Source organism: Arthrobacter oryzae, assembly GCF_030718995.1.
In the GTDB taxonomy this organism is placed as follows: Bacteria; Actinomycetota; Actinomycetes; order Actinomycetales; family Micrococcaceae; genus Arthrobacter; species Arthrobacter oryzae_C.
On sequence record NZ_CP132204.1, the window covers coordinates 3407254 to 3464924 of the forward strand.

The window sequence follows — 57671 nt, forward strand, 5'->3', positions numbered from 1 at the left end:
ACGGGGTCGATCAGTGCCAGTGCGAGCCGGGGCGACAACGCCCCCTTCTCCTTGATGACGTCCCGGAGCGTGTGGCCCTTGATGTACTCCATCACCAGGTAGGCAGTGTGCCCGTCGCTGCCCTGGTCAAGGACGCCCACCACATGGGCATGGGACAGCTTGGCCGCCGCTTTTGCCTCCCGGCCCAGCCTGTCCAGGAAGTTGCCGTCATTGACGAGGTGCGGATGCAGGACCTTGAGTGCAACGTCGCGCTCCAGCCTCTGGTCCGTAGCAAGGTAAACGGTGGACATGCCGCCGCGCGCCAGCCTGGACTGAACCCGGTAGCGGTTGTCCACCAGCGTTCCAACGAGGGAGTCCGACACTTTTTCCTGCACCCTACGATCCTAAGTGCTACAAGGAAACGGGCCCGAATCGACATGCGATCCGGACCCGTATCGTTACCCTCCCGGCACTCGCTGCACGAGTACCGGAGACAAATCAGCTGAAGTTCTTTTTGTGCGCCTTGATCGCTGCAACGTACGCCTTGGTGTCGTCGTACATGCCGTATTTGCTGACGGAGTACTGGCCCTGGTAGTAGCCGGCAATGGCGTGGTCCATGTCCTTGCTGGTGCGGGTCAGCTGGCGGATGATGGCTACACCGGCGGTAGCGTTGTCATAGGGATCGAGCAGGTTCAGCGTGCGGCCCACGAGGTCTGAGGCCCATTCGCCCGACGTCGGGATGACCTGCATGGTGCCGATGGCGTTGGCCGGCGAGACAGCGCGCTGGTCGAAGCCGGACTCCTGGTAGGCGAAGGCCAGGGCCAGGGAAGGATCCACGCCCATGCGGCGTGCCGTGTCCGCGACGATCGACTTCATCTGTTCCCTGGAGGGTACTGGCGAAGCGTTGAGCAGTGCCTTGTTCTGGTTGGCGGAGGAGACCACGGCGGCCGGGTAGGTGAAGCCGAGGAATGAACTGGGTACCAGGGGAGTGACGCTCGCGGCCGGCTGGATCGAAGCGCCGGGGATGACCAGCTTGTTGCCGGGGTAGATCACGCTGCTCATGGTCAGCTTGTTCGCGGACAGGATCTCTGACAGCTTGACCCCGTGCTTGGCGGCGATGGCGGAGAGCGTATCTCCGGACTTCACCGTGTAAGAGCCCGAGCTGGCAGCAGGAGCCGCCGCAGGAGCGGGCTTGGCCGCGGGGGTCGAAGCAGCCGGCGCCGAGGCCTGGCCGCTGCCGATCTTGATTTTCTGACCCGGGTGGATGACCGAGTTCATGTTGAGGCCGTTCCAGCTCAACACCTCGGACAGCTTGACGCCGTGCCGTGCGGAGATGGCGCCAAGGGTGTCACCGGACTTAACGGTGTAAACGCTCCCCCCGGAACTGGCCAGGGCGGGGGCCGCCGGCTTGGCGGAGGGGGCCGGAGCGGAAGCCGAACCGGTCAGCTTGATCTTCTGCCCCGGGTAAATAACGGTGTTCGGCTGCAGGTTGTTCAGCTTCAGGATGGCGTAAGTGTCGAGGCCGTAGCGACCTGCAATGCTGCTGATGGTGTCACCGCGCGCAATAGTGTATTCCGCCGGCGCGGAGGGCTGGGCGGGCCGGAGCGAGGCGGGGAGGGAGGTGGACACTGATCCGGCCGGAATGACGCCGGACTTCAGTGCCGCTTCCTGGGCCTGCATGGCAGCCGCCAGGGTCGCGGGCACGGTGCGCGGGCGCGATTCCGCCGCTGCCGGCTGCGCGATGGCCAGCGAAGAGAGGACTACTGCGGGAAGGGCGGCCGTGGTCGCCGCAATCATAGGCAGGCTCGGCCTGGGGTGCTGCTTTGGCGATCGGGGCGTGGTCATGGGGATGATCCTCTTCTCAGCGGCGAATGCTGTCGGTCAGGCCGGTGTTACGAATGATACTAGTGTTACTAAAGTTAGTGTTGATGCAAATGTGATCTATGTGAATCTCTCACGAATTGTCGATTAGCACAAGAAATGTTTGGCACTGGATATATGCCTATGTTCGGAGTGTCGATTCACGGGCCACGCCCCCGGAATCGCGACGACTAGGCGCAATAGCGCCCTCCGTGGCAATCTTGATCCGTGAGTACTGTAGAAAGCCTTGTAGGCGACTGGCTGCCGCTGCCCGACGTTGCAGAAATGATGAACGTTTCCATCACGAAGGTCCACGGATTATTGGACGAAAAAGCGCTGGTGGCCCTCAGGGTCGGCGAACGTCGAATCAGGTCCGTACCCGCCGACTTTATGCAGGACGGCCATCCGGTCGAAAGCCTGAAAGGGACCATCGTGGTCCTGTCCGATGCCGGCTATTCCGACGAGGAACTCATTACCTGGCTCTTTACTCCGGACGAATCACTTCGGGGCCGCCCGATTGACGCACTGCGCGAAGGCCGTAAAACGGAGATCCGCCGCCGGGCACAGTCCCTCGCCTGGTAGTAGCCCGCAGTTAGCACCCGGAACGGCCCCTGTGCTTGGACCCGTCCAAACACAGGGGCCGTTCCGATGTCAGGCGGCGCGGCTGACCGTTGCCTCGGCCAGTTTCCGCAGGGCCGTCTTAGGCAGGTCTTCCAGCGGCAGCAGGTCCAGTTCCGTGAAGGCTGCTCGGCCGAATTCCTCAATCAGGACTTCAGTGGCCTGGAGCGCACCGCAGTCCACAATGATGCGCCGGATTTCCTCCACGTCGCCGTCGGACAGGTCCGGGCTTCCGAGTCGTGCATCGAGGAAGCTGGACTCCGCCGGAGACGCCTGGTCGAGGGCGAAGGCAACCAGGACCGTTCGTTTGCCTTCCCTCAGGTCATCGCCGGCCGGCTTCCCGGTGGTAACCGGATCACCGAAGACTCCGAGTACATCGTCACGGAGCTGGAAGGCTTCGCCGAGCGGCAAGGCGAATGCGGAATAGCCGCGGAGCAGTTCATCGGACGCGCCCGCCAGTGCTCCTCCGAGGGCCAGCGGGTGCTCAGTCGAATACTTCGCCGACTTGAACCGGATGATTGACTGGGCCCGGCTGACAGCTCCGGCGCGGTCGCGCATGGGGCCGGCCACTTCTTCCAGGATGTCAAGGTATTGCCCGGCCATCACTTCGGCCCGCATCAGGTTGAAGATCAGCCGTGCCCGGCTGCCCGATGCTGCCGCCTCGCCTATTTCGGTGAACGTCTCCTCGCTGAAGGAGAGGCAGAGGTCGCCGGTCAGGATGGCTGCGGCGTGGCCGAACCGTTCACTGTCCAGGGCCCAGCCCTGCGCTTCATGCAGTTGGCTGAAGCGGCGGTGAACACTGGGGCCTCCGCGCCGCGTATCCGAACGGTCGATGATGTCATCGTGGATCAGTGCCGCCGCCTGGAAAAGTTCCAGGGCGGATCCGGCAGTAACCACTTCCGTGGCAGCAGCCTCGCCACCGGCGCCGCGCCAGCCCCAGTAGCACATCAGGGCACGCAGCCGTTTGCCGCCGGTGACCAGGTTTGAGATAGAGCCCATCAGCGGATCGATGTCCTGGGAGATGGCGGACATCACCGACTGGCGGGTGGCAAGGAAATCAGTGAGCTTGCCGGCGACGGCGGCCACGAAGGCCGTCTGCTCCAGGCGCAGCTGCTCTGCGACCGTCACTTGGCGGACTCGGCTGCGACGTTGGCACCGATGGTGAACGTGGAGACCCCGCCGGTTTCCACCACGGCGATGTTCACCGTCTCGTTGTCACCGCGCAGGAAATCCTTTGACGCGACCGCGCCCACGTTCTCCCCGGGCACCGCTTTGAATCCCTGCGCCTCCAGCGCCTTGGTGTAAAAGGAAACGACGTCGGCGGCCGGCGAGCCGATATTGCCCACCAACGCTGCCGTGGCCGGAGTGGTCGTCTTGTCGAAGCTGCTCGAGACCACCCTGGCCCCAGGCATCACGGGAAGCAGCTTTTCCGGGAACCCGGTGACGAGGGCGCCGACGGCCGCGGTGGTCCCGGGCGACGCCGACGGGCTGGCCGGTGCCGTGGTGGTTACCTGCCCCGTGGCGGAAGCTGAAGCGCTGGCGGTCCCGGTGGCCGCGCCGGGACCGGCCGGGGTGCACGCCGCCAGGGCCAGCATTGCGCCAGCCACCATTACGGCGCAGCCCGCAGGCTTGAGCTTTCCAATTACCTTCACAGGGACAGTCCTCCTGGTGTTGACGCCGGATGCAGCCTCCAGTTTAGTCAGTACCACGGCATAGGATTGAAGGCGTGGGGTCGGAACAGGATAAACAGCAGCACGAAGCGACCCTCCGGGAGCTCCGTCGAAGCAGCATCATGCATGTGGACATGGACGCCTTCTTCGTCTCGGTGGAACTTCGGAGCCGTCCTGAGCTGCGCGGAAGACCGGTGATTGTTGGTTACCCGGCGGACCGTTCGGTCGTGCTTTCCGCTTCCTATGAGGCCCGGAAATTCGGTGTCAAATCCGCGATGCCCATGGCGGTGGCGGCGCGCATGTGCCCCTCGGCGGTCATTATCGAGCCACGGCACAAGCTCTACTACGAGGTTTCTGCCCAGCTGATGGCAATCTTCGGCTCGATTACGGACCTGGTGGAGCCGCTGAGCGTGGACGAAGCCTTCCTTGACGTCGGCGGGGCGATCCGGCGGCTCGGGAGCCCCCGGGAGATCGGCGGGATCATCCGGCGGCGCGTGCATGAAGAGCTCGGCATCACAGCCTCCGTGGGAATAGCGGCCAGCAAATTCGTGGCCAAGATCGCGTCCACCCGCTGCAAGCCGGACGGGCTCCTGCTGATCGGCCCGGATGAAACCGTTGCCTACTTGCACAGTCTTCCGGTTAACGCGCTGTGGGGTGTGGGAGCGAAGACGGGAGAGGTGCTGGCCCGCATGGGAATCCGCACCGTGGCTGATGTTGCCGCTACCCCGCCGTCCGCACTGAAAAAGCTGCTCGGCGCATCGGGGGAGCACGTGTACCGGCTCTCCTGGGGAATCGATCCCCGGCCTGTGACTCCGGTCCGCCTGGAGAAGAGCATCGGTGCCGAGGAAACGTTTGCCGTGGACACTTCCGACGACGTACTCCTGCACCGCGAGCTGCTGCGCCTGTCGCACCGCACCGCCGAGCGTCTCCGAAGCACAGGGATGGTGGCCAGGACCATCTCCCTTAAGCTCCGCTACACCGACTTTTCCACCATCACGCGCAGCAGGACGGTGCACGCCCCGGTGGACAGTGCGCAATTGATCTATGCCGTGGCCGTGCAGCTCCTCGAATCGCTCGGTCCACGGGCCATGACGGTCCGCTTGGTCGGTGTCAGGGCCGAGCAACTCGAGGACGCTGCCCAGACCTCGCTCCAGCTGAGCTTTGACCGCCGTGATGATAACTGGCGGGCGGCGGAACAAGCCCTGGACAGGGTGGCGGCGAAGTTCGGCTCGAAATCGGTGCTCCCTGCGCGGCTTCTGGACCCTCATAGCGCCGCTGACTAACTGAGCAGTGTCTTTCAGAACAGGGCGCAACAAACTATCCTTAGATATACATAGATTTCGAACGTCTGGACATGCCTAACGGTCTTCTGGATCAGCCCTTCGTCCGAATGCGTGGAGTCCGGTCGTCCGATATTCGGGTGCCGGGAACCTCCTGCGCATGCCGGTCGTTATCGGATTGACAGCACAGAGGCCACGGCACGTCCGGACGTTGGCCGACTTAAGGAGGTCGTGATGCCGCTCTCGGAGCACGAACAGAAGTTGCTCGAGCAGCTGGAGAAGCAGCTGCACGAGGACGACCCGAAGTTTGCCAACTCAATGGGATCGGATCCGGGCCGTAACTGGTCCACGCGCCATATCGTGATCGGCGTGCTGGCCACCTTGGCCGGTGTCCTCCTCCTGCTGGTGGGCGTATCACTTCAGAACATTTTTGTCGGTGTCCTCGGATTCATTGTGATGGGAGCCGGAGTCTATTTCGCAACGATGCGTAGCTCCGCCGCCGGCAAGGCAAAATCGACTGGCGGTAAGAAAAGCGGCAAGGGGCGGAGCTCCTTCATGAGCGGCCTCGAAGAACGCTGGGACGAACGCCGCCGCGGCGAACCGTAACAGCATCGGCGTGACGGCCGTGAGCTGACCTCCACTTCGCACCACCTGCCCCAGGGCAGGCTTGCAGGAAGACCCGCCCAGGCGGGTCTTTTGCATTTAAAGGCCCCCAATTGTCAGTGGTCGCGACAGGCGCAGGGGCAGTGAGGGTCGCCGTCGGACGGTCCCATGCACCGCGGCGCACCACACGGCGCCAGAATCCCTCCACTTTCCACCACCGGCCCAAAACCCAGGTATTGCGAGGCCGGGATTCCTCCAATCCCGGGATGAATCTTCCGTGTCGCGTTGACTGTGGAGCGATGTGGAGTAAAGTGGAGCAAGTAAGAGGGTAGTGGCAGCACAGGGGACGTGCTGCTCCTGACGACAGACAGGCGGGTGGCCATGTTTCTTGGCACTCACTCGCCGCGTCTGGACGAAAAGGGGCGAATCATCCTCCCAGCGAAGTTCCGAGAGGAACTTGCCAGCGGACTGGTACTGACAAGAGGCCAGGAACGCTGCATCTACGTCTTCAGTGAGCGGGAATTCGAACGGATTCACGAGCAAATGCGGGAGGCGCCCATCTCCTCCAAGCAGACTCGTGACTACATCCGGGTTTTTCTCTCTGGAGCCTCGGACGAGGTACCTGACAAGCAGGGGCGCGTGACTATTCCTCCCGCACTCCGGGCGTACGCAGGTCTTGGCAGGGAGCTCGCCGTAATCGGCGCCGGCTCCCGGGCAGAGATCTGGGACGCCCAGGCCTGGAACGAGTACCTGGCGGAAAAGGAAACCTCCTTCTCCGAAACCGACGACGCAATCCCGGGAATCTTTTGAGCCCCGGAGGCGACAAGGCAAGCGTTTCTTGAACGAGATCTCCAGCCGCCCATCCGATCGTTGTCCTGGCTCACTTCCCCGGAGCCAGGCGGACGTTGGGATAGGCGCGGATGGGGATCTGGCTCAAGAAGCGCACCGAGGCCCACCACGGCAGACAACCAGGCACGAAAGGACGAAGGTATGAGCGATCCCAACCAGCCAAAGCCCACGTCCGAACGCCATGTACCGGTCCTCAAGGACCGGTGCATCAATTTGTTGGCCCCTGGAATAGAAGCAGCCCTCCGCCGCGGCGAGACGCCAGTGGTCATCGACGCGACCCTGGGAATGGGCGGGCACTCGGAAGCCCTGCTCCAGCGGTTTCCGGACCTCCACCTGGTCGGGATCGACCGCGACGAAGAAGCGCTGGCGCTGGCCGGCGAGCGTCTGAAGCCTTTTGCCGGCCGCACGGACCTGGTTCACGCCGTTTACGACGAAATACCTGACGTTCTCCGGGACCTTGGCATCACGGAGGTTCACGGCGTCCTCATGGACCTGGGAGTTTCATCCCTGCAGCTGGACGAGCGCGAACGCGGTTTTGCCTATTCCTTTGATGCACCCTTGGACATGCGGATGGACACCAGCCGCGGGCAGACGGCCGCGGACGTCGTGAACAACTACAGCGAAGAGGACCTGGTCCGCATCATCCGCAAATGGGGTGAGGAGAAGTTCGCCGGCAGGATCGCCAACCGCATCGTGGCCGCGCGTGATGCAAAACCATTCACCACAACCGGCGAACTGGTTGACACCATCCGTGCCGTGGTTCCGGCCGGGGCGGCAAAGACCGGCGGACACCCGGCCAAGCGGACCTTCCAGGCCCTGCGGATCGAAGTCAACGAAGAACTCGATGTCCTGGAACGCGCCGTTCCCGCTGCCGTGGACGCGCTGGCGATGGGCGGCCGTGTTGTGGTCATGTCCTACCACTCGCTGGAGGACAAGATCGTCAAGAAGGTCTTCCAAGCCGGCTCCAAGTCGTCCGCGCCGCTGGGGTTCCCGGTGGAACTGGAAGAGCACAAGCCCGAACTCAAGACCCTGACTAAGGGCACCGAGGTGCCCACCGCCGATGAGATCGCCGAGAACCCACGCGCAGCGTCCGCCCGGTTGCGTGCAGTTGAACGAATCAGAGCCAGGAGGGCCGCATGAGCACCGCCGCTGCCAAGAACTTCCCAGTCGTGTCCGGCACGGCGGCCCGTGCCCTCACGGGGCTCAAGCCCGCGGGAGGGTCCGAACGGAAGCTGCGGACCCCCCTCTCCGTGGTCCGCTCGACGCCGCGCAAGCGCCGGGCCCCTTTCGTCGTACTTTGCTTTGCCCTGCTGGCCGTCGCGCTCATGGCGGTCCTTGTCCTGAACATTTCCGTCTCCACAGCCCAGTACCAGCTGGTGCAGCTCCGCAGTGAACAGTCCACCCTGACGAAGCAGAACCAGGACCTGACACAGCAGGTCCAGAACTTTGATGCTCCGCAGAACCTTGCGGCCAAGGCGACGGAGTTGGGCATGGTGGCTTCCACCGGCAAGGGCCAGATCGACCTGTCCACGCTGACCGTCAGCGGCACGCCCAAACCGGCCGTCAAGGGTGACAAGCCCGGAGCGATCATTGCTGCGCCGGCGGTCGCCGGGCAGTTGACCGTGGTTCCTCCCGCCACCACCAAGGAACCGTTGGCCGTCCGCAAGCCGGCGGAAGCGGCCGCCCCGGAAGCAGCCGCTCCACCGGCAGCACCGGCACCGGCCGCGGCTGCGGCCGCGGCCGCCCCGAAGCCTGCGGTTAATCTTCACGGCGGATCTGTTCCGGCGCCACAGCAGAAGACGCCGGGACAGTAACCGACGGGACTGACCACCAGCAAGCAAGCAGCAAGGACTCACCGTGGCACAGCGCACCGGCAAGAAGAAAACCGCAAAAGTGCCCAACGCCACCAGAAGGCTCCGCCTCGGCCTGGGCATGATGCTTGCGTTGCTGCTGGTGGTCGGCGGCAAGCTGTTCATGGTCCAGGGGCTGGACATCGGCGGGATGGCTGAGGCCGCGCTGAACAACCGGCTCACTCCCATCGAGCTTCCTGCCGAGCGCGGGAGCATCCTTGACGCGGACGGAACGGTCCTCGCCAACAGCGTGATCCGCTACAACGTCGTGGTGGACCAGCGCGTCAACACCAAGACGGAGTCCTTCAAGCGCCTGGACACAGTCGGCGACAAAGAGGAGCTCGTCACCGTGTCCAGGGACCAGGGCATCAAGGAACTGGCCTCCCTGCTGGGCCAGGAATCCGAGGACATCAAGGACGCCCTGACGGGGGAGAAGCCCTATTACATCGTGGCCAAGGACCTCAAGCCGGATATGGAGGACCGGATCTCCAAGCTCCAGATCCCGGGGATAGTTACCGTCGGCACCAGCAAGCGTGTCTACCCGAACGGCTCGGTGGCCGGGGGGATCGTCGGATTCCTGCAGGACGGAACCACCGGCCAGGCGGGACTGGAACAGACCCAGGACGAGGTCCTCAAGGGAACCCCCGGTAAGCGGCTCTTCGAAATCGGCGCCGACGGCCTGCGCATCCCGGTCGGCGTGGACGAACTGACTCCCGCCGTTGACGGCAAGGACATCCGGCTCACGCTCGATTCCGACCTCCAGTACTTTGCCCAGCAGGCCATCCAGAACCAGTCGGACAAGCTGGGCGCCGAATGGGGCGTCATCATTGTCCAGGACATCAAGACCGGCAACATCATCGCCATGGCAGACACCAACTCCCCGGATCCCAATGATCCCGGCAAAGTGGACGCCAAGGACCGTGGCGTACGCTCCGTGACGGCGGCGTACGAACCGGGGTCCGTGGAGAAGATGATCACTGCCGCCGCCGTCATCGAGGAAGGCAAGTCCAGCCCGCTGGACAAGTTCACCATCCCGTCGTCGTACGTGGTCGACGGCCAGGTGTTCACGGACTCCTTCGATCACGGGACCGAGGAACGGACGCTGGCCGGCATTCTGGGCTGGTCCATGAACACCGGCACCGTCATGGCCGGGCAGCGGCTCACCAAGGAACAGCGACACGACTGGTTGCAGAAGTTCGGCATCGGCGAAGCCCCCGAGATCGGGCTTCCCGCAGAAGCCCGCGGCATCCTCACCCCGGCCGACCAGTGGGACGGCCGGCAGGAATACACCGTCCTCTTCGGCCAGGGCGTGTCGCAATCCACGTTGCAGACCGTCCGCGCCTACCAGTCCATTGCCAACGACGGCGTCATGCTCCAGCCGCGCCTGATCGACAGCTACATCAGCCCCGACGGAACCGAAGAGAAAGTCCCGCCGAAGGAAAGTCGACAGATCGTGTCCAAGGAAACCGCGCAGCAGGTGCGGGACATCCTGGAGAGCGCAGTCACCGAGGGCCAGATCAAGGATGCGGCCATTGACGGCTACCGCGTCGGCGCTAAGACCGGAACCTCCGAATCGCCATGCGATGACGGCAAGTCCGGGTACTGCGGCTACACGGCCTCCATGGTGGGGATGGCGCCGATGGACGATCCGCGGTTTATTGTTGAAGTTGTCCTGCAGCGTCCCAAAGGCAGCATCTACGGAATAACCAATGGTCCGGTGTTCCGCTCCGTGATGAGCCAGGCCCTGCGGACGTACAACGTTCCGCCATCGACGGGCGAGCCGGTCAGGCTGCCCCAGTACGTCAAGTAGCACGTCCACAACATCGTACGTACCCGGGAACTTCCCCTACGCCCGGTGTGATCCACTAGCACCAACGGAGATCCACTTGTCAGAGCACCACGCCCCAGGCAGTACAGACGCAGCGAGCGGCACGGTTGCCGGTTCCGGGTTCCGTCCCACCGCCGTTGCGGCGGTGCCGCTCGGCACCATCGGCGAGTCGATCGGCGTCGTCGTTCCCGGGGCGTCAAGCTCCGTTCCCGTCACCGGGATTTCCCTCAACTCGCGTACCGTGGCGCCTGGCGACCTCTATGTCGCCCTTCCCGGGGCAACCCGGCACGGAGCGGACTTTGTGTCGCAGGCTGTCGACGCCGGGGCTGTGGCAGTGTTGACAGACGACGACGGCGCAAGGCTCCTGGCGTTGTCAGCAGACACTCCCGTGCCGGTCCTCGTGGTTGACACGCCCCGCGGCGCAGTGGGCGGCCTGGCCGCGCTGATCTACCAGAGCCGGCCGGAAGGCGGCGCTGCTCCCTCGCTGTTCGGCGTCACCGGCACCAACGGCAAGACCACCACCACCTACTTCATCAACGCGCTCCTGCAGGCGCTGGGCCGCAGGACCGGCCTGATCGGCACCATTGAGATCCTGGCCGGCGGTGAGCCGATTCCCAGCCAGCTGACCACGCCAGAGTCCACCGACGTCCACGCCCTGCTGGCCCTGATGCGCGAACGTGACCTCGACGCTGCCTCCATGGAGGTCTCTTCGCACGCCATCTCGTTCCACCGCGTGGACGGGGTTGAGTTCGACGTCGCAGGGTTCACCAACCTCACCCAGGACCACCTCGACCTGCACGGCACCATGGACGAGTATTTCCAGACCAAGGCGGAACTCTTCACGGCCGCGCACGCCAAGACAGCCGTGGTCACCGTGGACGACGAATGGGGCCGCCGGCTCGCTGCCGGTGCCGGCATTCCGGTCACCACCCTGGCGACCGCGCAAGGCAACGAGCCGGCGGAGTCCGCTGACTGGACCGTCACGGCCACCGCGCCCCGCGGACTCGGCACGGATTTCCTGTTGCGGCACCGCGATGGAACGGAACTCCGGGTCCATACGGGTCTCCCGGGAAGCTTCAACGTTTCCAACGCCGCCCTCGCAACCGTTATGGTCCTTGCCAGCGGAGTTGACGCAGCAACGCTGCAGTCAGCCCTCGACTCGGCCGATCCCTTCACCGTGGCCGTCCCGGGACGCATGCAGCTCGTCTCCACGGCGCCGGCCGCCGTCGTCGACTTCGCCCACAACCCGGATGCCCTGCAGCGGGCGCTGGAAGCGGTCCGCTCACCTGAGCCCGGCTCAAGGGTGATCGTGGTCTTTGGGGCCACCGGTCAGCGGGACCAGGGCAAACGGCCTGCCATGGGGGCCATCGCCGCGCGCCTGGCGGACGTGGTCATTGTCAGCGATGACGATCCCCACGATGAGGACGCCGCCGCCATCCGTGCAGACGTCCTGGCCGGCGCACGGGAAGCCAAGGAAACCGACGGCCTTGGCTGCACGATCCTGGAGTCCCACCCGCGCGACGCCGCGATCCGGCAGGCTGTGGACATGGCATTTCCGCACGACACCATCCTCGTGGCCGGGCGCGGACACGAGGTCTGGCAGGAAGTCAAAGGCGTCAACCTGGCGCTCGACGACAGGGTGGAGCTCCGCGAGGCCTTGACAGCCCGCGGATTCACCGTTCTGAACGACCAGCGGATAGAGTCCTAGACCGAGATGATTGCATTTACTGCGGCGGAAATTGCCGAAATTACTGACGGCCGCCTTGCCGCCGATCCGACCATTACGCCCTCGGCAGTGGTCACGGACTCCCGCGAGGCCATGGCCGGGTCCCTCTACGTAGCCAAGCCCGGCGAGGCCGCCGACGGCCACGACTTCACTGCTGCAGCCTTTGAGCGCGGCGCAGTCCTGGCGCTGGTGGAGCGGGACGTGGCGGATGACTCCGGCAAGCCGTATCCGTCCATCGTGGTGGAGGACGCGGTCCTCGCCATGGGCGCCCTGGCCGCCGAGTCCGTGCGCCGGATCCGTGCCCGCCGTGAGGCCGAGGGGTCGGATTTCACCGTTATCGGCATCACCGGCTCGGCCGGCAAAACCACCACGAAGGACCTCCTCGCCGGAATCCTTGCTGCCGAAGGCACCACGGTCTCGCCCCAGGGCTCATACAACGGCGAAGTGGGTGTTCCGCTGACCGTTTTCAAGGCAGGGTTCGATACCCGCTACCTTGTGATCGAAATGGGCGCCACCGGGGTGGGCCACATCCGCTACCTCGCAGACATGGTCCGGCCCACCATCGGGGTGGTCCTGGGCATCGGTACCGCCCATGCCGGGGAGTTCGGCGGCGTGGACAACATCGCCGTTGCCAAGGGCGAACTCGTAGAGGCCCTTCCGGACAGCGGTACGGCCGTGATCAACCTCGACGACGGCCGCGTTTCCGCCATGACGAGCAGGACAAACGCGAACGTCCTGGGATTCTCCGCGCAGTCCGCGGACGACGTCCCTGCCGCCGGACTGCGGGCCGTGCACGTGGAGACCAATGCAGCCGGTAATCCCGAGTTCGAACTTCGCTTCCCCGGCGAAACCGCCGGACACCAGGTCCGCAGCCGGCTGATTGGTGCGCACCATGTGACCAACCTCCTGGCAGCAGCCGGCGCGGCCTACGCCGCCGGCGTCCCGGCGGAACGGATCGCGGCGTCCCTCAGCTCACAGGCCGCCGCCAGCCGCTGGCGGATGGAACGCACCGAGCGCCCTGACGGCGTGACCATCATCAACGATGCCTACAACGCGAACCCCGAATCGATGCGTGCCGCCCTGCGGACATTGGCGGACCTCGGCCGAGGACGCCGCACCTGGGCCGTCCTCGGCGCCATGCTGGAACTCGGCGACGAGTCCATCCGGGAGCATATGGCAGTGGGCACCCAGGTGGTGCGGCTCAACATTGCCCGCCTCGTGGTGGTTGGCCGGGAGGCCCGGTCGCTCTACGTCTCCGCCGTCAACGAGGGCTCCTGGGGCGACGAATGCGTCTTCACGGAGTCAGTGGACGAAGCCTACGATCTGCTCCAGCGGGAACTGGAACCCGGCGACCTGGTCCTCTTCAAGTCCTCCAACAGTGTGGGACTAAGGCATCTGGGTGATCGGATAGCATTACCCCCACATGTCCGAGCAACCGCCAATGAAGGGAGCGAGTCGCTGTGATTGCACTGCTGATCGGCGCCGGCCTGGCCCTGCTGTTTGCATTGGTGGGAACCCCGCTGTTCATCCGTCTGCTGGTACGGAAGAGCTACGGCCAGTTCATCCGGGACGACGGTCCCACGTCGCACCACACGAAGCGCGGCACCCCGACCATGGGCGGCACCGTGGTGGTCATGGCGGTGCTGCTCAGCTACGCACTGACGCACCTCATCATGTGGATGGTTAATCCGCGGTCGGCCGGACCGTCGGCGTCCGCGCTCCTGCTGCTGTTCCTGATGGTGGGGATGGGCCTGGTGGGCTTCCTCGACGACTTCATCAAGATTTCCAAGCAGCGCAGCCTTGGCCTCAATGCCAAAGCCAAGCTGATTCTGCAGGGTGCTGTGGGCATCATCTTCGCCATCCTGGCTTTGAACTTTCCCAATGCCGACGGCGTGACTCCGGCGTCCACCCAGATCTCGCTGGTGCGTGACATCCCGTGGCTGAACCTTGCGTTCGGCGGTTCCGTCCTCGGTGCCATCCTGTTTGTGCTGTGGTCCAACCTGATCGTCACGGCGGCCACCAACGGCGTGAACCTCACTGACGGCCTGGACGGGCTCGCGGCAGGGGCATCGGTCATGGTGTTCGGTGCCTACACGCTGATGGGCATCTGGCAGAGCAACCAGGCCTGCGGATCCCCGCGGCAGGCCGGCGGCGGCTGCTATTCCGTCCGGGACCCGCTGGACCTGGCGTTGCTTGCCGCCATCCTGAGCGCGGCCCTGGTCGGTTTCCTGTGGTGGAACACGTCGCCGGCGAAGATCTTCATGGGCGACACCGGCTCGCTGGCCATCGGCGGCGCGGTTGCCGGTTTCGCCATCCTGTCCCGGACCGAACTGCTGCTCGCCTTCATCGGCGGCCTCTTCGTCCTGATCACACTGTCAGTGATCATCCAGGTGGGCTATTTCAAGATCACCAAGGGCAAGCGCTTCTTCAAAATGGCACCGCTCCAGCATCACTTCGAACTCAAGGGATGGGCGGAAGTCACCGTCGTGGTCCGTTTCTGGATCCTCGGCGGCCTGTTCGTCGCAGCCGGCCTTGGCATCTTCTACGCAGAATGGGTGGTCCTGCTGTGAGCAGTCCTATACCGTCGCCGCTGGCAACGTCGCCCCGCCTCGAGAGCCTCGTGAGCTGGGACTCCGATTGGGCCGGCCTCCGGGTCGTTGTCACGGGAATCGGCGTCTCCGGGTTCGCCGCCGCCGACACCCTGATCGAACTCGGCGCCCGGGTTGTGGTGGTCGACGCCGCCACGAGTCCGATAGCCCGTGCCCAGGCGGACACCCTGAAAATTGTTGGTGCCGTTGACGTCCTCCTCGGCGAAGACGCGGTGCACGCCATGCCGAAGATCGACGGCCAGAAGCCGGACCTCATTGTGACCTCCCCGGGCTGGCGCCCGGACCAGGCCCTGCTCGCGTTGGCTGCCCGGACCCACATCCCCGTCTGGGGCGACGTGGAACTCGCCTGGCGGGTGCGTGAGCGGGAGGGCCGCAAGACCGCGGACTGGCTCACCATCACCGGAACGAACGGGAAGACCACCACCGTTGGCCTGACCGAATCCATGCTTCAGGCGGCCGGACTCAAGGCCATTGCCGTCGGCAACGTGGGAACACCCATCCTCGACGCCCTGCGTGACCCGGTGGAGTACGACGTCCTCGCCGTAGAGCTTTCGAGCTTCCAACTGCACTGGAGCCACTCCGTCTCGCCGGTCGCCAGTGTCTGCCTCAACGTCGCTGAGGACCACGTGGACTGGCACGGCTCCTACGCTTCCTACCTGGCCGACAAAGCCAAGGTCTACGAGCGGACCCAAAAAGCCTGCATCTACAACGCCGAGCAGATCGAAACCGAACGCATGGTGGAGAACGCGGACGTCGTGGAAGGCTGCCGTGCCGTGGGCTTCACCACCGTGACGCCGGCCATCAGCATGCTCGGCGTGGTCGAGGGACTCCTTGTGGACCGCGCCTTCATCGCCGAACGCAAGGACAGTGCCGCAGAGCTTGCCGCCATGGCGGACCTCGGCCCGGTGGCACCGCGCCACATGGTAGCCAATGCCCTGGCAGCGGCGGCACTCGTCCGGGCCTACGGCGTCGAAGCGCAGGCCGTACGGCAGGGACTGAAGAGCTACATCCCGGGCGAGCACCGCATCCAGCTTATTGCCCGGCACAACGATGTGCTCTGGATCAACGACTCCAAAGCAACGAACCCGCACGCCGCGGCAGCATCCCTGTCGGCGTTCAGCAACGTCATCTGGATCGCAGGCGGACTCTCCAAGGGTGTGAGCTACGACGAACTGGTCCAGGAGCAGGCACCCCGGCTGAAGGCCGTCGTCCTGATCGGAGCGGACACAACGGCGCTCACGGCCGCCCTCAAGCGACACGCACCCGATGTCCCCGTGATCGGCCGCACCAAGGGCGACACTGAAAATGTGCAGTCCGCCGACACGGGTGACGCCGGCACAGTGCCCTCGCCAATCTACGGGGAAACTGTGATGGCCCAAGCCGTTGCCGCAGCGGCACAGCTGGCCGCTCCGGGGGACACTGTGCTGATGGCCCCGGCGGCTGCTTCCATGGATCAGTTCTCTTCCTACGCTCACCGTGGTGACGCCTTCATTGAAGCCGTCCGCGGGCTCGTGGAAGGGCAGGCTCAGACCGGCGAGGAGTAACAATGGTCAGCACGCCCACCCGTGCCCCGGCTGCCAAGCCACGGGGCACAAACCGGCTCCCGTCCGCTTCGAGGACCGGCCACGTGCCTCCGCTGGCCCGGCTTCGCAGCCTCCACCGGAGCTTTTGGGCGAAGCTGGAAGGCAACGGAAAGTCACGCAACGGATCCACGTACTACCTGATCCTCGGCTCCACCCTTGCGCTCACGGCCATCGGTATCATGATGGTGCTTTCCGCGTCCAGCGTCGAAGCCATTGCCGCAGGGGAGTCGCCCTACACGGCGGCGCTCAAGCAGGGCATGTTCGCCGCCATCGGCATCTTCACCATGTTCGTGCTGTCCAGGATCAATGTGGTCTGGCTCAAACGACTGGCCTGGCCTGCGATCGGGGCGGCGCTGGTCCTCCTGGTCCTCGTGCAAGTGGTGGGCGACGAGGTCAACGGCAACAAGAACTGGATCGACCTCGGCGGCATCACCTTCCAGCCGTCGGAGGCGTCAAAACTTGCCCTCGCTCTCTGGATGGCCACCGTCCTGGCCATGAAGGGCAAGCTGCTCAGCCGCTGGCAGCACGTTGCTATCCCGGCCGTCCCCATGGCCATGATCATCATCGGGCTGGTCCTGGTGGGCAACGACCTCGGCACCGCCATGATCATCATGATGATGGTGGCTGCGGCCCTGTTCTTCGCCGGCGTCCCGCTCTACTTCTTTGGCATTGCCGGGCTGCTCGGCGCTGCCGGAGCAGCCGTCATGGCCGTCACGAGTTCAAACCGCATGTGCCGCATCACGTCCTGGTGGACCGGCGAGTCGTGCGCGAACGGCATCGACGCCAACTACCAGGCCACCAACGGGCTGTACGGGCTGGCGTCCGGCGGCTGGTTCGGAGTGGGCCTCGGCCAAAGCCGGCAGAAGTACAGCTGGATCCCCGAAGCCCACAACGACTTCATCTTCGCCATCATTGGCGAGGAACTCGGCCTGGTGGGCACCGTCGTCGTACTTGTCCTTTTTGCCATCCTCGGTGCCGCGATCTACCGCGTGGTGGTGGCGCAGGAAGACCTGTTCCACCGTGTCCTTGCCGGGACCATCATGGTGTGGCTCCTGGGCCAGGCCACTGTCAACATGTCCGTGGTCACCGGACTCGTTCCTGTCATCGGAGTTCCGCTGCCGTTCATCTCCTACGGCGGTTCTGCGCTGCTGATGTCGCTGTGCGCCGTCGGCGTAGTGTTGTCGTTGGCGCGGGAACAGATGGCGCCAAGCGTCCAGCCCAAGCGGCTGCTCAAGTTCCGCACCAAGGGCGGGCGCCCACACCCCACACGAAAGCGTAAATAGCACTTAATGAATGCCGAGTCTTTGTCAGTAGTCCTTGCCGGCGGCGGAACAGCGGGGCACATCAGTCCGCTGCTGGCCATAGCGGCCGCGGTACGGGACGTCCGTCCGGACGTTCGCCTGCTGGCAGTGGGAACGCCCAGCGGGATGGAGACCAGACTGGTCCCCGCCGCCGGTCTTGAGCTGGCCACCATCAGCCGGGTGCCGTTTCCCCGCCGGCCTTCCCTGGACCTGCTGCGGCTCCCTGGACGGCTGGCCGGCGCGGTCAAGCAGGCCGGAAAAATTCTCGACGACGCTCACGCGGACGTGCTGGTCGGTGTTGGCGGCTACGTCTGCACGCCGCTGTATCTCGCCGCCCGGCGCCGTAGGATCCCCATCGTCATCCATGAAGCCAACACGCGGGCAGGCCTGGCCAACAAGGTGGGCGCCCGCTTCAGCCGACATGTCGGCGTTGCCTTCGCCGGCACCAAACTCCCGGGCGCCCGTCACGTCGGCATGCCGATGCGCAAGGAAGTCTCCGGGCTGGACCGTGCCGCCGCAAAGCACGCGGCACGCGCACTGCTGGGTCTGGACCAGGACAAGCCTGCCCTGATTGTCACCGGCGGATCGTCCGGGGCACAGAGCATCAACCGGACCATCGCGGCGTCCGTACCTGCCTTGGCCAAGGCAGGAGTCCAAACCCTCCACATCACGGGAAAGGGCAAGGCCGTTCTTGACGACGATGGCAAACCGCTGACTGCCGACGGCTACCGCCAGGTGGAATATGTCGACGGCATGGAGAACATCTACGCCGCGGCCGACCTGCTGGTGGGGCGCGCGGGGGCAGCCACCGTCTGCGAGACCGCGGCTGTCGGGGTTCCGGCAGTGTTCGTTCCGCTCCCTATCGGCAACGGTGAACAGGCACTGAACGCGGCCGGTCCCGTTGCGGCGGGAGGGGCCCTGATGGTGGCCGATGCCGCGTTCACGCCCGAATGGGTAGCCCGCGAAATCATCCCGCTGCTGTCAGATCCTGACCGGCTGGCGAAGATGTCAGCCAGCGCTGAGTCCCTGGGTATCCGAAACGCAGATCGCCGCATGGCTGATCTTGTCCTGGAAGCGGTAAGCAAATGACCACGTCAACGGCAGGCGCCGGCCAGCGGAGCATGGAATCCCTGGGCCGCGTGCATTTCATCGGCATTGGCGGCGTGGGCATGTCGGCCGTTGCCCGCATCATGGTGGCCCGCGGTGTCCCGGTGACCGGCTCCGACGCCAAGGACCTCCCGGTGATGGCAGACCTGGCCGCCGCAGGCGCAGGCATCCACGTGGGCTACGCCGCCGGCAATGTGGGGGCCGCCCAGACCGTGGTGGCAGGTTCCGCCATCCGCGCGGACAATCCGGAACTCCAGGCCGCCCGTGACGCCGGGCTGCCCGTGCTGCACCGTTCGGAGGCGCTGGCGGCCGCCATGGCCGGCGACCGTGTGGTCACGGTTGCCGGCACGCACGGAAAATCAACCACCACGTCCATGATCACGGTGCTGCTCCAGCGTGCCGGCCTGGACCCGACGTTTGCCATCGGCGCCAACGTTCCGGCACTGGGGGTCAACGCTGCCAGCGGCACGTCCGACGTCTTTGTCGCCGAGGCAGACGAATCCGACGGATCGTTTTTGAACTACCGGCCGAACATCGCCGTTGTCACCAATGTTGAACCTGACCACCTTGACTACTACGGAACCGCGGAAGCCGTCTACCAGTCGTTCGACCGTTTCACGGAACTGCTCCCGGCCGACGGCGTCCTCGTGGCGTGCGCCGATGATGCCGGCGCCCGCGCCCTTGCGGAGCGGACCGGCGCACGGGGCAACACCCGGGTGGTCACCTACGGCACCGCCGAAGATTCGCTGCTGCGGCTGCACGACGGCGGACCGGGAGATGTGTGGGTGTCCACCCCCGCGGGACGGTATGCCCTGGAACTGCAGGTCCCCGGCCGCCACAATGCACTCAACGCTGCCGCGGCATTTGCCGTGGCACTGGAACTTGGTGTTGCGCCCGAGGCCGCTGCCAGCGCCCTGGCCCATTTCTCCGGAGCATCGCGCCGCTTTGAATTCAAGGGGGAGGGGCGGGGAGTGCGGGTCTACGACGACTACGCCCACCACCCCACGGAGGTCCGGGCGGCGCTGTCGGCTGCCCGTTCCGTGGCGGGCGACCACAAGGTGCACGTGCTGTTCCAGCCGCACCTGTTTTCCCGGACACGGGAGTTCGCGGCCGAGTTCGCCGAAGCCCTCAACGCCGCTGACAGCGCCCTTGTGCTGGACATCTACCCCGCCCGGGAAGACCCGATTCCGGGAGTCAGCAGTGAACTGATCGCGGACCGCCTTTCCACGGGCGGCCGGCTTGTCGCTGCCGAGGACGCAGTCCCGGCCATTGTGGCCAACGCGGCACCCGGGGACATTGTGCTTACGGCCGGCGCGGGCGACGTCACCGCCTATGGCCCGCTGATCGTCCAGGCACTGCTGGCGGAGGCGCCAGGTGGCTAGCACGCGCCGGCCGACATACAAGACCGGCAGGTCCGCCCCCAAGGGAAAGGCTGAACCGGGCAACGCACACGCGGAAGTGATTTCAGCTTCCAAGGACGCACCCGCAGCCGGCCGCGCGACCCTGGCCGAGCGCCCTGCCGCCACGGTCCTGTCCTTCCCTGAACCCAAAGGCAAGCGGGTCCGGCGGAACCTCGTCCTTGCCGTGAGCATCATTGCAGCGCTGGTGGCCGGGCTGCTGGCGGCTGCCGTCTATTCGCCGGTTCTTGCCGTGCGGACATTCTCCGTGGACGGCACCAAAATGCTGACGGCTGAACAGGTCAAGGCTGCGCTGGAGCCGCTGCACGGCAAGCCGCTGCCGCAGGTGAACGACGACGAGGTGAAGCAGCTGCTGCAGCCGCTCGTCCAGGTCAAGGAAGTGACCACGGAGGCGCGGCCGCCGTCAGTGCTGGTGGTGCACATCCATGAACGCACGCCGGTTGCGCTGGTGAAACAGGGAGACGTCTTCCAGCTGGTTGACGTTGACGGGGTGCAACTGGGCACCACCCAGGATCCCGGAAGCGTCCAGTTGCCCGTGATCGACGGCGGGGCGGGCGTGATCGGCAAGGACCTGTTCAAGGCGATCACCGCGGTTCTGGCCGCGCTGCCGGCCGATGTTCTCGCCCGGCTGTCCGACGCCTCGGCGAAGTCCGTGGACGCCGTCGAACTCAAACTGGTCGACGGCCAGACTATCGTCTGGGGCAATGCGGGGGAGAAGGAGCTCAAAGCCAGGGTGCTCGCGGCCTTGCTCAAAGCGCCCGCTGATCCCAAGAACCCGGTCCGGGTCTACGATGTCAGCGTTCCCCGGCATCCCGTGACACGATAGTGGTCGAGCACCCGGGAAAGCGCCGGGAGGCACCGGGGCAAACACTGACCAACACTGCCAATGCAGCGGGACGGTTTCCGTCGTGAAAGCGGGTTCCTGCTGTATTTAGCGGGTATTCCCACGACACGCGGAGCAGGTCATTGAATGTCTCAGGCATAGGAAATAGCGTCACAACATGAGTTACTTGACATAACTATAACCTTCAAGTCGAAGGTTAAGGTTTGACACTTCAAGCAAGACTCCATCAGTTTTCGCAATAGGACACGAACAAGGGACACGTAACGTGGCAGCTCCGCAGAATTACTTGGCCGTCATCAAGGTCGTCGGCATCGGCGGCGGTGGCGTGAACGCAGTCAACCGCATGATCGAAGTCGGTCTCCGCGGTGTCGAATTCATCGCAATTAACACCGATGCCCAGGCTCTGCTCATGAGCGACGCCGACGTCAAACTTGACGTTGGCCGCGAGCTGACGCGCGGCCTCGGCGCCGGCGCGAATCCTGAGGTCGGCAAGCAGGCCGCCGAGGACCACGCGGACGAAATCGAGGAGGTCCTGCGCGGCGCCGACATGGTCTTCGTGACCGCCGGCGAAGGCGGCGGCACCGGAACCGGTGGCGCCCCTGTCGTGGCCCGCATCGCACGTTCGCTCGGTGCGCTCACCATTGGTGTGGTCACCCGCCCGTTCACCTTCGAGGGCCGCCGCCGTGCGGGTTCCGCCGAGGCGGGCATCGACGCCCTCCGCGACGAAGTCGATACGCTCATCGTCATCCCCAACGACCGGCTGCTGTCCATCAGCGACCGCAACGTCTCCGTGCTGGATGCATTCCGCTCCGCCGACCAGGTCCTGCTGTCCGGTGTCCAGGGCATCACCGACCTGATCACCACTCCCGGCCTGATCAACCTCGACTTCGCAGACGTCAAGTCGGTCATGCAGGGTGCGGGGTCGGCGCTCATGGGCATCGGTTCGGCGCGTGGCGAGGACCGCGCTGTCAAGGCGGCCGAACTCGCCATTGCGTCGCCCCTCCTGGAAGCATCGATCGACGGCGCCCACGGCGTCCTGCTGTCCATCCAGGGCGGCTCGGACCTGGGCCTCTTCGAGATCAACGAAGCGGCGCGCCTGGTCCAGGAAGTGGCCCACCCGGAAGCCAATATCATCTTCGGTGCCGTCATCGACGACGCCCTCGGCGATGAGGCCCGCGTAACAGTCATCGCCGCAGGCTTCGACGACGTCAAAGCCACGTCGCCGTCCATGGACCAGTCCCAGCCCCTGGCAGCGCCCCAGCGCCCGGCAGCACCCACGTCAGCTCCCGCCCCCGCGCAGGCGCCGGCCCAGCACGTCCAGCCGGTCCACGCCGGCATCGGCGCCTCCGGCCTGAGCAACTGGGGGCAGCAGCGCCCCTCTGCCGTCCCCGCGGACTCGGGTTTCGACGTCGACCTTCCTTCCGTTGTGGAGCCGGACCTGTCCGGCAGCCGCTCGGATGACCTGGATGTTCCCGACTTCCTGAAGTAGGGCCGGCAGGACGTTTTGTCAGCTGGTCAGTTAGCGGTGTTTTGATTGTTTTGGTGGCGAACAGAAGTCCGGCCCGGCGTCTGGGTGGCATTCACTGACGCCGGGGCCGGAAACCTGGCCCTGCACGTCGGGGATGACCCGGCCGAAGTGCATCTTCGGCGCGGTCTCCTGGAGGCTGAAGCAGGCCTGGGGGCAGGCAGATTCCAGTACATGAACCAGGTCCACGGCAATGCTGTGGCCTATATCGGCGATACCTTCATCGGCGACGCGGCGGTCGCCACGGCGGGCAGCACTGGTGCAGGGGGCCCCACCGCTGACGCGATGGTGTCCTCCGGGCGTCCGCTTGCCGTGATGGTTGCGGACTGCGTGCCTGTCGTCCTTGCCGGGCAGACAGCAGCGGGGCGGCCGGTCCTGGCTGTAGCCCATGCGGGCCGCCCGGGCGTGGCCGGCGGCGTCATCCCCGCGACCGTGGCGCGGATGCGGGCCGAGGGCGCGGAAGACATCCGGGCCTGGATCGGCCCGTCGATCTGCGGATCCTGCTACGAGGTGCCCGAGGAAATGAGGGCTGATGTGGCGGCGGCCGTACCTACGACCTGGTGCACGACGTCGTGGGGCACTCCCGGCCTGGACCTTCCGGCCGGTGCACGCAGCCAGCTTGAAGACAACGGGGTTGCCGTGGAGTATTCCGGACCCTGCACCCTTGAAACTGACGGGCTCTTCTCCTACCGAGGCGATCCGGGCACGGGCAGGTTCGCCGGGCTGGTGTGGACCGGTGAGTGAACCCCGGGACGTGACGGCCGCAGATGACCCCCGCCTGATGGACATCCGGGAGCGCCTTGCCGCGGTCCGGCGGAGGATTGAGGCCGCCACCGAAGCCGCAGGCCGCCAGGCCAACCCGCCGGAGCTGATCGTGGTCACCAAGTTCCACCCTGCCGACGACGTGCGCCGGCTGGCGGCCTTGGGTGTTACCGATGTTGCGGAGAACCGGGACCAGGAAGCATCTGAAAAGGCTGCCACCCTGAAGGAACTCCGGCTTCGGTGGCATTTTGTGGGGCAGCTGCAGAGCAACAAGGCAAAGTCCGTGGTGCGCTACGCCCATGCTGTTCATTCCGTGGACCGGCCGCAGTTGGCAGCAGCCCTCGCCAAAGCCGTGCCCGCTGAGCAGGAGAAGACCGGCAGGGGACCGCTGGAGTGCTTTATCCAGGTAAGCCTCGACGAGGACGCGGGAAGCCACCGCGGCGGCGCGGCCCGGCTGGAGGTTCCCGCGCTGGCGGACCAGGTGGCGGGGTCGCCGGGGCTGGTGCTCGCCGGCCTGATGGCGGTGGCGCCATTGGGTTCGGATCCTGATGCGGCCTTCGGCAAACTGGCGGAAATTTCCGCCCGGCTACTCACGGACCACCCCGCAGCTTCGGGGATTTCCGCGGGCATGAGCCAGGACCTGGAGGCCGCCGTCAGGGCGGGGGCGACACACCTGAGAATAGGCTCCGATATATTGGGTTCGCGTCCTGCGTTGCGGTAGCGTCAAAGTATTGGAAGAGAATGGCGGGGATTCCAATGCTGTCAAGTCAACTCAGCGGCCCGCTTACGGACACGATTAGGAGTCGACCATGGCTGGCGCTCTGCGCAAGACAATGATCTATCTTGGGCTCGCCGATGGCGATGAACACTACGAGTCTGAGCACCACACACCGCACAAGGACGAGGACGATTCAATGGAGCATGACCGCGAGGAACGCCGGGCGCCGGCGCCCGTCCGCGAGGTCGTCCGGGAAACACCCACTCCACACGCCGCCGAAGAGGAATATCGCGCACCTGTGACACCTATCAAGCGCGCGGCCTCGAGCCGCGAAGAGACCACCGGACTCCGCCAGATCACCACGATCCACCCGCGGTCCTACAATGACGCCAAGCTGATCGGTGAAAGCTTCCGTGACGGCATTCCTGTCATCATGAACGTCACGGACATGGGCGAGGCCGACGCCAAGCGACTCGTCGATTTCTCGGCAGGTCTGGTCTTTGGCCTCCGCGGCAGCATCGAGCGTGTCACCAACAAGGTGTTCCTGCTCTCGCCGTCGTACGTCGAGGTCATCGGCGATGACAAGAAGGTCAGCGAAACACAGGCCAGCTTCTTCAACCAGAGCTAGCTCCGCAAGCGAACGGATGCCAGACGGGGACACCTGTCTGGCATCCGTGCTGAAATAGATAAGAACGGCAACAGGACACTGCGGTATCCGGAATGAACATGGAGATATGAGTTAACTCATGGGAATTGTTTTCGGACTTGTCTATATCGCTTTATTATTCGTATTTGTGGCATTGATCATCCGTTTGGTCTTCGACTGGGTGCAGATGTTTGCGCGGGAATGGAGGCCGCGGGGAGCAGCCCTGGTGGCGGCCCACACTGTCTACTCCGTCACAGATCCGCCCTTGAAAGTGCTGAGGCGCCTCATTCCGCCTTTGCGGCTCGGCGGGATTTCGCTTGATCTTGGGTTTTTGCTGTTGTTCATCGCTATCAGCGTGGCTATGGCAATCGTGAGGTCTTTCGCGTAATTTTCATTACAGCTTGCGGCGCAGTACCAGGCGGGAAACCGCCAACCACAGCATCGCTAAGAAACTCCGGTTTGACACCTCAGTGTTGAATTAGAGGAACCAGACCATATTTAGGTACCGTAGTTTTGACGGCCGGAAGGCCTACTGACTAACTAGACCAACGAGGTGACCAGATGGCTTTGACGCCAGAAGACGTTGTCAACAAGCGCTTTCAGCCGACCAAGTTCCGCGAAGGCTACGACCAGGACGAAGTTGACGACTTCCTGGACGAAATCGTCGTCGAACTGCGCCGCCTTAACCAGGAGAACGACGAGCTTCGCAAGAAGCTTGCCGAGAGCGGCTCAGGCACGCCCGCCAGCTCCGCAGCAGCGGCGCCGGTGGTGGAAAAGGTCCCTGCTCCGGTCAAGGCCGAGAAGGACGACTCCCGTGCCAAGGCGGAAGCGGAGGCCAAGGCGGCCGCTGAAGCCAAGAAGAAGGCACCGGAGCCGGCAACGGCACTCGCAGCAGTTCCGGCCCCCGCTGCCCCTGCCGCCGCCAATGCGACGGCGGAGTCCGCGGCCGGCCTGCTGGCCATGGCCCAGCAGATGCACGACAAGCACGTCGCCGACGGCCAGCAGCAGAAGGACAAGATCATCGCCGAAGCGCAGATCGAAGCCAGCAGCCTCGTCAACGATGCACAGGAGAAGTCCCGCAAGATCCTCGGCGCCCTGGAGCAGCAGCGCTCCGTCCTGGAGCGCAAGGTTGAGCAGCTGCGCGGCTTCGAGCGCGACTACCGTTCACGCCTGAAGGCCTACATCGAAGGCCAGCTCCGTGACCTGGACGCCCGCGGTTCCGTGGCAGCGCCCGAGATCAGCGACGGCAGCCCCGCCGTTTAGCACGTATTCTGAAAGCCGGTGGCTGAGGACTCCTCGGCCGCCGGCTTTTGCCATTAACTGCCACCGGTGCGGCTAGTGGCAGGCTCGAGCACCCTCCTTCCAGTCCCCGGGACTGGCTCCTGAATGAAAGCTTTATGACTGACGAAACAGCACCTGCCGCAGCGCAGCCAGCAACGACGCACGCCCGGCCCCGGAAGGCGGTCCTGCTGACGCTCTTCGCGGGCTTCGCTGTTTTTGCCTACGTCTTCGACCAGCTCACCAAGCTGTGGGTCACGAGCACCATGGTGGAGGGGGAACGCATCCCGGTGCTTCCGCCGCTGCTGCACTGGTACTACATCCGCAACTCCGGGGCTGCGTTCTCCATTGGCGAGAACGTGACCTGGGTCTTCACCATCATCATGGCGGCAGTCTCGATCGCCATCCTTTTCCAGCTGCGCAAACTTGGTTCGGCATGGTGGGCACTGGCCCTTGGCCTGCTTCTTGGGGGCGCCCTGGGCAACCTCACAGACCGGTTGTTCCGCGAACCGTCGTTCGCCATGGGCCATGTGGTGGACTTCATCCAGCTACCCAATTTCGCCATTTTCAACATCGCCGATTCCGCGGTCGTCTCCGCCGTCGTGATCATCTGCCTGTTGACGCTGCGGGGGATTACCCTTGACGGTTCACGGCTCCAGAAACCGGCGGAGGACAAGGATGCCTGAGAAACTCACCGTTCCCGAGGAACTCGCCGGGACCCGCGTCGATGCGGGACTTGCCAGACTGATGGGCATATCCCGCTCACAGGCGGCCACGCTGATTGCCGAAGGCAACGTCAGCTCCGGGGGAAAAGCCGTGGGCAAGTCCCTGAAACTGACCTCAGGCATCGTGCTGGAGGTTGTTGTCCCGGAACGGCGGGACCCCCTGAAAGTCGTGGAGGAAGTTGTGGAAGGCCTGAAAGTACTGCTGGACGACGAGGACTTCGTGGTCATCGACAAGCCGGTGGGTGTGGCCGCGCACCCGTCACCCGGCTGGGTCGGCCCCACCGTGGTCGGGGGACTCGCCGGGCTGGGGTACCGGATTTCGACGTCGGGGGCTCCGGAAAGGGCGGGCATCGTGCACCGGCTCGACGTCGGAACGTCCGGGGCCATGGTGGTGGCCAAGTCGGAGCGCGCCTATACGGCCCTCAAGCGGGCCTTCAAGGAGCGGACGGTGGACAAGGTGTACCACGCGGTGGTCCAAGGCCTGCCGGATCCCCTCGCGGGCACGATCGATGCCCCCATCGGCCGTCACCCCGGCCATGACTGGCGCTTCGCCGTCCTCGAAGACGGCCGCGAGTCCGTGACCCATTACGAAGTGCTGGAAGCCTTCGGCAAAGCGTCGCTGGTTGAAGTGCACCTGGAAACCGGACGGACGCACCAGATCCGCGTCCACTTCTCCGCCCTGCGCCACCCCTGCGCGGGCGACCTGACCTACGGAGCCGATCCGCGACTGGCCGCAACCCTGGGCCTGACCCGTCAGTGGCTCCACGCCCGGCAGCTGGGGTTCGACAATCCCCGGACGGGGGAGCGCGTGATGGTCACCAGCGACTACCCGCAGGATCTTGCCTACGCCCTCGAAGTCCTGGCCTCCGGGGACGCCTGAGCCGGATCTGCCGCGGCCCGCACTAGAATGGTCCGGTGACTTCCAGCAATGACTCGTTCGTCCACCTGCACACCCATACCGAATACTCCATGCTGGATGGGGCGGCCCGCCTGGGGGAGTTGTTCGACGAAACCGAACGCCTGGGCATGCCTGCCCTGGCTACGACGGACCACGGCTACCTGTTTGGTGCCTTCGATTTCTGGCGCAAGGCCACGGACAAGGGCATCAAGCCGATCATCGGCGTCGAAGCCTATGTGACTCCCGGGACAGCCCGCGGTGACAAGAGCAGGGTCCGCTGGGGCGAGGAAAGCCAGCGCAAGGACGACGTCTCCGGCGGTGGTTCCTACACCCACATGACGCTGCTGAGCTACAACAACGTAGGTATGCGGAACCTGTTCCGGGCCTCGTCGATCGCCTCGCTGGACTCGGTCTTCGGCAAATGGCCCCGGCTGGACCGTGAGCTGCTGAACACGTACTCGGAAGGGCTGATCGCCACCACGGGCTGCCCGTCCGGGGAGGTCCAGACCCGCCTGCGGCTCGGCCAGTACCGTGAAGCGCTCGAGGCTGCAGCCGAGTTCCGTGACATCTTCGGCGCGGAGAACTACTTCTGCGAGCTGATGGACCACGGCCTGGACATCGAGCGGCGGGTCACCGGCGACCTGCTGCGCCTGGCCAAGGACCTGAACCTTCCGCTGGTGGCCACCAACGACCTGCACTACACGCACGAGCACGACGCGAAGGCCCACGAGGCCCTGCTGGCCATCCAGTCGGGCTCCACCCTCCTGGAGCCGACCTATGACAACGGCGGTTCCCGCTTTGCCTTCTCCGGCAGCGGCTACTACCTGAAGTCCCCGCAGGAAATGCGTGAGCTGTTCCGCGACCACCCGGAGGCCTGCGACAACACGCTCCTGATCGCCGAGCGCTGCGAAGTGTCGTTCAACACCGGCGCCAACTACATGCCGCGGTTCCCCTGCCCGGAGGGCGAGGATGAAACGTCCTGGCTGGTCAAGGAAGTCGACAAAGGCCTCCACTACCGGTATCCCCAGGGCATCCCGGACAAGGTCCGCAAGCAGGCCGACTATGAGCTGGATGTCATCACGTCCATGGGCTTCCCGGGCTACTTCCTGGTGGTGGCCGACTTCATCAACTGGGCCAAGAACAACGGCATCCGGGTGGGTCCCGGACGTGGTTCCGGTGCAGGCTCCATGGTTGCCTACGCCATGCGCATCACCGACCTGGATCCGCTGCACCACGGCCTGATCTTCGAACGCTTCCTCAACCCGGACCGCGTCTCCATGCCTGACTTCGACGTCGACTTCGATGACCGGCGCCGCTCCGAAGTGATCGACTACGTCACGCGGAAATACGGCGACGAACGCGTTGCGATGATCGTCACCTACGGCACCATCAAGACCAAGCAGGCCCTCAAGGACTCCTCGCGCGTGCTGGGCTACCCCTTCAGCATGGGCGAGACGCTAACCAAGGCGCTGCCGCCGGCCGTGATGGCCAAGGACATCCCGCTGGCCGACATCCAGAACAAGGAAGCCAAGCGCTACAGCGAAGCAGGTGACTTCCGCCAGCTGATCAGTACCGACCCCGAAGCTGCCAAGGTCTTCGAGACGGCACTGGGCATCGAAGGCCTGAAGCGGCAATGGGGCGTGCACGCCGCCGGTGTCATCATGTCTTCGGACCCCATCATCGACGTGATTCCGATCATGCGCCGTTTTCAGGACGGCCAGGTCATTACGCAGTTCGACTATCCGACATCCGAAGGCCTCGGCCTGATCAAGATGGACTTCCTCGGCCTGCGAAACCTGACGATCATTTCGGATGCCCTGGAAAACATCAAGATGAACCGGGGCATTGACCTCGATCTCGAAACCCTGGAACTCGACGACGCGCCGTCCTACGAGCTGCTGACCCGGGGTGACACCCTGGGCGTGTTCCAGCTCGACGGCGGACCCATGCGCTCCCTCCTGAAGCTCATGAAGCCAGACAACTTCGAAGACATTTCCGCGGTGCTGGCCCTCTACCGTCCCGGACCGATGGGTGCCAACGCCCATACCGACTACGCCCTGCGCAAGAACGGGATCCAGGAAGTCATTCCGATCCACCCGGAGCTCAAGGAACCGCTCGCCGAAATCCTTGGCGGAACCTATGGCCTGATCGTCTACCAGGAGCAGGTCATGGCCGTGGCGCAGAAGCTCGCCGGCTATTCCCTCGGCCAAGCCGACATCCTGCGCCGCGCCATGGGCAAGAAGAAGAAATCGGAGCTGGACAAGCAGTTCGCCGGGTTCTCCCAGGGCATGCAGGACAACGGCTATTCCATGGAGGCCGTGAAGACTCTCTGGGACATCCTGCTCCCGTTCTCGGACTACGCCTTCAACAAGGCGCACTCGGCCGCGTACGGCGTGATCTCCTACTGGACCGCGTACCTGAAGGCGCACTACGCGCCGGAGTACATGGCCGCTCTCCTCACCTCGGTGGGCGATGACAAGGACAAATCGGCGATCTACCTTAACGAATGCCGGCGCATGGGCATCACGGTGCTGCCGCCGGACGTCAACGAGTCAGCGCTCAACTTCACGCCTGTGGGCAACGACATCCGCTTCGGCATGGGCGCCATCCGCAACGTCGGCGTCAACGCCGTCGAAGCCATGGTGACCGCGCGCGAGAAGGAAGGCGCCTACACGTCCTTCAAGGACTACCTCGTGAAGGTACCCGCCGTGGTCTGCAACAAGCGCACCATTGAATCGCTGATCAAGGCCGGCGCCTTCGACTCCCTGGGCCACCACCGGCGCGCCCTGGCCATGATCCACGAAGAAGCCATTGACTCCGTGATCACGCTGAAGCGCAATGAGGCGATTGGCCAGTTCGACCTCTTTGCCGGGTTCGACGAAGCCGAATCCGAGGCGTCCCTGAGCATCGACATTCCCGACCTCCCGGAGTGGGAGAAGAAGGACAAGCTGTCCTTCGAACGCGACATGCTGGGCCTGTACGTCTCGGACCACCCGCTGCAGGGCCTCGAAGGGCTCCTCAGCCAGCACGCCGACCAGTCGATTACGTCGATCATCGCGGAAGACGGCCCGCACGACGGCGCCATCATCACCATCGCAGGCATGATCACTTCGCTGAGCCGGCGGATCGCGAAAGCCAGTGGGAACGCCTATGCCCGCGCGGAGATCGAGGATCTGGGCGGTTCGATGGAGGTCATGTTCTTTGGCCAGGTCTACGGCCCCATCGCTTCGGTGCTGGCCGAGGACCTGATCGTGGTGGTCAAGGGCCGGCTGCAACGGCGCGACGACGGCGCCGTCACCTTGAACTGCATGGAGCTGTCCGTCCCGGACCTCAGCGAGGGCTTGAACGGGCCTCTGGTGATCACGATGCAGACGCACAAAGCCACGGAGGCGGTGGTGACCGAACTGGGGGACGTGCTGAGGACGCACCGGGGCAACTCGGAAGTCAGGCTCCACCTGCAGGGCGACACAAGGGTGGAAGTGATGGCGCTCCCGGTCCACTTGAGGGTCAACCCGAGTCCGTCACTCTTCGGCGACCTGAAGGTGCTCCTCGGACCGACCTGCCTGGACAGCTAGTTGCCCGGCCAGCCACTGACACGGGCGCCGGGCACGGCAGTGATTTCCGGTGCGGGCCGGGGATTCGGCGCCGCCCTGGCCGCCGTTCTCGCGGCTGAAGGATGGGCGGTGTTTGGCATCGTCCGACCGGGCGCGGTCGCCGTCACCGCGACCGCGGCCACGTGCACCGGGCACGGCAGCGTTCGGTTCCTGGAATGGGACATCGCGCATCCCTGCCCGGAAGACGTGGCGGAGGTCCTCGCCGGGGCAACCATCGACGTCGTCGTCAATAATGCCGCAATCGGCAGCAGCCAGAAGACACTGCGGGAAGTTGACGCCAATGCCCTGGTGCAGCTCCTCGACAACAACATCGTGGGTGCCGTCCGGGTGACCCGGGCATGCCTGCCCGGGCTGCACCGGGCGGGGGAGTCCGGCCGGAGGCCCGTGGTGGTGAACGTGTCGTCCAGGCTGGGCTCGGCAGCGCTGCAGGCGGGCGGCGATTTCGCAGGTTTCGGGACGAGCTACGGATACCGGCTGAGCAAGGCGGCGCTCAACATGCTGACGCTGAGCCTGCATGAGGAATTCGGTGCGGAAATGGACGCCTGGTCCGTCCACCCCGGCGCGCTCACCACCGGAATGGGACGGGCCGGTGCGTCGAAGGAGCCCGCAACCGCGGCCAGGGAGCTCCTGCGGGAACTCACCGGCGGCCGCGGGACCAGTCCGCGGTACTTCGAACTGGGAGCGTCCGTGCCCCTGCCCTGGTGAGGCCTTAGATCTCGTAGTCGAGGGGTACGGGCTGGCTGTAGGCGCCCGAATGGTAGAGCAGCGGGGAACCGTCCTCGCCCACCTGCCCTTCCACAACCTCCACCACAACCACCGCGTTGTTCTCAAAGGACAGGCGCATCTGGATTTTGCCGATCAGCCAGCCCGCGACGTCCTTGAGGACGGGTACGTCGTGCGGTCCGAGTTCCCAGTGGTCACCCTCGAAACGGTTCTTCGTCCGCGCGAAGCGGTCTGCGAGTTCCTGGTTTTCCAGCCCCAGCATGTGGACGCCGATGTGCGTTGTGTTGGCAATGGCCGGCCACGAGCTGGAGGTGCGAGCCATGTTGAAGGTAAAGCGCGGCGGCTGGGCGGACAGCGATGCCACGGAAGTAGCCGTGAATCCGTACGGAACGCCGTTGTAGTTCACGGTGATAATCGCCACGCCGGCCGCATGCCGGCGGAACATCTCCTTGAACGTGCCTTCGAAGGCTGCGTTGTCTGAGGTCACTGTGATCTAACTCCCTGCTGAAACTAATTCCGGTTGAATCCTGCATGCCAGCGTAGGGGCCTGCCGGCGCCGTCCGTGACTTGGTTACACGCCGCGTCCTGTGTTTAACGGCGGTGAACATTTGTTAATGTTTGTTTCATGACACAGCCATCCGGCACCGGCCCGGTCCCGCCGAACCCGCAGCATCCCGGGGGTGCCGGCAACCCGCCCGCCTATGGTGAACTTTACCGCGGTGACAGCGGGTCGTGGCGCCTGCCGGCGGCCATAACTGCTGCCGGGATTCCGGTGGGGCTTTTGTGGTGGCTGCTGGCACCCGGCGGCCTGAACCTTCTCTCCGGCAACCCCTCCCTCGCCAGCGGCACGAATGCAGAAGGCTGGCTTCCCCGTGACCTCGTGCTGGCAGGCTTGTTCCTGCTGGCAGGCTGCGTCACCGGATTCCTCCTCAACGGAAATCGAACCGGTGCCCCGATGCCCGGAACAGTGCTCTCCGCGGTGATCGGCGGGGCGCTTGGCGCCGTGATCGCCTGGCAGAGCGGGGTGCTGGCGGGGCAATGGTGGGGACCGAACGAAGACACCGCGGCGAATGCCAGCATTGCATTCTCGCTGCGGGCCTTCGCTGTCCTGGCCATCTGGCCCGCCGCCGTTGCGATTGCAGTCTTCGTGGCTAACCTGATCAGCCTTCTTGGCAAGCCACCCGAACAGGACAGCTAAGCCGAGCCGTTGCCCGGCTGTGCTTAACACGGAACGAGGCGCTCCGGTGGGCACGTAAAATGGTCGGGTGACCATTTCACCGGACAGCCCCGCCCAGACCGCCACCCCGGCCATCAGCTACCGCACCGTTGACCTGCGCGGCCAGCGGCTCTCCCTGGCCGGGCTTCGCGCGGCCGTTCCCCGTGCCCGGCACCAGACCATGGCCGACGCCGAGCAGAAGGTTGCTGACATCATCACGGCTGTCCGCTCGCGGGGCTTCGCCGCGCTCAGCGACCTCGCCAGGACGTTCGACGGCGTGGAGCAGGAACACCCGCGGGTCCCCGCTGCTGCGCTGCGCGCAGCACTGGAGAACCTGGACCCGGCAGTACGGGCGGCCCTGGAGGAATCCATCAGCCGCGCCCGCAGGTTTGCTGACAGGCAGCGGCCGGCAAACATCGACGTCGAGCTGGGCGAAGGCGCCGTGGTGAGCCAGAACTGGGTGCCGGTAGGCCGCGTGGGACTCTATGTCCCCGGCGGGCTGGCGGTCTATCCGTCCTCGGTGATCATGAACGTCGTCCCGGCGCTGGCTGCCGGCGTTGCATCCATCGCACTTGCGTCTCCTCCACAGAAAGACTTCGGGGGACTCCCGCACCCCACCATCCTGGCTGCTGCGGCCCTCCTGGGTATTGACGAGGTGTACGCCATCGGAGGTGCCCAGGCCATCGCAGCCTTCGCCTACGGTGTTCCCGCGGAGGATCCGGACGCAGCCCTGGATCCCGTGGACGTGGTGACCGGGCCGGGAAACATCTTCGTAGCCACAGCCAAACGGCTGGTCAAGGGCGTTGTGGGCATCGACTCCGAGGCCGGCACCACCGAGATCGCCATCCTCGCGGACAGCAGCGCCCGTCCGTCACTGGTGGCGGCCGACCTCATCAGCCAGGCCGAGCACGACCCCAAAGCGGCATCGGTCCTCATCACCGATTCAGAGGACCTCGCCGACGCCGTCCGGGCGGAACTTGACGTGCAGGCGGGTTCGACCAAGCACGCGGGGCGGGTGCGGGAAGCCCTGTCCGGTCCGCAGTCCGGAGTGGTGCTGGTGGATGACCTGGACCAGGGGATCGCGGCCTGTGATGCCTACGCCGCAGAGCACCTGGAGATCATGACGGCGGATGCCCCGGCCGTCGCTGCCCGCATCCGCAACGCGGGAGCGATCTTTGTGGGCGACTACAGCCCGGTCAGCCTGGGAGATTACTGCGCGGGATCCAACCACGTGCTGCCTACGAGCGGCACGGCAGCCTTCTCGTCGGGCCTCAACGTCACCACGTTCCTCCGTGCCATCCAGGTGGTCAATTACAGCAAGCCGGCCCTTGAGCGGGTCAGCGGCCACATTGTCAGCCTCGCCGGAGCGGAGGACCTGCCGGCCCACGGCCAAGCCGTGACGGCGCGGTTCGCCGGCAACGGCTAACCACTACATGTAGTAATTACAGGCTTGTTATTCAGCTATATGTAGTCGTAAACTGGGCTTGGAGGAATATGGCCCGGCACTTTCAATTCAGCCGGCCGGTTCAACCCCGCCAGGGAAGGAAGCAACGTGTATTGTCCGTTTTGCCGCAACCCTGATTCCCGCGTGGTGGACAGCCGGATGGCCGACGACGGCTCAGCCATCCGCCGCCGCCGCCAGTGTCCCGAATGCGGCCGCCGCTTCACCACCGTGGAAACCACCAGCCTCACGGTGATCAAGCGCTCCGGCGTCGGCGAGCCGTTCAGTCGCAGCAAGGTTATCAACGGCGTGCGGAAAGCCTGCCAGGGCCGCCCTGTGACCGAAGACGACCTGGCCCTGCTGGCACAGGAAGTCGAGGAGACAATCCGCGCATCCGGCGCTGCGGAGATCGACGCCCACGAGGTGGGCCTGGCCATCCTTAGCCCGCTCCAGAAACTCGACGAAGTTGCCTACCTCCGCTTCGCGAGTGTGTACCAGGCCTTTGAATCCCTGGAGGATTTCGAAGCAGCGATCGCTATCCTTCGGCATGAAGCGGAAGTCGAAGCCAAGGCTGCCAAGGGCTCGAGCTCAGAAAAGAGCCCACTCTAGACTCCGGTGGTGGCAGCGGAGGGGAAGCCGAAGCCACCACCGGCACCAAAGCCCGGCACGCGTTTGGCCGGGCCCCAGGAGGCCCGGCCAAACATGGGTTCCGCGTCGTGCCGCCTATTTGGCCAGTTTGTGCGTCAGTGCGACCTCGATGGCGGCACCCACAATCCCGGCGTCGTTCTTGAGTTCCGCAGGGACAATCTTCGTGCGGAGCTTCATGTGTGGCAGGTACTCATCGGCGCGCTTGGAAATGCCGCCGCCCACGATGAAAAGTTCGGGGGAGAAGAGAAACTCCACGTGTGAGAAATAGCGCTGGAGGAGCACGCTGTATTCGGTCCAGCTCAGGCCGTCCCGCTCGCGGGCCACGGCCGAAGCCTTGCTTTCGGCGTCAAAACCGTCAATCTCGAGGTGTCCGAGTTCGGCGTTCGGGACCAGTTTGCCGTTGAAGATGAAGGCCGAGCCGATACCCGTCCCGAGCGTAATCACGAGCACGGTGCCGGAAACGCCTTCACCGGCGCCATAACGGGCCTCGGCCAGGCCAGCAGCGTCGGCGTCGTTGATAACCTCCACGGGGCGTCCGAGGCGCTTCGTCAGAAGGGCATCGATGTCCGTGTTGAGCCAGGACTTGTCGACGTTGGCGGCAGAGTGCACCACACCATGCTGGATGATGCCCGGGAAGGTCACGCCGACGGGGGAATCCACGGCAGGGGCGTCTGGCCGTGCGTTGAGCTCCTCGACCACCGCGGCCACCGTTTCGGCAACGGACTCCGGAGTGGCCGGCTGAGGCGTGGGGACGCGGAAGCGGTCGCCAACGAGCTTGCCCTTCTTGAGGTCGACTATGCCGCCCTTGATTCCGGTGCCGCCGATGTCAATTCCGATCAGCGGGGCGTTCTTGGTTGACTTGTCGTCCTTCTTGGCCAATGTGATTCCGTTCGTGGCTGGTGTCGGGCAATGGGCGGAGCAGATAAGAAACCGGCGGGGCCGGCGGAAGATCAGGGAAGGGTGAGGATCTCGGCGCCGGATTCGGTGACGAGCAGGGTGTGCTCGAACTGGGCCGTGCGCTTGCGGTCCCGCGTCACCACGGTCCACTCATCGGCCCACATGTCCCACTCAACCGTACCCAGCGTCAGCATCGGCTCAATGGTGAACACCATGCCCGTTTCCATCACTGTGTTGTAGGCGGGAGCGGCGTCATAATGCGGGATGATCAGGCCGGTGTGGAAGGCTTCGCCGACGCCGTGGCCGGTGAAGTCCCGGACCACGCCGTAGCCGAAACGCTTGGCGTATGACTGGATGGCGCGGCCAATGACGTTGATTTCCCGTCCCGGGGCCACAGCCTTGATGGCGCGGTTGAGGGACTCCTTGGTGCGCTCCACAAGGAGCCGGGATTCCTCGTCAACGTCTCCCACCAGGAAAGTGAAGTTCGTGTCGCCGTGCACGCCGCCGATGAAGGCGGTGATGTCGATGTTCAGGATGTCGCCGTCCTGCACCACGGTGGTGTCCGGTATTCCGTGGCAGATGACCTCGTTGAGCGATGAGCACAGGGACTTGGGAAAGCCCCGGTAACCCAGGGTCGACGGATAAGCATGGTGGTCCAGCAGGAATTCGTGGCCGATCCTGTCGAGCTGGTCCGTCGTGACGCCGGGTTCGATGTGCTTGCCGACCTCCACGATGGCCTGGGCCGCGATCCGGCTGGCGATCCTGATCTTCTCAATAGTCTCGGCGGATTTCACCTCCGAGCCGGTGAACTTCTCCGGACCGGGCTTGCCCACATACTCAGGGCGGGGAATCGACGCCGGCACGGGCATCTGCGGGCTCACCGTTCCGGGGACAAGTGTGCCGGTGGGTGCAGTCGAAGCAAGAGAAGGCATAGATTGATCATATAAGCAGGCATAGAAGCCCATGTAACGGACAGCCGGATCGGCACCCGATGAAGCGCTACGTTACGTGGATCACTTTCAGCGGCGGGAAGCCCGCAGGATGCGAGGAGCAGCGATGACCGAGTACTGGTATAACGTCAAAACCCACGAGGTGGAAGAGGACGCCATGTCCGATTGGACGCAGCTGATCGGGCCATACAAGACGCGCGCCGAAGCCGAGCATGCGCTGGAGAAGGTCAAGGCACGCAACGAATCATGGGAAAAGGGCGACGAGGACTGACGCGTTTTACGGCGCCGACACTTCGGTTCGCGGAGCCTTCAACGAGCTCGACGGCTCCATAACGGTTGACGCAGAGAAGCCGGACCGCTCAAGGGTTGAGCTGACCCTCAAGGTCGCGAGCATCGACACCCGCAATCCCGACCGCGATCAGCACTTGCGGACCAACGATTTCTTTGACGCTCCCCGGTTCCCGGAGATTACGTTCGTGGGCAACAGGGTGGACCAGGTGGACGAGGGCCACTTCATTGTCAGCGGTGACGTGACCATTCGGGGGATCACCAAGGAGATTTCGATCCCGATCGACTTCATGGGCGTCGAGCGGGACCCGATGGGGAACCTCAGGGCCGGCTTCGAAGGTTCCCGTCGCATCAACCGCCAGGATTTCGGGCTCAGATGAAATACGGCGCTGGACTCCGGCGGCGTGCTCGTGTCGGACAAGATCACCCTGGAGTTTGAAGTGTCCGCCATCAAGGTCGGCGTCGGCGCCGCACGGGCCGAAGCCTAAGCGGGCCGAAGCAAGGGCGAGCCCCGTCCCGTTGCGTGGCTAGAACGAGTGCTCGGGGCCGGGGAAGTGTCCCGTCCGCACGTCCTCGCCATAGGCCTTGGCGGCGTTGCTCAGCGACGTGCGCAGATCAGCATACTGCTTGACGAATTTTGCCATTTTTCCGCCGCGAAGTCCGGCCATGTCCTGCCAGACCAGGACCTGGCCGGTCGTCGCGTTGCCGGCACCGATGCCGACTGTCGGAACGGCAATCGCAGCATCGACGGCTGCTGCGGTGGCGGCAGGAACCATTTCCATCAGGACGCTGAAGGCTCCGGCGTCGGCGAGGGCCACGGCGTCGTCGATCAGCCGCTGTGCGTCATCGCCGCGGCCCTGGACCCGGTAGCCGCCCAACGAGTGCTCGCTCTGGGGAGTGAAGCCGATGTGGGCCATGACCGGAATGCCGGCCTGGACCATGGCCCGGACGGTGTCCGCGTAGAACTTGCCGCCTTCAATCTTCACGGCATGGGCAAGGCCTTCCTTCAGGAACCGGACGCCGGTGGCCACCGCCTGCTCGGCTGAAACCTCATAGCTGCCGAACGGAAGGTCCGCGACCACCAGGGCCCGCTTGGCCGACCGGGCCACGGCGCGGCACAGCGGCAGCAATTCCTCCACGGTCACCGGGAGGCTGGTTTCGTTTCCGAAAACGTTGTTGGACGCGGAGTCGCCCACAAGGAGCACCTCGATGCCGGCTTCGTCGAAGATCTCGGCGGTGTACTGCTCGTAGGCCGTGAGCATGGCAAAGTGTTCGCCGTTGGCCTTGGCCTGCTGCAGGTGGTGGGTCCGGATTCGTGCCACAGGCTTCCTCGCAGTGTCCGACGGCGTTGCAGCGCCGGCGGCCGTTGCTGCGGCCCCGGCGGGCCCGTTGCCGTAGGGAGCAGGTACTTCAGTGGACATGCTGGAATCAGAATTGTTGCTTGTGGCCATGGCTAGAGCGTAGTGCGATACTGCAAGTCCTAGCTACCGGACGGCGTGCCCCTGCCGGTGAATCGCGTCACAAATCGGCGTCGCCGGGGCTCTGCACGGAGCCCCCCGCCCGGCGTCATGGGCAGGCGTACATGTTAACGGTGTGTTACGCGGACCTCCGGCTCCAACATTCAGCGGGAATGCTTAGTAAAGTGAATCGTGAGCTGCCGCCGGCCGCAAAAATATACGGACCCGGGGCATCAAAAACGTTGATCCGGAGAAGAGGCCATCATGGACCGCCAGCAAGAGTTTGTCCTGCGGACGATCGAAGAACGCGACGTACGGTTCGTGCGTCTGTGGTTCACGGATGTCGTGGGTTCACTCAAGTCTGTTGCGCTTGCCCCGGCCGAGGTCGAGGGCGCCTTCGAAGAGGGCCTGGGCTTCGACGGCTCCGCGATCGAGGGGCTGGCCCGCGTGTTCGAATCCGACATGCTGGCGCAGCCGGACCCCTCCACGTTCCAGATCCTGCCGTGGCGCGGGGAAACCGAACAGACTTCCCGCATGTACTGCGACATCCTGACGCCCGACGGCGAGCCGTCCGCGGCGGATCCCCGCAACGTCCTCAAGCGCACCCTGGCGAAGGCCGCGGACATGGGCTTCACGTGCTACACGCACCCAGAGATCGAGTTCTACCTGCTGAAGTCCCAGGAACCCGGGCCGGACGGTTCGCCCGTCCCCGTGGACGAGGGCGGCTACTTCGACCACGTCCCGGGCGGCGTCGCACAGGATTTCCGGCGCACCGCCGTCACCATGCTCGAATCCGTGGGAATTTCCGTCGAGTTCAGCCACCACGAAGCCGGCCCCGGCCAGAACGAGATTGATCTCCGTTACGCGGACGCCCTGCAGACTGCGGACAACATCATGACCTTCCGCACGGTCATCAAGGAAGTCGCCCTCCAGCAGGGCACCTACGCCACCTTCATGCCCAAACCGTTCACCGCCCACCCGGGATCGGGCATGCACACGCACTTCTCGCTGTTCGAAGGCGACACCAACGCCTTTTACGAAGCCGGCGCGGAATTCCAGCTGTCAAAGACCGCCAAGCAGTTCATCGCCGGCATCCTTAAGCACGCTCCCGAGTTCACCGCCGTGACCAACCAGTTCGTGAACTCGTACAAGCGGCTCTGGGGCGGCGGCGAAGCGCCCAGCTACCTGAGCTGGGGACACAACAACCGCTCCGCGCTGGTGCGCGTTCCGCTCTACAAGCCGGGTAAGGGCCAGTCCGCCCGCATCGAGTACCGCGGCATCGACTCCGCGGCCAACCCCTACCTGGCCTACGCCGTACTGCTCGGCGCCGGGCTTAAGGGCATCGAAGAGGGCTATGACATTCCTGCCGCCGCCGAGGACGACATCTGGTCGCTGAGCTCGGCCGAACGCCGTGCCATGGGCCACGATCCGCTGCCCGCCAGCCTGCACGATGCGATCAGGGCCATGGAGGAATCCGAACTCATGCCGCAGATCCTCGGCGAGCAGGTCTTCGAGTACTTCCTGCGCAACAAGCGCGCCGAATGGCAGGACTACCGTCTCCAGGTGACGCCCTACGAGCTGCAGCGCAACCTCGGCATCCTGTAGGCGGCTCCGGTGAGCCTTGCCCGTCGCCTGATCTCCGCCGGTTTCAATGACCTGGAAAAGGGGGAGCGGTTCCTTGCTGCCCGGGAGCTGGAGGGGATCGACCAGAAGGCCCTCTTCGCAGGCTTCCACCTGGCCGCCAATCCCGACACCGCGTTGCAGTCGCTGGTTCGCCTGATCGAAAAGCACCCCGACCTTCGGAAACTTGCCGCCGCGGACATTGACACGAGCGAGCCGCTCTACCGGGTCCTGGGGGCCTCGGAAGCCCTGGGCGAATTCCTGATCCGCCACCCGGAGCACCTGGACGCGTTCGATGTCGTGGCGAGCCCGGAGCCCGTGGCGGCAGACGCGGGCGAACTGAGGTCGCGGCTGCTGCGGTCCGTGCAGGCTGACCCGAAGGCCCGCAGACCTGTGGCCGGGCTGTCCGGGGCCGAGGCCTATGTGGCGCTTCGCACCGCGTACCGCCGGGGTGTGGTGGACCTGGCGGTCAAGGACCTGTGCGCCGCCGACCCCCTGGATTTCATGCCCGCTGCCGGTGCCGAGCTGGCAGACCTTGCGGGCGCAGCCATCGAAGCTGCCTTGGCGGTGTCCAGGGCTGAAGCCGGCGAACAGTTCGACCCGGCGGAAATCGCCGACGTCGGCCTGGCCGTTATCGGCATGGGCAAATGCGGTGCCCGCGAACTTAACTACATCTCCGACGTCGACGTCATCTACGTCATTGAAGCGGACGGCCTGGACGACGCCCGTGCAAACACCATCGGGACCGCCCTTGCCACGGGGATCTCCCGGGCCATCATGTCCATCGGCCGGGAACCCGGCCTCTGGGAGGTGGATGCCAACCTCCGGCCCGAGGGGAAATCGGGACCGCTGGTGCGGACGCTGGCCTCGCACCAGAGCTACTACGCCCGCTGGGCTGAAAGCTGGGAATTCCAGGCCCTCCTGAAAGCGCGCACCATCGCCGGCGACACCGAGCTGGGCGCCCGCTACGAGGCTGCTGTCCTGCCGTTGATCTGGGGTTCGGCGAACCGGGAAGGATTCGTGGAATCCGTGCAGGCCATGCGCCGCCGGGTCACGGACAACATTCCCGCGGACGAGGAACAGCGCCAGATCAAACTGGGCCGCGGCGGCCTGCGGGACGTCGAGTTCACCGTGCAATTGCTGCAGCTTGTGCATGGAAAGGCCGACGAGTCCCTCCGTCACCGGGACACCACTTCGGCCATCGCCGCGCTCTCCGCCGGGGGCTACATTGGGCGCACGGACGCTGCCGAATTCGATCACGCCTACCGATACCTGCGCCTGCTGGAACACCGGATCCAGCTCTTCCAGCTGCGCCGTACCCACCTGATGCCGGTGCGGGAAGAGGCCCTGCGCGCCCTCGCCAAGGCCGTGCTGGGCCCGTTCGCGCGTGAACGCCCGCACCCCGATGCCCTCCTTGCTGCCTGGCAGAAGACCAAACGGTCCGTCCGCGAACTGCACGAGCGCATTTTCTACCGGCCGCTGCTGAACACCGCCGCCAAGCTGAGCAGCGAAGACGCACGGCTGACGCCGGAGGCGGCCCAGGGCCGCCTGGCCGCCCTGGGGTACCTGGATCCGCGGGGTGCCATGCGCCATATCGAGGCGCTCACCGCCGGAGTCAGCCGGCGCGCCGCGCTGCAGCGCCAGCTGCTGCCCATCCTGCTGGGGTGGCTGGCCGACGGAGTCGATCCCGACGCCGGGCTGCTGGGTTTCCGCCGCGTTAGTGAGGCGCTGGGAACCACGCACTGGTACCTGGGCATGCTGCGGGATTCGACCGCAGCCGCCGAACGGCTGTGCCATGTGCTTTCCAACTCGCGCCTGATCGCCGACCTGCTTGAGGTGTCTCCGGAATCGGTGGCGTGGCTGGGGACCGACAAAGACCTGGTACCGCTGGGATTCGAGGCCCAGTGGCTGGAAATCACCTCAAAAATGTCACGGCACGAGGACCCGGAAAGTGCCATGCGGCTCATCCGGCTGATCCGGCGCCGGGAGATCCTCAGGGTCGCCATCGCGGACAGCGCCGGACTGCTGGACCAGGACCAGGTGGGCGTTGCCCTCGCGGACACGGACCGTGCAGCCGTACTGGGCGCACTCCGGGTCGCCGAAGGAATCGTCGCTGCGTCCGGTCCGCTGAAGACCAGGGTCCTGGTGGTGGCCATGGGCCGGCAGGGCGGGCGCGAAATCGGCTACGGCTCGGATGCGGACGTCATGTATGTGCACCGCGGCCTGCCGGGGGTTCCCGAGGAAGAGGCGCAGAACCAGGCCGCCCAGATCGTGGGCCACATTTCGAACCTGCTGACCCAGCCGCTTAAGCCGGCAATCCTTGCCGAGCGGGTGCTGATGGTGGACGCCGACCTGCGGCCGGAAGGCAAGAGCGGCGCCATGGTCCGTTCCCTGGATTCCTACGCCGAGTACTACAGGCGTTGGTCCCTGGTTTGGGAAGCCCAGGCGTTGCTTCGGGCCCTGCCCATTGCAGGGGATGACGACCTTGCCGGCGATTTCGTCGAGCTGATCGACCCCCTTCGCTATCCTTCGGAGCTGTCGGACAAGGACGTGCGGGAAATCCGCAGGGTCAAGGCCAGGGTTGAAGCAGAGCGGCTGCCCCGTGGCGCAGATCCCGCACGGCACCTTAAACTGGGCCGCGGCGGCCTGAGCGACGTCGAATGGCTCGTTCAACTGCTGCAGCTGCAGCACGCGGGCAAGCATCCGGAGCTGCGGACCACGTCAACCGTGCCGGCCCTGGAAGCCGCTGCCTCCCTGGGCCTGCTGGGGCAGGATGAGGCGGAGCTCCTGCTCAGCGCCTGGCGGCTGGCCAGCCGCATCAGGTCGGCCAACGTCATCTGGACCGGCCGGGCGTCCGACCTCCTGCCTTCTTCACGCAGGGACCTGGAAGCCGTGGCCCGCTGGTGCGGCTACAAACCAGGCAACGCGGCAGCCCTCGAAGAAGATTACCTGCGGCTCAGCAGGCGCGCCCGCGCGGTGTTCGAACGCGTTTTTTACGGCCAGTAACCCGGTCCGCGGCATGCTGAGCAGGTTAACCGGGGGCTGACACGCGGCGGCGCCCGATGCTAGTTTGAGCGCATGGCCACCCAACTCTTTCTGAACTTACCCGTCAAGGACCTCAACAGGTCGGTCGAGTTTTTCACCGCGCTCGGCTTTTCCTTCAACCCGGATTTCACCGACGAGAATGCCACCTGCATGATCATTAATGACGGCGCGTACGTCATGCTGCTGGTGGAAAGCTACTTCAAGACTTTCATTTCCAAGGGCATAGCGGACACGGGCAACGCTGCCGAGGCCATCGTTGCCTTCTCCGTGGACAGCCGGGAAGACGTGGACGAAGCGGTCCGCAAGGCCCTGGCGGCAGGCGGAGCTCCCGCGCAGGAAGTCCAGGACTACGGCTTCATGTACAACCACAGCTTCCAGGACCCGGACGGCCACCTGTGGGAAGTCTTCTGGATGGACCCGGCCGGACCGCCGGCCGATGCGCAGGCCCCCTAGAGCCTGCACCTAAGGCCACTGCACCGCACTTCCCGTTTGAGGTTCGATGGAACGCGCGACGCCGGCCGTCACCGCTAGAGGTGACGGCCGGCGTCGCGGTTTGTGGGTAGGCTCAATCCATGCCTGATTCCGTGTGGCTCATTGCCCTGAAGAGCCTTGATGACGACGCACGGGCGATCAAGCTCGGCGAAGTTGCGGAGTTGGAACTTGCCGAAGGCCAGCAGGAATTCGCCGGCGATCCGCTGCGCATGATGCTCGTGGCGCTTGAAGAGGATTCACGCGTTCCCTATGTGGTGGACTCGGGCGGAAAAGCAGTTGGCGTGCTGACGCTGCAGCGCGACGCGGCATCCCTCGCCGGCTGGGCTGACGACGGCTCGGTGTGGCTGCTGCGGGGCTTCCTCATCGACCGTACGCACCAGGGCCAGGGCCTGGGCGCCCAGGCCGCTGCTGCTGCCGTCCGCGAGGCGGCGAAACTGACGGCCCGGCTGGGCGGGGGAGAGGCCGGCGTCGTACTTTCCGTCAACGAACGCAATCCAGCAGGCATTGCCGCCTACCGCAGGGCGGGTTTCACGGACCGCGGACAGTACCTGGGCGGGGATGCCGGCCCGCAGCGAACCATGTACCGCTCCTTCTAGGCGGGGACCCGTTGCCGGCTGCGGAACAGGGCGCCGCTCCAGGCGGTTGGACGGCTGTGCCCTTTGGGGTTGCTGTGACTGGAGTGACACATGTATCTTTAGTGCATCCTGAGTGCATCTGTGATAACGGGGGGCCGGTGAATGTCACACGCGATACAAGGCGGAGCGACGCCTCTTACCGACCCGTCCGCGCGGACTGAACCGCACCGCTGTGTCAGGGCCTCAGTGACACACAGCCTGCCCGGCACTATCTGCGCCGGCAGCGCTTCACTTCTTCCCAAGATCCGGTTCGCCAAGATGCGGGGCGCCGGCACCTAGCCTCTAAGGGTCCGTGAATCCGGCCTGCTTCGGCGGGCCGGCGATGCCAGATCGATTCCGGGATTTCGGCAACGGCACGGACGGCACCGGAAGTGGGAACCCCCTGCAGGGCGGTCTCCCAGGTCTCTCCAGCCCTTCATCACGAAAGCCGCCATGCCTCTCCTTCAGCGATCCGCTGCCCTTTTCGCCGCGTTGTTTCTCTCGTCAGCCGCGCTGGCTTACCAGCCGGCTTCACCCGCCATGGCCGCCACGGCTCCTGCGCCCGATACCATCCCTGTGGAACAGGTGGACGGTACCCCCCACGCTGCCCACGCTTCGGAGGCGGGCGTAGCCCAACTCCCGAAGGGCCAGGAATTCGCCACCGAATCCCTCACGAGGACCGGCGATATCAAGGTGGCGCTGGTGACGGTGCAACTGGCGGACAAGAGCAGCACGGAGACCAGCGCCATTTCCCTGGACGCGGCCAAGAACGGAATTACGGCTTCCAGCAACTACTGGAAGGCGATGTCCAACAACAGGCTGTCCATGTCGGTGGCCTCCGTTCGGACGGGTTTCAAATCCTCGGCAACATCAAGCCAGGACTACTACACCATCACCAACACCGTCACCCGCGAACTGGGCTGGGTCAGCAGCCCGTACACCGCCCTGGTCATCTTCATACCGGTTCCCACCCTCTCCTGGGGCGCCCTGGGCTTCGGGGCCAGCAGCGATGGCACGAGCGGACGTATCCTGATGCCCCAGCCCAGCAAGTTCACCAACAACGTGGTCGCGCACGAGTTCGGGCATGTTCTGGGCCTTATGCACGCCGACAGCCTGCAATGCGGCAGCGGCATCGCCGACGTCGGCCCCGCCATCACGGGGGGATTCGCGGACTCGTCCTGCAGCATCCGTGAATACGGCGACACCACCGACCTGATGGGCGCCGCGCAGTACAGCATTCCGGCGATCAGTTCCAGCTTCTGGGACCGCGGGGGATTCGGCCGCGGCGACGAGATCTTCAATGCCGGGCTGGCCTCAGGTACCAAGCAGTACACCTTGAAGGCCTGGGCAGGCAGCGACGCCAACCGCGCGGTCAAATTCACCGATCCGAAGAGCAAAGAGGTCTACTACCTGGAGTTGCGCCTGCCCGTAGGCTACGACACGTCCACGGCCGTCAACGGCAACCGGGGCGTGAAGATCGTCCAGTCAGGAGGCGCCACCGCCGCCAGTTCGCTGATACTGATGCCCTCCACCCTCCCTTTCAGCGGCTACTACGCCTCGAACCAGACCTGGCAGGCCGGCCAGACCTTCACCACCTACACGGGGACGAGGGTGACTGTCGACTACATCACCAGCACCGCAGCGGGGGTCACTGTCAGCACGTCCCCGTTCATCGACTCCTATCAGTCCGCATTCTTCAACGAGATCGACTGGATGTATTACAGCGGACTGTCCACCGGGTGGGCGGACGGCACCTACCGGCCGTTTACGACGATGTCCCGTGAGGCCATGGCCGCATTCCTGTACCGGCTTGCGGGCAGCCCCCTCTACACTCCGCCGGCCGCGTCACCGTTCAGCGATGTCCCGACCTGGCACGGTTTCTATCATCAGATTTCCTGGATGAACTCCACCGGCCTGTCCACGGGCTGGGCGGACGGCACGTACCGGCCGTATGAGTCGATCACGCGGGAAGCGATGTCAGCCTTCCTCAACCGGTACTCGGGGAAGCTCTGCCGGATAGCCGCCGCAGACGTCGCCGCACCGGCGGTCTCTCCATTCATCGACATGACACCCGCGAGCGGCTTTTACCGGGAGATTTCGTGGATGAAATCCGCCGGTATCTCCACGGGCTGGGCCGACGGTACCTACCGGCCGGCCAACTCCGTGACCCGCGAGCAGATGGCAGCGTTCATCTACCGCCTCGACAGCTACCATGCAGCCAATGGCGGCTGCGTGGCCTGATCCGGCCCAGCGTGGTGCGCAAGGGCTGTTCCGCACCACAAAAAAGTCCGCATGTGCTGCCGGGGCAGCACATGCGGACTTGTCAGTGGACTAAGCGCAGCTCAGTCGCGGGGTCTGACTAGACGCCGTAGTAGAGCTCGAACTCGTACGGGTTCGGGCGCAGGGACAGCGGGCGGATCTCGTTCTCGTACTTGTACTCGATCCAGGTGTCGATCAGGTCCTGGGTGAACACGCCGCCGGCCTGGAGGAACTCGTTGTCCTCAGCCAGTGCTTCCAGGGCTTCCTCGAGCGTTCCCGGAGCCTTGGGGATGTCCTTGGCTTCCTCGGCAGGGAGCTCGTAGAGGTCCTTGTCGATGGGAGCCGGCGGTTCAATGCGGTTGCGGATGCCGTCGATGCCGGCCATCAGCTGGGCAGCGAACGCCAGGTACGGGTTGGAGGAGGGGTCCGGAGCGCGGAACTCGATGCGCTTGGCCTTCGGGTTGGAACCCGTGATGGGGATGCGGATACCGGCCGAGCGGTTGCCCTGCGAGTACACCATGTTGACCGGAGCTTCGAAGCCCTTGACCAGGCGGCGGTAGGAGTTGACCGTCGGGTTGGTGAAGGCGAGCACAGCGGAGGAGTGCTTCAGCAGGCCGCCGATGTACCAGCGGGCGGTGTCGGACAGGCCGGCGTAGCCCTTCTCGTCGTAGAACAGCGGCTCGCCGCCGGTCCACAGCGACTGGTGGCAGTGCATGCCCGAGCCGTTGTCACCGAAGACGGGCTTCGGCATGAAGGTCACGGACTTGCCCCAGGCGTCAGCCGTGTTCTTGATGACGTACTTGAACTTCTGCAGGTCGTCAGCGGCGTGGGTCAGCGTGGTGAACTTGTAGTTGATCTCAGCCTGGCCGGCGGAGCCGACTTCGTGGTGGCTGCGCTCGACCTCAAGGCCGGCCTCGTCCAGGGCGACACACATGGCGTCACGCAGGTCGGCCTGCTTGTCGGTGGGGGAGACCGGGAAGTAGCCGCCCTTGACGGGGGTCTTGTAGCCCAGGTTTCCGCCTTCTTCTTCGCGGCCGGTGTTCCAGTGTGCTTCTTCGGAGTCAATCTTGTAGAAGCTGCCCTGCGGGGAGGACTGGTACTGGACGTTGTCGAAGACGAAGAATTCGGCCTCGGGGGCGAAGAACGCGGTGTCGGCGATGCCGGTGGACGCGAGGTAGGCCTCAGCCTTCTCGGCTACGCCTCGGGGGTCGCGGTGGTAAGGGTCACCGGTGCGGGGGTTCACGATGGAGAAGTTCAGCGCGAGGGTCTTCTCCATGCGGAACGTGTCCAGGAACGCCGTGGTGACATCCGGGATGAGCTGCATGTCGGACTCGGCGATGCCCTGGAAACCGCGGATGGACGAACCGTCGAAGAGCTGGCCGTTGATGAAGAAGTCTGCATCAACGCTCTTGGCCGGCACGTTGAAGTGCTGCTGCACGCCGGGAAGGTCGGTGAAGCGGATATCGACGAATTTAATATCTTCGTCCTTGATGAACTTGAGGACTTCGTCCGCAGTCTTGAACATCTATGCTCCTTACGCATAAGTAATAACTGGCTGGAAAGCCATGTGGTCCAGCGCAATCCGACGGTGCGAAAACACAAAAGTGTCCCCGCTCCCAGCTCGCTAGCAACTGTTACCACCCTAGGGACACGGGATTTCCCGTCCGTGTCCGCTATGTTTCCGGCAGGTTACGTAACCGCCTGATATGTAAACGCTATACGGTGTCCACACTGTGGTCCATCCGCATCCATACTGTGAACTTCGCAGCGGGAGCCGCCAGGAGCCGCACAGCGGATAGGCTTAAGCCGTGGTTGATCGCAAAGACATAGGTTCCTGGCTCAGCGGGCCGGACATGTCCGGCATTTCCAAGTACCCGGGCGAGCGTCTTGGCCTGCCCGAGGCGGGCCCCGGTTCGATGGCGCGGGCGGGCAGGCGGATCCTTGCCATCTGCGTCGACTGGGGACTCGCGCTCCTGATCAGCAACTATGCCTTCGGCGGAGACCCCTGGGCGACGCTGGCGGTATTTGCAGCGGAGCAGATCCTGCTCATCGGCACCCTCGGCTACAGTGTTGGCCACCGGCTCCTGGGAATCCATGTAGTCCGCCTGGGCGGCGCCCCGGCTGGCCCGCTGGCTGCCCTGGTCCGCACCCTGCTTCTGTGCCTGGTGATCCCGGCGGTCATTTTTGATCCGGATCACCGCGGCCTCCACGACAAGGCGATGAACACCATCCTTATCCGCAGGTAGCCGGGGTCGCGGGACGAATCCCGCCTACACTCCAGCGTTCTGTTGCTCCAAGGTTGTGTGTTGCGCAGTTGGTGCCGGTGTCAGGTAGCCGCGGTTGCCTGCCCAGCGTTCGAACAGGACCGTGGCGAAGGGGAACACAGCAGAGATGCCCGCGAAGAACGCCACCCGGAAGGGCCACCGCTGCAGCCGCCACAGGGCCAGCGCTGCTACGCCGTAGCCGATGAACAACGCCCCGTGAATCGGGCCGGCAATCTCCACGCCCACCTCGGATGTCCTGGCCACCCATTTGAAGTACATTCCTGTCAGGAGGGCGGCCCAGCTGAAGGCCTCGGCAACGGCGAGGACGCGGAAGAGGCGGATGACGGCAGATTTCGAGGGCAGTTTCACGGTTCTCCGATTTCTCACAATGGCTGTGCTCACGGCGGGCGGGTTGGTGCGGGCGGATGGCCCAAAGCAAACGCCCCGGGTGCCGGCCAGATGGCCGGTGTCCGGGGCGTTGCGTGTGCTGTTAGCGGCCGCGCGCTGCTTTGCGGTCCGGCCGGGCCTTGTAGGGATCGATTCCCTTGGGGATGGGGAGGCGGTTACCCAGCGAGGAAATGCGCTTCGACACAGCATTCACCTCAAGCTTGGTGAGTTCCTTGTCCAGCTTGTTCATCTTCTTGGCGACCTGGCTGATGGGAACCTGGCCCTCGCCGCGGCCGCTCTCGATCCAGTGGACCGTAACGTTGGGCAGGATGCGCGCCAGGCGCTTGCGTTCCGCGTCGACGAGGGGCCGGACACGGTGCGTGGGGCCTTCACTGACAAGCACGACGCCGGGACGGCCGATGGCGCGGAATACGGCGTCCTGGGTGCGCGGGTTGACGGCAACCGGCTGGTCCTCGGTGATCCATCCACGCTTTAGCGTGCCCAGGACGGCGCCGGAGGCGCCGGGCTGGTTCTCGATCTGGGCGAAGGCGGCGCGCTCAGCGCGGCGCGAAAGGATGAGGGTGGCGGCCAGCAGACCGAGGGGAATGCCGATAATGAGGCCCGTGATCCAGTTTTCGAGGAGGAAACCCACCAGGAAGCTGACAGCTACGACGCCCAGGAAGGCAAGCAGCATCATCCAGACCACCATGGGGTCGTGGCGGCGCGTCATCTGGAAGACTTCGTTGATCTGCTTCAGCCTGCTGGGCTTCTTGACCTTGGCTTCCTTCGGCTTGCGAGAGAAGAGGCCACGCTTCGGAGCGTCAGAGGCTGCCGGAGTCGGATTGCTGGAATCAGGGGAATTCGCCATAGTGCCTTAATTCTACGTGATTTATGCCTGAGGGCCGGACGCCGGAATGCTCCGGTGCCGGCCCCCGGGCATATTTGTTACGAAAGGTCCTAGTGGTGTGCTGCGATGAGGGAGCTGGCTTCCTGGCGGGTGCTGCCGGAGGACTCGATGTGGGCGAGTTCGGCCGGGATTTCCCAGCCCTTTTTGCGCATCGCGGTGGCCCAGAGCCGGCCGGCACGGTAGGAAGAGCGGACCAGCGGGCCGGACATGACGCCGAGGAAGCCGATTTCCTCGGCCTCGGTGGCGAGGTCCACGAATTCCTGCGGCTTGACCCAGCGGTCCACCGGCAGGTGCCGTTCGGAGGGGCGCAGGTACTGGGTGATGGTGATCAGGTCGCAGCCGGCCTGGTGCAGGTCGCGCAGGGCCTCGGAGATTTCCTCTCGGGTTTCGCCCATGCCCAGGATCAGGTTGGACTTGGTGACCATGCCCAGGTTCCGGCCCTGCGTGATCACATCCAGGGACCGCTCGTACCGGAACGCGGGGCGGATGCGCTTGAAGATCCGCGGGACCGTTTCGACGTTGTGCGCGAAGACCTCGGGCTTGGAGTCGCAGATCGCGGCGATGTGCTCGGGTTTGCCGGAGAAGTCCGGGATCAGCAGTTCGACGCCGGTGCCCGGGTTCAGTTCGTGGATCTTCCGGACGGTTTCGGCGTAGAGCCAGACACCTTCGTCGGCCAGGTCGTCGCGGGCCACGCCGGTCACGGTGGCGTAGCGCAGCTGCATGGCCTGGACCGAGCGGGCTACCTTGGTGGGTTCGAACATGTCCACCGGGGAGGGCTTGCCGGTATCGATCTGGCAGAAATCACAGCGCCGGGTGCACTCGGAGCCGCCGATCAGGAACGTGGCTTCCTTGTCTTCCCAGCACTCGAAGATGTTCGGGCAGCCGGCCTCCTCACACACGGTGTGGAGGCCTTCTTTTTTGACCAGGTTCTTGAGCTGGACGAACTCCGGGCCCATCTGGACCTTGGCCTTGATCCACTCCGGCTTACGCTCCACCGGTGTGGCCGCGTTGCGCTGCTCGATACGCAGCATCTTCCGGCCTTCTGGTGCCAGTGTCACAGTAGAGCTCCTTCTGGGTTTGAAACGAGTGCTTCTTCGTGCTTGCGGAATTCTTCGACGACCCGGTCCGCGATGTCGGCGGGTGTGATGGTCCTGCCGGCCTCGAGGGACATCGTGGTGACACCTGCGTCCGTGATGCCGCAGGCAATAATCTGGGCATAAGGTGCAAGGTCGTTGCTGCAGTTGATGGCGATGCCGTGCATGGTGACCCCGTCCAGGACCCGGATGCCGATCGCGGCGATCTTGCGGTCCGGTCCCTTGCTGTCGGCTTTGATCCAGACGCCGGCGCGTCCCTTGATCCGCTCGGCGTTGATGCCGTAGTCCGCCATGACCGCGATCATGACGGCTTCGAGCCGTTCAACGTAATCGCGGATACCGGACCGGTTCTTCAGTTTGAGGACGGGATAGGCAATCAGCTGGCCGGGCCCGTGCCAGGTCAGCTTGCCGCCGCGGTCCACGGCCACGACGGGGGTTCCGTCGAACGGCCGTTCGTGGTCTTCTGTGAGCTTGCCTGCCGTATAAACGGCGGCGTGCTCAAGGAGCAGGACTGTGCTGGGTGCCTCAGCTGCGACGACTTTGTCATGGAGTTCGCGCTGGATCTCCCAGCCCTTCATGTAATCAACGAAATCCGGAGCAAGACCCAGCGTGGAAAACTCAAGAGTCATGGCATCCAGCTTAGACCCCGTCCGCCGTCGTGCCTGATTCTGTGCTTAACCTCTCACCGCGGTGCCTGTGGATAACTTCTGCGGAAATTTGCCGATTCCGCTATTCCTTGGGTATGGAAAAAATCGGGTACGACGGCGGGGCCCCGGAGGTTCCCGGCTATGAGGTGGGGCGTGAACTGGGCCGCGGGGGAAGCGCCAGTGTTTGGCTGGTTCGGGAGGAGGTCACTCTCCGGGAGTTTGCGCTGAAGTGCTTTGACCCGGTGGAGAACTTTCCGCAGCCGGGGTCCGACGCCGGTGTTCCCGCCCGGGTCCGCGGGGATACCGAACGCGGCGTGCGCCGTGAAGTGGCGATCCTCTCGGCGCTGGATCATGACCACTTGGTGAAGTCGCACGATGTGGTCAGGCTCCGCGGAGCAGCGGGCGGCGGCCTCGGGGTGGTCATGGACTATGCGGCCGGCGGATCCCTGGCCCAGCTGATCGGCTGCAGGGGGTCGTTAGGCGTGGGCGAAACGGTGACCGTCCTGACGCCCGTGGCCCAGGCTTTGGGCTATCTACACGGCAAGGGCTTCATGCATTCGGATGTGTCACCGGGCAATGTGCTGTTCACTGCGCACGGCAAGCCCCTTTTGGCGGACCTGGGTGTCTCGCGCATGGTGGGCGATGCAGCGGATGCTTCGCCGGCGGGCACCGAAGGCTTTATGGACCCGGCACCTGTCGACGCGCTACGGGCAGGGCTCCAGCCTGAGCGTGATGTCTATTCGGCGGCTGCCATCGGGTGGTACTGCCTCACCGGGAAGGCTCCTGGGCGTGGCCCGGACCGTCCGCCGCTGTCACTGCTGGTTCCGGGCGTTCCCGCTGCCCTCGCGGCGGCGTTGGAGGCGGGCTTGAAAGAGGACCGGCGGGAGCGGCCCTCCGCCCTGGAGTTTGCAGCGGCTGTTTACCGCAGTGCGGAGGCAGCCCCGCTGGATCTGTCCGGTGCGGTGCACCCCACGGTGCTCCCGCAACTGCTGACGCGTCGCAACGTTCCGCCGTCACGAAACGCCCGAAGGGCGGCCAGGCTGGCGTCGAAGGTCCGTGCCTGGCGCCGCCGCCTGGGCAGCCCGGGAGGCCGGGTCCGGCGGGTGCGCCGTACCTCGGGGCGGCACGCGGGGCGCAACCGTCGGTGGATTGGTGCCGTGGTTGCGGCCCTCGCCTGCGCGGGGATCGCCTCGGCCTGGCTCCTGGCGGGGCGGGAGCTGGACATCCGGAACGAGCCTGCGTCCGGGGCAGTTTCTGCGCCGTCGGTACCGGTGACGGACGTCCTCTCGGGGCCCGCCATGTCTGTTCCGGCCGAGGTCCGGGAACTGGCGCTATCTCCAAAGCCCGAAGAGGCTGTGCGGGGACTGGCCGGGATACGGTCCGCTGCGCTGAACTCAGGTGAACTAGAGCTGCTGGACGAGGTCAATCTGGAGAACTCCCCGGCCGCCGTGGCCGACGCCAGGATCAGCGGAAGGCTCAGGGAAACCGGCCATGTCCTGGCAGGCTTCGGCACTATCCTGACGCATGCGGAGGCAGAGCCGGGGGGTTCGGATGCGCGGACAGTGGTGGCAATCACCGCAGGCACGTCGGCGTACCGGGAGACGGACGCCGGCGGCAATGTTGTTGCAGTGGAAACGGCCGGTCCGGAGCAGCGGTTGCGTCTGGTCCTGGTTAGTTCCGGCGGGCGCTGGCGGATCCAGGAGATCCTGCCGGCGGGCTAGCTTTACTAATCCTTGCCGGTGGCCCAGGCGGCACCCTGTTCCAGCGAGGGGTGCTTCCACTGGAATCCGGCCCCGGCCAGCCGCACGGGCTCCATGCGCTGGCTGCCCAGCAGGAGTTCGTCTGCCAGCTTGCCCATGACCATGCGCAGCACCGGCGCGGGTACCCGGAAGAGTGCCGGCCGGTGCAGCGCAGCCGCGAGCCGGGTAATAAGGGCGTTGACGTCCGCGCTCTCGGGGGCGCAGAGGTTGACCGGGCCTGACATCGGGGATGTCAGCAGGAAGCTGAAGGCTGAGGACACATCCGGCAGCGTGATCCAGGGCCAGCACTGCCGGCCGTTGCCCAGCGGTCCCCCGACGCCGAGCCGAAGCAGCGGCAGCAGCCGTCCCAGGGCGCCTCCCGACCTGCTCAGGACCACGCCTGTCCGGGGAGTGATAACACGGACACCGGCGGGAGCCCCGTGCGCGGCCTCTTCCCATTCCCTGCAGATCCGGGCCATGATGCCCGAACCGTTCGGCGAATTTTCGTTCAGCGCCGCGGCGCCGCGGTCGCCGTAATAATTGGAGCCGGACTGGCTGACGAAGACCGTCGGCGGCTGGTCCAGTTTCGCCATGGCAGCCGCCAGGGTCCGGGTGGGGTCCAGCCGGGAGCGGAACAGCTCGTCGATGCGGGACCGCGTCCACGGTCGGTCTCCGATCCCGGCTCCGGCCAGGTTGATCACGGCGTCCGCGCCCTCAAGATGGGCGGGATCAAGCTGTCCGGATGCCGGATCCCAGGGGAGTTCGCCTGCACCTGCGGGTGCCCGCCGCACCAGGCGGACCACGTCGTGGCCGCCCGAGCGAAGATGGGCGGACATGTGGCTGCCGATGAGGCCGGACGCGCCGGCCATGATGATTCGCATGATCCATCTCACCATGCCCGGCACGGCGGCGGAACCTCCCGTTCGGCCCACCGACTTTGACTATGATCTAACGATGACCTCTTCGAGCTACTTTCGTTTCCCGCATCTGCACGGCGATCTGGTCACCTTCGTGGCCGAGGACGACGTCTGGATCGCGCCCCTGGACGGAGGCCGCGCATGGCGGGTTTCCTCCCTTCAGCTACCGGCCAGGAACCCCCGCTTCACGCCCGACGGCAAGCGGCTGGTGTGGACGGTAGTGCAGGGGACGGCGCCTGAGGTCGTCACCGCGGATGTCGACGGCGGAGGGTACCGCCAGCTGACCTATTTCGGCCATGCGTCCACCCGGGTCAAGGGCTTCACGGCTGCGGGCGACGTACTGGTCACCAGTGCGTTCCGGCAGGCCGAAAGCCGCCACACGCACGCCTACAGTGTTCCGCTGGAAGGCGGCTGGTCCGAGGAGCTGGCATTCGGGCCCGTCGAGTCCGTGGCGTTTGGCCCGGAGAACGGCGATGAACGCCCGGTGGTCGTGGCCAGTGTGCTCTCGCGCGAGCCGGCCTGGTGGAAGAGGTACCGCGGCGGGACCGCCGGCAAGCTCTGGATCGACGCCGACGGAAACGGGGAGTTCGAACGCCTGGTCCCCGAACTGGACGGCAACCTCGCGGATCCCATGTGGGTTGACGGGCGGGTGGCTTTCCTGTCCGACCACGAGGGCTACGGGAACTTGTATTCGGTGCTTCCGAACGGCACGGGACTGCGCCGCCACACCGATCACGAAGACTTCTACGTGCGCCACGCCGCCACTGACGGCAAGCGTGTGGTGTTCGAATCCGCCGGCGAGCTTTGGCTGATCCCCGACCTGGCATCGGACCCGGTAAAGCTCGACATCTCGCTGGGATCGGCCTCCCAGGGGCGGAGGCCGGCACTCCTGAAAACCACCCGCCACCTTGGCAGTGTGATTCCGGACCACAGCGGCTCCTCCAGCGCGGTGGAGGCGCACGGCACCATCCACTGGCTCCGCCACAAGGACGGGCCCTCACGGATCGTGGAGGCCACACCCGGCGTTCGCGCCCGCCTGCCGCGGCCGCTGAGCGAAGGCCGTATTGCCTACGTCGCCGACCACGACGGCGGAGAGGCCCTCTACATCAACGACATCGCCCCGCAGTTGGCCGACCCGCAGGCAGCCCCTGCCCCGCGGCCCCGGCAGGCCGCCGGGCAGGAGCCGGGAGCCTTGCTGCCGAAGCCCGTACCGGCTTCCGGGATCACCCGTGCCGCCGAACACGGCACTGACGGCGGAAGCGACGTAGCGGGCGGTGCGCCGGAGGATGCCGCCATCACGGCCGGCGGCGCCGTTAACGCGCGGCTGCGGAAGATCGATTTCCCCAAGGCGACGCGGGCGAGTGCCATGGAGGCCAGCCCGGACGGCCGCACCATCGCCGTCGGGACATCCTTCGGCGAGGTCTACCTGGCCGACACCCGGACCGGGACCATCAAGCTTGTGACCAGCATCGGCGAGGGCACGATCGACGGGCTGTGCTGGTCCCCGGACTCAGCCTGGCTTGGCTGGTCCGAACCGGTCACTTCCTTTGGCTCACGCAGCCGGCTTCGGATTGTCAAGGCGGACGATCCTGAGTTCAGGATCGTGGACGTCACGGACGGCCGCTTCCGCGACGCCTCGCCGTCGTTCACTCCGGACGGAAAGTTCATCGCGTTCCTGTCGAACCGGAGCTTTGACCCTGTCTACGACGGACACTCTTTTGACTTGTCCTTTCCGAGCCCCATCAAGCCGTACCTCGTCGCCCTCGCTGCGGACACGCCGTCGCCGTTTGGCCCGTCGGTGGACCTCGCCGACGAGCCGTTCGACGAACCGGCCGGCTCTGACGGAGCCGTCACGGACTCCGCCGGAAACGGCAACGCATCGGATGCCGCGCGATCCGCAGCGCCGGCCGTCCGGGTGGACGCCGACGGGCTGGCCCACCGGGTTATCGGAGTACCGGTGCCGCAGGGAAACTACTCAGCACTCGAAGCCACCCCGGGCGCCTTGCTCTGGCTGGACAACGCCCTGGCCGGTGTCACCGGCGACGGGCGGGCCAGCACTGACGACAAGGACGCCGCCCCCAGCCTGGTCCGCTTCGACATGGCCAAGCGCAAAACGTCCACCATAGTGGACGCGCTGGACAGCTACCGCGTCTCCGGTGACGGCAGGAAGGTGGTCTTCCTGCACGACAAGCAGATTCGCGTGGCGCCGGCCGATGCCAGAGGCGACGAAGATTCCGGCCAGCTGGTGAAAGTGGACGTCAGCCGGATCCGTGTGCTCCTGCACCCGCTGAGTGTGTGGGGCCAGGCTTTTGACGAGGCCTGGCGGCTTCAGCGTGACTTCTTCTGGACCGAGGACATGGCCGGGCAGGACTGGGAATCCGTGCACCGCCGGTACCGTCCCCTGGTGGACAGGCTCGGCTCGCATGACGACCTCGTGGACCTGCTGTGGGAGCTTCACGGCGAACTCGGTACGTCGCACGCCTATGTCCGTCCGGCTGCTGTCACCGAAAACGGCAGCAACGGGCAGGGCCGCCTGGGGGCGGACCTGGCGTTCACCGCAGCGGGCTGGGAAATCACCCGCATCCTGGCGGGGGAGTCGTCTGACCCGCTGGCAACCTCGCCGCTGACCAGGCCGGGGGCGGACGCCAAGGCAGGGGACATCCTGCTGGCCATCGACGGCGTGGAACTGTCGGAAACGCTGACTCCCGCCATGCAGCTCGTAGGCGCCGCCGGGAAGGCCGTGGAGCTGACCCTGCGCAACGGTGCCGCCCACGG

Annotated in this window: 52 protein-coding genes (2 of these 52 only partly in view); 38 read left to right on the forward strand and 14 right to left on the reverse strand. The window is 65.2% G+C overall.

The annotated features are described in order from the left end of the window. Together Q8Z05_RS15555 and Q8Z05_RS15560 are read right to left on the reverse strand one after the other, a co-directional pair. Positions 1-374, reverse strand: partial view of a Stk1 family PASTA domain-containing Ser/Thr kinase gene (locus tag Q8Z05_RS15555; RefSeq protein ID WP_305940493.1) — the beginning only. The gene continues 1777 nt to the left of window position 1, outside the view; only the first 374 of its 2151 coding nucleotides appear in the window; it begins with the start codon at positions 372-374; the stop codon falls past the left edge of the window. Between the two features lie 103 nt (positions 375-477). Next, the gene (locus Q8Z05_RS15560) at positions 478-1824 is read right to left on the reverse strand and encodes a lytic transglycosylase domain-containing protein (RefSeq protein ID WP_305940494.1); all 1347 of its coding nucleotides are present in this window, start codon (positions 1822-1824) and stop codon (positions 478-480) included. A 243-nt stretch (positions 1825-2067) separates the two neighbouring features. Between Q8Z05_RS15560 and Q8Z05_RS15565 the strand changes: the two genes are divergently transcribed. Beyond that, positions 2068-2421, forward strand: a complete 354-nt coding sequence (locus tag Q8Z05_RS15565; protein ID WP_305940495.1) for an Rv2175c family DNA-binding protein — start codon at positions 2068-2070, stop codon at positions 2419-2421. A gap of 69 nt (positions 2422-2490) precedes the next feature. On the opposite strand, the gene Q8Z05_RS15570 is transcribed toward Q8Z05_RS15565, so the two are convergent. Together Q8Z05_RS15570 and Q8Z05_RS15575 are read right to left on the reverse strand one after the other, a co-directional pair. Next, positions 2491-3585 carry a polyprenyl synthetase family protein gene (locus Q8Z05_RS15570; RefSeq protein WP_305940496.1) on the reverse strand — a complete coding sequence of 365 codons (1095 nt, stop codon included), beginning with the start codon at positions 3583-3585 and terminating at the stop codon, positions 2491-2493. Further along, a complete protein-coding gene (locus Q8Z05_RS15575; protein ID WP_305940497.1) occupies positions 3582-4109 on the reverse strand; it encodes a hypothetical protein in 528 nt (175 codons plus the stop codon). Before Q8Z05_RS15575 ends, Q8Z05_RS15570 begins: the two co-directional genes overlap by 4 nt. 140 nt (positions 4110-4249) lie before the next feature. Here Q8Z05_RS15575 and dinB point away from each other — a divergent pair, with 140 nt between their 5' ends. The 24 genes from dinB to Q8Z05_RS15695 all read left to right on the forward strand — a co-directional run bounded on the left by dinB (position 4250) and on the right by Q8Z05_RS15695 (position 31996). Next, positions 4250-5410, forward strand: coding sequence for a DNA polymerase IV (gene dinB / locus Q8Z05_RS15580; RefSeq protein ID WP_371745983.1), 1161 nt, complete (start codon positions 4250-4252; stop codon positions 5408-5410). A gap of 231 nt (positions 5411-5641) precedes the next feature. Continuing rightward, a complete protein-coding gene (locus Q8Z05_RS15585) occupies positions 5642-6013 on the forward strand; it encodes a DUF3040 domain-containing protein (RefSeq protein WP_305940499.1) in 372 nt (123 codons plus the stop codon). 378 nt (positions 6014-6391) lie between these two features. After that, on the forward strand, positions 6392-6820 hold the full coding sequence (mraZ, locus tag Q8Z05_RS15590; RefSeq protein WP_028271726.1) for a division/cell wall cluster transcriptional repressor MraZ: 429 nt from the start codon (positions 6392-6394) through the stop codon (positions 6818-6820). Positions 6821-7000: 180 nt separating this feature from the next. Next, the gene (gene rsmH, locus Q8Z05_RS15595; protein WP_305940500.1) at positions 7001-7999 is read left to right on the forward strand and encodes a 16S rRNA (cytosine(1402)-N(4))-methyltransferase RsmH; all 999 of its coding nucleotides are present in this window, start codon (positions 7001-7003) and stop codon (positions 7997-7999) included. Beyond that, entirely contained in the window at positions 7996-8673 is a 678-nt protein-coding gene (locus Q8Z05_RS15600) for a hypothetical protein (RefSeq protein WP_305940501.1), read from the forward strand. The genes rsmH and Q8Z05_RS15600 overlap by 4 nt, the downstream gene beginning before the upstream one ends. A gap of 43 nt (positions 8674-8716) precedes the next feature. Further along, the gene (locus Q8Z05_RS15605) at positions 8717-10519 is read left to right on the forward strand and encodes a peptidoglycan D,D-transpeptidase FtsI family protein (RefSeq protein WP_305940502.1); all 1803 of its coding nucleotides are present in this window, start codon (positions 8717-8719) and stop codon (positions 10517-10519) included. 76 nt (positions 10520-10595) lie between these two features. Further along, positions 10596-12245, forward strand: coding sequence for a UDP-N-acetylmuramoyl-L-alanyl-D-glutamate--2,6-diaminopimelate ligase (locus tag Q8Z05_RS15610; protein WP_305940503.1), 1650 nt, complete (start codon positions 10596-10598; stop codon positions 12243-12245). Positions 12246-12251: 6 nt separating this feature from the next. Then, on the forward strand, positions 12252-13727 hold the full coding sequence (locus tag Q8Z05_RS15615) for a UDP-N-acetylmuramoyl-tripeptide--D-alanyl-D-alanine ligase (RefSeq protein ID WP_305940504.1): 1476 nt from the start codon (positions 12252-12254) through the stop codon (positions 13725-13727). Then, positions 13724-14833 (forward strand): phospho-N-acetylmuramoyl-pentapeptide-transferase, encoded by a 1110-nt coding sequence (gene mraY / locus Q8Z05_RS15620; RefSeq protein ID WP_305940505.1) that lies wholly within the window; start codon positions 13724-13726, stop codon positions 14831-14833. The genes Q8Z05_RS15615 and mraY overlap by 4 nt, the downstream gene beginning before the upstream one ends. Continuing rightward, positions 14815-16416, forward strand: a complete 1602-nt coding sequence (gene murD, locus Q8Z05_RS15625; RefSeq protein ID WP_305940506.1) for a UDP-N-acetylmuramoyl-L-alanine--D-glutamate ligase — start codon at positions 14815-14817, stop codon at positions 16414-16416. The genes mraY and murD overlap by 19 nt, the downstream gene beginning before the upstream one ends. Positions 16417-16418: 2 nt before the next feature. After that, on the forward strand, positions 16419-17738 hold the full coding sequence (ftsW, locus tag Q8Z05_RS15630) for a putative lipid II flippase FtsW (protein ID WP_305940507.1): 1320 nt from the start codon (positions 16419-16421) through the stop codon (positions 17736-17738). A gap of 6 nt (positions 17739-17744) precedes the next feature. Further along, complete coding sequence (gene murG / locus Q8Z05_RS15635; protein WP_305940508.1) at positions 17745-18845, forward strand: undecaprenyldiphospho-muramoylpentapeptide beta-N-acetylglucosaminyltransferase; 1101 nt, start codon at positions 17745-17747, stop codon at positions 18843-18845. Beyond that, positions 18842-20245, forward strand: a complete 1404-nt coding sequence (gene murC, locus Q8Z05_RS15640; RefSeq protein ID WP_305940509.1) for a UDP-N-acetylmuramate--L-alanine ligase — start codon at positions 18842-18844, stop codon at positions 20243-20245. The genes murG and murC overlap by 4 nt, the downstream gene beginning before the upstream one ends. Further along, positions 20238-21107, forward strand: a complete 870-nt coding sequence (locus Q8Z05_RS15645) for an FtsQ-type POTRA domain-containing protein (protein WP_371745866.1) — start codon at positions 20238-20240, stop codon at positions 21105-21107. The genes murC and Q8Z05_RS15645 overlap by 8 nt, the downstream gene beginning before the upstream one ends. Before the next feature lie 283 nt (positions 21108-21390). After that, a complete protein-coding gene (gene ftsZ, locus Q8Z05_RS15650) occupies positions 21391-22614 on the forward strand; it encodes a cell division protein FtsZ (protein WP_305940510.1) in 1224 nt (407 codons plus the stop codon). A 45-nt stretch (positions 22615-22659) separates the two neighbouring features. Beyond that, on the forward strand, positions 22660-23394 hold the full coding sequence (locus Q8Z05_RS15655) for a polyphenol oxidase family protein (protein WP_305940511.1): 735 nt from the start codon (positions 22660-22662) through the stop codon (positions 23392-23394). A gap of 37 nt (positions 23395-23431) precedes the next feature. Then, positions 23432-24133 carry a YggS family pyridoxal phosphate-dependent enzyme gene (locus Q8Z05_RS15660; RefSeq protein WP_305943592.1) on the forward strand — a complete coding sequence of 234 codons (702 nt, stop codon included), beginning with the start codon at positions 23432-23434 and terminating at the stop codon, positions 24131-24133. 88 nt (positions 24134-24221) lie between these two features. Next, on the forward strand, positions 24222-24758 hold the full coding sequence (locus Q8Z05_RS15665; protein ID WP_305940512.1) for a cell division protein SepF: 537 nt from the start codon (positions 24222-24224) through the stop codon (positions 24756-24758). A 118-nt stretch (positions 24759-24876) separates the two neighbouring features. Next, complete coding sequence (locus tag Q8Z05_RS15670) at positions 24877-25164, forward strand: YggT family protein (protein ID WP_305940513.1); 288 nt, start codon at positions 24877-24879, stop codon at positions 25162-25164. A gap of 173 nt (positions 25165-25337) precedes the next feature. Further along, positions 25338-26039: a DivIVA domain-containing protein gene (locus Q8Z05_RS15675; protein ID WP_305940514.1), complete on the forward strand. Its 702-nt coding sequence runs from the start codon at positions 25338-25340 to the stop codon at positions 26037-26039. Positions 26040-26173: 134 nt separating this feature from the next. Continuing rightward, positions 26174-26740 (forward strand): signal peptidase II, encoded by a 567-nt coding sequence (gene lspA / locus Q8Z05_RS15680; RefSeq protein WP_305940515.1) that lies wholly within the window; start codon positions 26174-26176, stop codon positions 26738-26740. Next, positions 26733-27659, forward strand: a complete 927-nt coding sequence (locus Q8Z05_RS15685; RefSeq protein WP_305940516.1) for an RluA family pseudouridine synthase — start codon at positions 26733-26735, stop codon at positions 27657-27659. The genes lspA and Q8Z05_RS15685 overlap by 8 nt, the downstream gene beginning before the upstream one ends. Before the next feature lie 35 nt (positions 27660-27694). Further along, a complete protein-coding gene (gene dnaE / locus Q8Z05_RS15690; RefSeq protein WP_305940517.1) occupies positions 27695-31252 on the forward strand; it encodes a DNA polymerase III subunit alpha in 3558 nt (1185 codons plus the stop codon). Beyond that, on the forward strand, positions 31253-31996 hold the full coding sequence (locus Q8Z05_RS15695; RefSeq protein WP_305940518.1) for an SDR family NAD(P)-dependent oxidoreductase: 744 nt from the start codon (positions 31253-31255) through the stop codon (positions 31994-31996). A 4-nt stretch (positions 31997-32000) separates the two neighbouring features. On the opposite strand, the gene Q8Z05_RS15700 is transcribed toward Q8Z05_RS15695, so the two are convergent. Next, entirely contained in the window at positions 32001-32459 is a 459-nt protein-coding gene (locus Q8Z05_RS15700) for a flavin reductase family protein (protein ID WP_371745984.1), read from the reverse strand. A 180-nt stretch (positions 32460-32639) separates the two neighbouring features. Between Q8Z05_RS15700 and Q8Z05_RS15705 the strand changes: the two genes are divergently transcribed. The 3 genes from Q8Z05_RS15705 (at position 32640) to nrdR (ending at position 35280) form a co-directional block, all read left to right on the forward strand. Beyond that, positions 32640-33212 (forward strand): hypothetical protein, encoded by a 573-nt coding sequence (locus tag Q8Z05_RS15705; protein WP_305940520.1) that lies wholly within the window; start codon positions 32640-32642, stop codon positions 33210-33212. A 67-nt stretch (positions 33213-33279) separates the two neighbouring features. Further along, positions 33280-34656, forward strand: a complete 1377-nt coding sequence (gene hisD / locus Q8Z05_RS15710) for a histidinol dehydrogenase (RefSeq protein WP_305940521.1) — start codon at positions 33280-33282, stop codon at positions 34654-34656. A 126-nt stretch (positions 34657-34782) separates the two neighbouring features. Further along, complete coding sequence (nrdR, locus tag Q8Z05_RS15715) at positions 34783-35280, forward strand: transcriptional regulator NrdR (protein WP_305940522.1); 498 nt, start codon at positions 34783-34785, stop codon at positions 35278-35280. 114 nt (positions 35281-35394) lie between these two features. On the opposite strand, the gene ppgK is transcribed toward nrdR, so the two are convergent. Both ppgK and map read right to left on the reverse strand, forming a co-directional pair. Beyond that, the gene (ppgK, locus tag Q8Z05_RS15720) at positions 35395-36198 is read right to left on the reverse strand and encodes a polyphosphate--glucose phosphotransferase (RefSeq protein WP_305940523.1); all 804 of its coding nucleotides are present in this window, start codon (positions 36196-36198) and stop codon (positions 35395-35397) included. A 71-nt stretch (positions 36199-36269) separates the two neighbouring features. Then, a complete protein-coding gene (gene map / locus Q8Z05_RS15725; protein WP_305940524.1) occupies positions 36270-37148 on the reverse strand; it encodes a type I methionyl aminopeptidase in 879 nt (292 codons plus the stop codon). 124 nt (positions 37149-37272) lie between these two features. Here map and Q8Z05_RS15730 point away from each other — a divergent pair, with 124 nt between their 5' ends. Further along, positions 37273-37437 carry an SPOR domain-containing protein gene (locus Q8Z05_RS15730; RefSeq protein WP_144406352.1) on the forward strand — a complete coding sequence of 55 codons (165 nt, stop codon included), beginning with the start codon at positions 37273-37275 and terminating at the stop codon, positions 37435-37437. Continuing rightward, entirely contained in the window at positions 37379-37834 is a 456-nt protein-coding gene (locus Q8Z05_RS15735; RefSeq protein ID WP_305940525.1) for a YceI family protein, read from the forward strand. Before Q8Z05_RS15730 ends, Q8Z05_RS15735 begins: the two co-directional genes overlap by 59 nt. 147 nt (positions 37835-37981) lie before the next feature. On the opposite strand, the gene panB is transcribed toward Q8Z05_RS15735, so the two are convergent. After that, entirely contained in the window at positions 37982-38905 is a 924-nt protein-coding gene (gene panB, locus Q8Z05_RS15740) for a 3-methyl-2-oxobutanoate hydroxymethyltransferase (protein ID WP_305940526.1), read from the reverse strand. A 270-nt stretch (positions 38906-39175) separates the two neighbouring features. Between panB and glnA (Q8Z05_RS15745) the strand changes: the two genes are divergently transcribed. The 5 genes from glnA (Q8Z05_RS15745) (at position 39176) to Q8Z05_RS15765 (ending at position 46923) form a co-directional block, all read left to right on the forward strand. Next, positions 39176-40516 carry a type I glutamate--ammonia ligase gene (gene glnA, locus Q8Z05_RS15745; protein ID WP_305940527.1) on the forward strand — a complete coding sequence of 447 codons (1341 nt, stop codon included), beginning with the start codon at positions 39176-39178 and terminating at the stop codon, positions 40514-40516. A 9-nt stretch (positions 40517-40525) separates the two neighbouring features. Further along, positions 40526-43537, forward strand: a complete 3012-nt coding sequence (locus tag Q8Z05_RS15750) for a bifunctional [glutamine synthetase] adenylyltransferase/[glutamine synthetase]-adenylyl-L-tyrosine phosphorylase (RefSeq protein WP_305940528.1) — start codon at positions 40526-40528, stop codon at positions 43535-43537. Between the two features lie 72 nt (positions 43538-43609). Next, entirely contained in the window at positions 43610-44029 is a 420-nt protein-coding gene (locus Q8Z05_RS15755) for a VOC family protein (protein ID WP_305940529.1), read from the forward strand. 119 nt (positions 44030-44148) lie between these two features. Next, the gene (locus Q8Z05_RS15760; RefSeq protein ID WP_305940530.1) at positions 44149-44664 is read left to right on the forward strand and encodes a GNAT family N-acetyltransferase; all 516 of its coding nucleotides are present in this window, start codon (positions 44149-44151) and stop codon (positions 44662-44664) included. A 471-nt stretch (positions 44665-45135) separates the two neighbouring features. Next, positions 45136-46923, forward strand: coding sequence for an S-layer homology domain-containing protein (locus Q8Z05_RS15765; protein ID WP_305940531.1), 1788 nt, complete (start codon positions 45136-45138; stop codon positions 46921-46923). Positions 46924-47041: 118 nt separating this feature from the next. Here the strand turns inward: Q8Z05_RS15765 and glnA (Q8Z05_RS15770) are convergent, their stop codons facing one another. Then, on the reverse strand, positions 47042-48466 hold the full coding sequence (gene glnA, locus Q8Z05_RS15770) for a type I glutamate--ammonia ligase (protein ID WP_305940532.1): 1425 nt from the start codon (positions 48464-48466) through the stop codon (positions 47042-47044). A 283-nt stretch (positions 48467-48749) separates the two neighbouring features. Here glnA (Q8Z05_RS15770) and Q8Z05_RS15775 point away from each other — a divergent pair, with 283 nt between their 5' ends. Continuing rightward, a complete protein-coding gene (locus Q8Z05_RS15775) occupies positions 48750-49187 on the forward strand; it encodes an RDD family protein (protein WP_305940533.1) in 438 nt (145 codons plus the stop codon). Between the two features lie 24 nt (positions 49188-49211). Here the strand turns inward: Q8Z05_RS15775 and Q8Z05_RS15780 are convergent, their stop codons facing one another. The 4 genes from Q8Z05_RS15780 to lipB form a co-directional block, all read right to left on the reverse strand. Continuing rightward, positions 49212-49574 (reverse strand): DUF3817 domain-containing protein, encoded by a 363-nt coding sequence (locus tag Q8Z05_RS15780; RefSeq protein WP_371745867.1) that lies wholly within the window; start codon positions 49572-49574, stop codon positions 49212-49214. Between the two features lie 121 nt (positions 49575-49695). Then, positions 49696-50460, reverse strand: coding sequence for a DUF4191 domain-containing protein (locus Q8Z05_RS15785; RefSeq protein ID WP_305940534.1), 765 nt, complete (start codon positions 50458-50460; stop codon positions 49696-49698). A gap of 89 nt (positions 50461-50549) precedes the next feature. After that, positions 50550-51557, reverse strand: coding sequence for a lipoyl synthase (gene lipA / locus Q8Z05_RS15790; RefSeq protein WP_305940535.1), 1008 nt, complete (start codon positions 51555-51557; stop codon positions 50550-50552). Beyond that, on the reverse strand, positions 51554-52222 hold the full coding sequence (gene lipB / locus Q8Z05_RS15795; protein ID WP_305940536.1) for a lipoyl(octanoyl) transferase LipB: 669 nt from the start codon (positions 52220-52222) through the stop codon (positions 51554-51556). Before lipB ends, lipA begins: the two co-directional genes overlap by 4 nt. 113 nt (positions 52223-52335) lie before the next feature. On the opposite strand from lipB, the gene Q8Z05_RS15800 reads away from it, so the two are divergent. Then, positions 52336-53961 (forward strand): protein kinase domain-containing protein, encoded by a 1626-nt coding sequence (locus Q8Z05_RS15800; RefSeq protein ID WP_305940537.1) that lies wholly within the window; start codon positions 52336-52338, stop codon positions 53959-53961. A gap of 5 nt (positions 53962-53966) precedes the next feature. Here Q8Z05_RS15800 and Q8Z05_RS15805 read toward each other — a convergent pair whose 3' ends face one another. Continuing rightward, the gene (locus tag Q8Z05_RS15805; RefSeq protein ID WP_305940538.1) at positions 53967-54860 is read right to left on the reverse strand and encodes a TIGR01777 family oxidoreductase; all 894 of its coding nucleotides are present in this window, start codon (positions 54858-54860) and stop codon (positions 53967-53969) included. Positions 54861-54933: 73 nt separating this feature from the next. On the opposite strand from Q8Z05_RS15805, the gene Q8Z05_RS15810 reads away from it, so the two are divergent. Beyond that, positions 54934-57671 carry the 5' portion of a S41 family peptidase gene (locus Q8Z05_RS15810; protein WP_305940539.1) on the forward strand. The gene runs 751 nt beyond the window's last position, so the window shows 2738 of its 3489 coding nt (coding positions 1-2738); the start codon lies at positions 54934-54936; its stop codon lies beyond the right edge, outside the window.

Coding starts and splice junctions, on each gene's coding strand:
- Q8Z05_RS15560 (WP_305940494.1), bottom strand. CDS start 1,824: ATGACCACGCCCCGATCGCCAAAGCAGCACCCCAGGCCGAGCCTGCCT.
- dinB (WP_371745983.1), top strand. CDS start 4,250: ATGCATGTGGACATGGACGCCTTCTTCGTCTCGGTGGAACTTCGGAGC.
- Q8Z05_RS15585 (WP_305940499.1), top strand. CDS start 5,642: ATGCCGCTCTCGGAGCACGAACAGAAGTTGCTCGAGCAGCTGGAGAAG.
- mraZ (WP_028271726.1), top strand. CDS start 6,392: ATGTTTCTTGGCACTCACTCGCCGCGTCTGGACGAAAAGGGGCGAATC.
- rsmH (WP_305940500.1), top strand. CDS start 7,001: ATGAGCGATCCCAACCAGCCAAAGCCCACGTCCGAACGCCATGTACCG.
- Q8Z05_RS15600 (WP_305940501.1), top strand. CDS start 7,996: ATGAGCACCGCCGCTGCCAAGAACTTCCCAGTCGTGTCCGGCACGGCG.
- Q8Z05_RS15615 (WP_305940504.1), top strand. CDS start 12,252: ATGATTGCATTTACTGCGGCGGAAATTGCCGAAATTACTGACGGCCGC.
- murD (WP_305940506.1), top strand. CDS start 14,815: ATGGGTGGTCCTGCTGTGAGCAGTCCTATACCGTCGCCGCTGGCAACG.
- ftsW (WP_305940507.1), top strand. CDS start 16,419: ATGGTCAGCACGCCCACCCGTGCCCCGGCTGCCAAGCCACGGGGCACA.
- murG (WP_305940508.1), top strand. CDS start 17,745: ATGAATGCCGAGTCTTTGTCAGTAGTCCTTGCCGGCGGCGGAACAGCG.
- murC (WP_305940509.1), top strand. CDS start 18,842: ATGACCACGTCAACGGCAGGCGCCGGCCAGCGGAGCATGGAATCCCTG.
- Q8Z05_RS15660 (WP_305943592.1), top strand. CDS start 23,432: ATGGACATCCGGGAGCGCCTTGCCGCGGTCCGGCGGAGGATTGAGGCC.
- Q8Z05_RS15665 (WP_305940512.1), top strand. CDS start 24,222: ATGGCTGGCGCTCTGCGCAAGACAATGATCTATCTTGGGCTCGCCGAT.
- Q8Z05_RS15670 (WP_305940513.1), top strand. CDS start 24,877: ATGGGAATTGTTTTCGGACTTGTCTATATCGCTTTATTATTCGTATTT.
- Q8Z05_RS15675 (WP_305940514.1), top strand. CDS start 25,338: ATGGCTTTGACGCCAGAAGACGTTGTCAACAAGCGCTTTCAGCCGACC.
- lspA (WP_305940515.1), top strand. CDS start 26,174: ATGACTGACGAAACAGCACCTGCCGCAGCGCAGCCAGCAACGACGCAC.
- Q8Z05_RS15685 (WP_305940516.1), top strand. CDS start 26,733: ATGCCTGAGAAACTCACCGTTCCCGAGGAACTCGCCGGGACCCGCGTC.
- Q8Z05_RS15700 (WP_371745984.1), bottom strand. CDS start 32,459: ATGTTCCGCCGGCATGCGGCCGGCGTGGCGATTATCACCGTGAACTAC.
- Q8Z05_RS15705 (WP_305940520.1), top strand. CDS start 32,640: ATGACACAGCCATCCGGCACCGGCCCGGTCCCGCCGAACCCGCAGCAT.
- map (WP_305940524.1), bottom strand. CDS start 37,148: ATGCCTTCTCTTGCTTCGACTGCACCCACCGGCACACTTGTCCCCGGA.
- Q8Z05_RS15730 (WP_144406352.1), top strand. CDS start 37,273: ATGACCGAGTACTGGTATAACGTCAAAACCCACGAGGTGGAAGAGGAC.
- Q8Z05_RS15735 (WP_305940525.1), top strand. CDS start 37,379: ATGCGCTGGAGAAGGTCAAGGCACGCAACGAATCATGGGAAAAGGGCG.
- panB (WP_305940526.1), bottom strand. CDS start 38,905: ATGGCCACAAGCAACAATTCTGATTCCAGCATGTCCACTGAAGTACCT.
- glnA (WP_305940527.1), top strand. CDS start 39,176: ATGGACCGCCAGCAAGAGTTTGTCCTGCGGACGATCGAAGAACGCGAC.
- Q8Z05_RS15755 (WP_305940529.1), top strand. CDS start 43,610: ATGGCCACCCAACTCTTTCTGAACTTACCCGTCAAGGACCTCAACAGG.
- Q8Z05_RS15760 (WP_305940530.1), top strand. CDS start 44,149: ATGCCTGATTCCGTGTGGCTCATTGCCCTGAAGAGCCTTGATGACGAC.
- Q8Z05_RS15765 (WP_305940531.1), top strand. CDS start 45,136: ATGCCTCTCCTTCAGCGATCCGCTGCCCTTTTCGCCGCGTTGTTTCTC.
- glnA (WP_305940532.1), bottom strand. CDS start 48,466: ATGTTCAAGACTGCGGACGAAGTCCTCAAGTTCATCAAGGACGAAGAT.
- Q8Z05_RS15785 (WP_305940534.1), bottom strand. CDS start 50,460: ATGGCGAATTCCCCTGATTCCAGCAATCCGACTCCGGCAGCCTCTGAC.
- lipB (WP_305940536.1), bottom strand. CDS start 52,222: ATGACTCTTGAGTTTTCCACGCTGGGTCTTGCTCCGGATTTCGTTGAT.
- Q8Z05_RS15800 (WP_305940537.1), top strand. CDS start 52,336: ATGGAAAAAATCGGGTACGACGGCGGGGCCCCGGAGGTTCCCGGCTAT.
- Q8Z05_RS15805 (WP_305940538.1), bottom strand. CDS start 54,860: ATGCGAATCATCATGGCCGGCGCGTCCGGCCTCATCGGCAGCCACATG.